This is a genomic window from uncultured Bradyrhizobium sp. (genome assembly GCF_964252615.1).
Lineage (GTDB): Bacteria > Pseudomonadota > Alphaproteobacteria > Rhizobiales > Xanthobacteraceae > Bradyrhizobium.
In genome coordinates, this window is the sequence record NZ_CAXUNQ010000023.1 from 1 (window position 1) to 56,575 (window position 56,575).

General features: G+C 62.7%; 51 protein-coding genes and 1 tRNA gene (1 of these 52 cut by a window edge). 25 read left to right on the forward strand and 27 right to left on the reverse strand.

The annotated features are described in order from the left end of the window. Nucleotides 1-152 precede the first annotated feature (152 nt). From ACFE72_RS13525 to ACFE72_RS13535, 3 genes are read right to left on the reverse strand one after another with little or no spacing between them, the layout of a single operon-like run. Complete coding sequence (locus ACFE72_RS13525) at nt 153-824, reverse strand: dienelactone hydrolase family protein (protein ID WP_375413613.1); 672 nt, start codon at nt 822-824, stop codon at nt 153-155. Between the two features lie 54 nt (nt 825-878). Continuing rightward, nucleotides 879-1,226, reverse strand: coding sequence for a hypothetical protein (locus tag ACFE72_RS13530; RefSeq protein WP_375413614.1), 348 nt, complete (start codon nt 1,224-1,226; stop codon nt 879-881). After that, complete coding sequence (locus ACFE72_RS13535) at nt 1,223-2,017, reverse strand: alpha/beta fold hydrolase (RefSeq protein WP_375413667.1); 795 nt, start codon at nt 2,015-2,017, stop codon at nt 1,223-1,225. The genes ACFE72_RS13530 and ACFE72_RS13535 overlap by 4 nt, the downstream gene beginning before the upstream one ends. A 304-nt stretch (nt 2,018-2,321) precedes the next feature. Between ACFE72_RS13535 and ACFE72_RS13540 the strand changes: the two genes are divergently transcribed. Next, nucleotides 2,322-2,810: a (2Fe-2S)-binding protein gene (locus ACFE72_RS13540; protein WP_375413615.1), complete on the forward strand. Its 489-nt coding sequence runs from the start codon at nt 2,322-2,324 to the stop codon at nt 2,808-2,810. Continuing rightward, nucleotides 2,807-5,110 (forward strand): molybdopterin cofactor-binding domain-containing protein, encoded by a 2,304-nt coding sequence (locus ACFE72_RS13545; protein WP_375413616.1) that lies wholly within the window; start codon nt 2,807-2,809, stop codon nt 5,108-5,110. The genes ACFE72_RS13540 and ACFE72_RS13545 overlap by 4 nt, the downstream gene beginning before the upstream one ends. A gap of 281 nt (nt 5,111-5,391) precedes the next feature. Here ACFE72_RS13545 and ACFE72_RS13550 read toward each other — a convergent pair whose 3' ends face one another. From ACFE72_RS13550 to ACFE72_RS13560, 3 genes are all read right to left on the reverse strand, one after another. Beyond that, the gene (locus tag ACFE72_RS13550) at nt 5,392-7,077 is read right to left on the reverse strand and encodes an amidohydrolase (protein ID WP_375413617.1); all 1,686 of its coding nucleotides are present in this window, start codon (nt 7,075-7,077) and stop codon (nt 5,392-5,394) included. Between the two features lie 150 nt (nt 7,078-7,227). Further along, nucleotides 7,228-8,805, reverse strand: coding sequence for an AMP-binding protein (locus tag ACFE72_RS13555; RefSeq protein ID WP_375413618.1), 1,578 nt, complete (start codon nt 8,803-8,805; stop codon nt 7,228-7,230). Nucleotides 8,806-9,067: 262 nt separating this feature from the next. Beyond that, complete coding sequence (locus ACFE72_RS13560) at nt 9,068-9,487, reverse strand: VOC family protein (protein ID WP_375413619.1); 420 nt, start codon at nt 9,485-9,487, stop codon at nt 9,068-9,070. Between the two features lie 140 nt (nt 9,488-9,627). On the opposite strand from ACFE72_RS13560, the gene ACFE72_RS13565 reads away from it, so the two are divergent. After that, entirely contained in the window at nt 9,628-10,602 is a 975-nt protein-coding gene (locus ACFE72_RS13565; RefSeq protein ID WP_375413620.1) for a Bug family tripartite tricarboxylate transporter substrate binding protein, read from the forward strand. Nucleotides 10,603-10,690: 88 nt separating this feature from the next. On the opposite strand, the gene ACFE72_RS13570 is transcribed toward ACFE72_RS13565, so the two are convergent. The 6 genes from ACFE72_RS13570 to ACFE72_RS13595 form a co-directional block, all read right to left on the reverse strand. After that, a complete protein-coding gene (locus ACFE72_RS13570) occupies nt 10,691-10,894 on the reverse strand; it encodes a hypothetical protein (protein ID WP_375413621.1) in 204 nt (67 codons plus the stop codon). After that, nucleotides 10,891-11,652 carry a DUF72 domain-containing protein gene (locus ACFE72_RS13575; protein WP_375413622.1) on the reverse strand — a complete coding sequence of 254 codons (762 nt, stop codon included), beginning with the start codon at nt 11,650-11,652 and terminating at the stop codon, nt 10,891-10,893. Before ACFE72_RS13575 ends, ACFE72_RS13570 begins: the two co-directional genes overlap by 4 nt. A 1-nt stretch (nt 11,653) precedes the next feature. After that, the gene (locus tag ACFE72_RS13580; protein WP_375413623.1) at nt 11,654-12,160 is read right to left on the reverse strand and encodes a hypothetical protein; all 507 of its coding nucleotides are present in this window, start codon (nt 12,158-12,160) and stop codon (nt 11,654-11,656) included. 538 nt (nt 12,161-12,698) lie between these two features. Further along, nucleotides 12,699-13,043, reverse strand: coding sequence for a KTSC domain-containing protein (locus tag ACFE72_RS13585; protein ID WP_375413624.1), 345 nt, complete (start codon nt 13,041-13,043; stop codon nt 12,699-12,701). A gap of 51 nt (nt 13,044-13,094) precedes the next feature. Further along, complete coding sequence (locus ACFE72_RS13590; protein WP_375413625.1) at nt 13,095-15,218, reverse strand: ATP-binding protein; 2,124 nt, start codon at nt 15,216-15,218, stop codon at nt 13,095-13,097. A gap of 78 nt (nt 15,219-15,296) precedes the next feature. Continuing rightward, nucleotides 15,297-15,635 (reverse strand): hypothetical protein, encoded by a 339-nt coding sequence (locus tag ACFE72_RS13595; RefSeq protein WP_375413626.1) that lies wholly within the window; start codon nt 15,633-15,635, stop codon nt 15,297-15,299. Between the two features lie 340 nt (nt 15,636-15,975). On the opposite strand from ACFE72_RS13595, the gene ACFE72_RS13600 reads away from it, so the two are divergent. The 6 genes from ACFE72_RS13600 to ACFE72_RS13625 all read left to right on the forward strand — a co-directional run bounded on the left by ACFE72_RS13600 (nt 15,976) and on the right by ACFE72_RS13625 (nt 22,771). Continuing rightward, nucleotides 15,976-16,851, forward strand: coding sequence for a branched-chain amino acid ABC transporter permease (locus ACFE72_RS13600; RefSeq protein WP_375413627.1), 876 nt, complete (start codon nt 15,976-15,978; stop codon nt 16,849-16,851). 4 nt (nt 16,852-16,855) lie between these two features. Further along, nucleotides 16,856-18,007: a branched-chain amino acid ABC transporter permease gene (locus tag ACFE72_RS13605; protein WP_375413628.1), complete on the forward strand. Its 1,152-nt coding sequence runs from the start codon at nt 16,856-16,858 to the stop codon at nt 18,005-18,007. After that, a complete protein-coding gene (locus ACFE72_RS13610; protein ID WP_375413629.1) occupies nt 18,004-18,762 on the forward strand; it encodes an ABC transporter ATP-binding protein in 759 nt (252 codons plus the stop codon). Before ACFE72_RS13605 ends, ACFE72_RS13610 begins: the two co-directional genes overlap by 4 nt. A gap of 9 nt (nt 18,763-18,771) precedes the next feature. Further along, on the forward strand, nt 18,772-19,551 hold the full coding sequence (locus ACFE72_RS13615; RefSeq protein ID WP_375413630.1) for an ABC transporter ATP-binding protein: 780 nt from the start codon (nt 18,772-18,774) through the stop codon (nt 19,549-19,551). 86 nt (nt 19,552-19,637) lie between these two features. Then, the gene (locus ACFE72_RS13620; protein WP_375413631.1) at nt 19,638-21,476 is read left to right on the forward strand and encodes an AMP-dependent synthetase/ligase; all 1,839 of its coding nucleotides are present in this window, start codon (nt 19,638-19,640) and stop codon (nt 21,474-21,476) included. Nucleotides 21,477-21,571: 95 nt separating this feature from the next. After that, nucleotides 21,572-22,771, forward strand: a complete 1,200-nt coding sequence (locus ACFE72_RS13625; protein WP_375413632.1) for an ABC transporter substrate-binding protein — start codon at nt 21,572-21,574, stop codon at nt 22,769-22,771. Between the two features lie 147 nt (nt 22,772-22,918). Here ACFE72_RS13625 and ACFE72_RS13630 read toward each other — a convergent pair whose 3' ends face one another. The 5 genes from ACFE72_RS13630 to ACFE72_RS13650 form a co-directional block, all read right to left on the reverse strand. Then, nucleotides 22,919-23,818, reverse strand: coding sequence for a carbohydrate ABC transporter permease (locus tag ACFE72_RS13630; protein ID WP_375413633.1), 900 nt, complete (start codon nt 23,816-23,818; stop codon nt 22,919-22,921). Continuing rightward, nucleotides 23,811-24,767, reverse strand: coding sequence for a carbohydrate ABC transporter permease (locus ACFE72_RS13635; RefSeq protein ID WP_375413634.1), 957 nt, complete (start codon nt 24,765-24,767; stop codon nt 23,811-23,813). The genes ACFE72_RS13630 and ACFE72_RS13635 overlap by 8 nt, the downstream gene beginning before the upstream one ends. A gap of 133 nt (nt 24,768-24,900) precedes the next feature. Then, nucleotides 24,901-26,226 (reverse strand): ABC transporter substrate-binding protein, encoded by a 1,326-nt coding sequence (locus ACFE72_RS13640; RefSeq protein WP_375413635.1) that lies wholly within the window; start codon nt 26,224-26,226, stop codon nt 24,901-24,903. A gap of 116 nt (nt 26,227-26,342) precedes the next feature. Next, nucleotides 26,343-27,386, reverse strand: a complete 1,044-nt coding sequence (locus ACFE72_RS13645) for a C-terminal binding protein (protein ID WP_375413636.1) — start codon at nt 27,384-27,386, stop codon at nt 26,343-26,345. Nucleotides 27,387-27,540: 154 nt separating this feature from the next. Continuing rightward, nucleotides 27,541-28,773, reverse strand: coding sequence for a rhodanese-like domain-containing protein (locus ACFE72_RS13650; RefSeq protein ID WP_375413637.1), 1,233 nt, complete (start codon nt 28,771-28,773; stop codon nt 27,541-27,543). A gap of 207 nt (nt 28,774-28,980) precedes the next feature. Between ACFE72_RS13650 and ACFE72_RS13655 the strand changes: the two genes are divergently transcribed. The 3 genes from ACFE72_RS13655 to ACFE72_RS13665 are packed head-to-tail and all read left to right on the forward strand — an operon-like array spanning nt 28,981 to nt 30,534. Further along, a complete protein-coding gene (locus ACFE72_RS13655) occupies nt 28,981-29,325 on the forward strand; it encodes an ArsR/SmtB family transcription factor (RefSeq protein WP_375413638.1) in 345 nt (114 codons plus the stop codon). Next, nucleotides 29,318-29,920 (forward strand): SRPBCC domain-containing protein, encoded by a 603-nt coding sequence (locus tag ACFE72_RS13660; RefSeq protein ID WP_375413639.1) that lies wholly within the window; start codon nt 29,318-29,320, stop codon nt 29,918-29,920. Before ACFE72_RS13655 ends, ACFE72_RS13660 begins: the two co-directional genes overlap by 8 nt. Then, nucleotides 29,902-30,534, forward strand: a complete 633-nt coding sequence (locus ACFE72_RS13665; RefSeq protein WP_375413640.1) for a dihydrofolate reductase family protein — start codon at nt 29,902-29,904, stop codon at nt 30,532-30,534. Before ACFE72_RS13660 ends, ACFE72_RS13665 begins: the two co-directional genes overlap by 19 nt. Before the next feature lie 37 nt (nt 30,535-30,571). On the opposite strand, the gene ACFE72_RS13670 is transcribed toward ACFE72_RS13665, so the two are convergent. After that, a tRNA-Arg gene (locus ACFE72_RS13670) sits at nt 30,572-30,648 on the reverse strand. Nucleotides 30,649-30,858: 210 nt separating this feature from the next. Between ACFE72_RS13670 and ACFE72_RS13675 the strand changes: the two genes are divergently transcribed. Next, complete coding sequence (locus ACFE72_RS13675; RefSeq protein WP_375413641.1) at nt 30,859-31,836, forward strand: Bug family tripartite tricarboxylate transporter substrate binding protein; 978 nt, start codon at nt 30,859-30,861, stop codon at nt 31,834-31,836. A gap of 143 nt (nt 31,837-31,979) precedes the next feature. After that, complete coding sequence (locus tag ACFE72_RS13680; protein WP_375413642.1) at nt 31,980-32,618, forward strand: carboxymuconolactone decarboxylase family protein; 639 nt, start codon at nt 31,980-31,982, stop codon at nt 32,616-32,618. Between the two features lie 147 nt (nt 32,619-32,765). On the opposite strand, the gene ACFE72_RS13685 is transcribed toward ACFE72_RS13680, so the two are convergent. Then, a complete protein-coding gene (locus ACFE72_RS13685) occupies nt 32,766-34,454 on the reverse strand; it encodes a putative bifunctional diguanylate cyclase/phosphodiesterase (RefSeq protein ID WP_375413643.1) in 1,689 nt (562 codons plus the stop codon). Between the two features lie 357 nt (nt 34,455-34,811). Next, nucleotides 34,812-35,768 carry a sensor histidine kinase gene (locus ACFE72_RS13690; protein ID WP_375413644.1) on the reverse strand — a complete coding sequence of 319 codons (957 nt, stop codon included), beginning with the start codon at nt 35,766-35,768 and terminating at the stop codon, nt 34,812-34,814. A gap of 155 nt (nt 35,769-35,923) precedes the next feature. On the opposite strand from ACFE72_RS13690, the gene ACFE72_RS13695 reads away from it, so the two are divergent. Then, entirely contained in the window at nt 35,924-36,766 is an 843-nt protein-coding gene (locus tag ACFE72_RS13695) for an SDR family NAD(P)-dependent oxidoreductase (RefSeq protein WP_375413645.1), read from the forward strand. Nucleotides 36,767-36,881: 115 nt separating this feature from the next. On the opposite strand, the gene ACFE72_RS13700 is transcribed toward ACFE72_RS13695, so the two are convergent. Then, nucleotides 36,882-37,157 carry a hypothetical protein gene (locus tag ACFE72_RS13700; RefSeq protein ID WP_375413646.1) on the reverse strand — a complete coding sequence of 92 codons (276 nt, stop codon included), beginning with the start codon at nt 37,155-37,157 and terminating at the stop codon, nt 36,882-36,884. Nucleotides 37,158-37,306: 149 nt separating this feature from the next. On the opposite strand from ACFE72_RS13700, the gene ACFE72_RS13705 reads away from it, so the two are divergent. Beyond that, complete coding sequence (locus tag ACFE72_RS13705) at nt 37,307-38,320, forward strand: adenylate/guanylate cyclase domain-containing protein (RefSeq protein ID WP_375413647.1); 1,014 nt, start codon at nt 37,307-37,309, stop codon at nt 38,318-38,320. Between the two features lie 16 nt (nt 38,321-38,336). Here the strand turns inward: ACFE72_RS13705 and ACFE72_RS13710 are convergent, their stop codons facing one another. Continuing rightward, nucleotides 38,337-39,713: a cytochrome P450 gene (locus ACFE72_RS13710; RefSeq protein WP_375413648.1), complete on the reverse strand. Its 1,377-nt coding sequence runs from the start codon at nt 39,711-39,713 to the stop codon at nt 38,337-38,339. Nucleotides 39,714-39,825: 112 nt separating this feature from the next. Here ACFE72_RS13710 and ACFE72_RS13715 point away from each other — a divergent pair, with 112 nt between their 5' ends. Then, nucleotides 39,826-40,641, forward strand: coding sequence for a hypothetical protein (locus ACFE72_RS13715; RefSeq protein ID WP_375413649.1), 816 nt, complete (start codon nt 39,826-39,828; stop codon nt 40,639-40,641). A 115-nt stretch (nt 40,642-40,756) separates the two neighbouring features. Here the strand turns inward: ACFE72_RS13715 and ACFE72_RS13720 are convergent, their stop codons facing one another. Further along, nucleotides 40,757-41,998 (reverse strand): LLM class flavin-dependent oxidoreductase, encoded by a 1,242-nt coding sequence (locus tag ACFE72_RS13720; RefSeq protein ID WP_375413650.1) that lies wholly within the window; start codon nt 41,996-41,998, stop codon nt 40,757-40,759. A 361-nt stretch (nt 41,999-42,359) separates the two neighbouring features. Here ACFE72_RS13720 and ACFE72_RS13725 point away from each other — a divergent pair, with 361 nt between their 5' ends. From ACFE72_RS13725 to ACFE72_RS13735, 3 genes are all read left to right on the forward strand, one after another. Beyond that, a complete protein-coding gene (locus ACFE72_RS13725; RefSeq protein WP_375413651.1) occupies nt 42,360-43,826 on the forward strand; it encodes a glycosyltransferase in 1,467 nt (488 codons plus the stop codon). Nucleotides 43,827-44,121: 295 nt separating this feature from the next. Continuing rightward, the gene (locus ACFE72_RS13730) at nt 44,122-45,360 is read left to right on the forward strand and encodes an alpha/beta hydrolase family esterase (RefSeq protein ID WP_375413652.1); all 1,239 of its coding nucleotides are present in this window, start codon (nt 44,122-44,124) and stop codon (nt 45,358-45,360) included. Between the two features lie 138 nt (nt 45,361-45,498). Next, a complete protein-coding gene (locus ACFE72_RS13735) occupies nt 45,499-48,324 on the forward strand; it encodes a PAS domain-containing protein (protein WP_375413653.1) in 2,826 nt (941 codons plus the stop codon). 39 nt (nt 48,325-48,363) lie between these two features. On the opposite strand, the gene ACFE72_RS13740 is transcribed toward ACFE72_RS13735, so the two are convergent. Beyond that, nucleotides 48,364-49,032: an MBL fold metallo-hydrolase gene (locus tag ACFE72_RS13740; RefSeq protein ID WP_375413654.1), complete on the reverse strand. Its 669-nt coding sequence runs from the start codon at nt 49,030-49,032 to the stop codon at nt 48,364-48,366. Between the two features lie 112 nt (nt 49,033-49,144). On the opposite strand from ACFE72_RS13740, the gene ACFE72_RS13745 reads away from it, so the two are divergent. Beyond that, on the forward strand, nt 49,145-49,630 hold the full coding sequence (locus ACFE72_RS13745; RefSeq protein ID WP_375413655.1) for an MmcB family DNA repair protein: 486 nt from the start codon (nt 49,145-49,147) through the stop codon (nt 49,628-49,630). Between the two features lie 212 nt (nt 49,631-49,842). On the opposite strand, the gene ACFE72_RS13750 is transcribed toward ACFE72_RS13745, so the two are convergent. Together ACFE72_RS13750 and ACFE72_RS13755 are read right to left on the reverse strand one after the other, a co-directional pair. Then, nucleotides 49,843-50,397 (reverse strand): ActR/PrrA/RegA family redox response regulator transcription factor, encoded by a 555-nt coding sequence (locus ACFE72_RS13750; RefSeq protein WP_375413656.1) that lies wholly within the window; start codon nt 50,395-50,397, stop codon nt 49,843-49,845. Between the two features lie 95 nt (nt 50,398-50,492). Further along, a complete protein-coding gene (locus ACFE72_RS13755; RefSeq protein WP_375413657.1) occupies nt 50,493-51,830 on the reverse strand; it encodes an ActS/PrrB/RegB family redox-sensitive histidine kinase in 1,338 nt (445 codons plus the stop codon). A gap of 324 nt (nt 51,831-52,154) precedes the next feature. On the opposite strand from ACFE72_RS13755, the gene ACFE72_RS13760 reads away from it, so the two are divergent. From ACFE72_RS13760 to ACFE72_RS13775, 4 genes are all read left to right on the forward strand, one after another. Beyond that, nucleotides 52,155-52,931 carry an ABC transporter ATP-binding protein gene (locus ACFE72_RS13760; RefSeq protein WP_375413668.1) on the forward strand — a complete coding sequence of 259 codons (777 nt, stop codon included), beginning with the start codon at nt 52,155-52,157 and terminating at the stop codon, nt 52,929-52,931. Then, complete coding sequence (locus ACFE72_RS13765; protein WP_375413658.1) at nt 52,928-53,755, forward strand: ABC transporter permease; 828 nt, start codon at nt 52,928-52,930, stop codon at nt 53,753-53,755. Before ACFE72_RS13760 ends, ACFE72_RS13765 begins: the two co-directional genes overlap by 4 nt. A 129-nt stretch (nt 53,756-53,884) precedes the next feature. Then, nucleotides 53,885-55,219 (forward strand): polyhydroxyalkanoate depolymerase, encoded by a 1,335-nt coding sequence (locus ACFE72_RS13770; protein WP_375413659.1) that lies wholly within the window; start codon nt 53,885-53,887, stop codon nt 55,217-55,219. Between the two features lie 245 nt (nt 55,220-55,464). Then, nucleotides 55,465-56,304, forward strand: a complete 840-nt coding sequence (locus tag ACFE72_RS13775; RefSeq protein WP_375413669.1) for a M48 family metallopeptidase — start codon at nt 55,465-55,467, stop codon at nt 56,302-56,304. A gap of 148 nt (nt 56,305-56,452) precedes the next feature. Here the strand turns inward: ACFE72_RS13775 and ACFE72_RS13780 are convergent, their stop codons facing one another. Next, nucleotides 56,453-56,575: the 3' portion of a transglycosylase domain-containing protein gene (locus tag ACFE72_RS13780; RefSeq protein ID WP_375413660.1), read on the reverse strand. 2,058 nt of this gene lie beyond the right edge of the window; 123 of the gene's 2,181 nt are visible here — the last part of the coding sequence; its start codon lies off the right edge, out of view; the stop codon is at nt 56,453-56,455.

The window sequence follows — 56,575 nt, forward strand, 5'->3', positions numbered from 1 at the left end:
CGGCACCCCGATCGGCCCCGGCGATACCGTGCTCGTCGGTGAGCGCTGGTTCTGACGCAGATGCGGCGTCAGTGCCGGCTTGATCCGGCGGTCCATCTTTTCGACGATTCTTGTTTTTGCTGGGTGCGCGGGTCAAACCCGCGCATGACGATCTACTTCAAATGCTTTGCAAGGAACGCGCCGGCGCGTTCGCGCGCGAGGTCGGCGCTGGCCTTGTCGTAGCTCGCACGTTCTTCGCAGTTGAATCCGTGCTGCGCACCGGGATAGACGTGAATTTCCACATCGGGCCGCTTGGACCGGATGATCTCGACATCGCTGAGCGGAATGCCGGCATCCTTTTCGCCGAAATGCAGTTGCGTCGGCACCTTCGGCTTGTCGTCGGCAAAACGCGCGATGGCGCCGCCGTAAAAGCCGATCGCGGCCGTCAGCCCCGACAGGTTCGCCGCCGCGGCATAAGCCACGCTGCCACCAAGACAGAAGCCGACGATGCCGACCCGGCCGACATCCTTGACCGCGTCGATGGCAGCCTGAGTGTCGCGCAGCATCGCCGCCCAGTCGGGATTGGCGACGAACCCGCGCGCGTTTGCGACTTCCTCCGGCGTGTAGCCGGATTGGAAATTAGGCTCGACGCGGTCGAAGATCGCGGGCGCGACGGCGACGTAACCCTGCGCCGCAAGGCGGTCGCAGACCGCACGGATGTGATGGTTGACGCCGAAAATCTCCTGGATCACCACCACCGCGGCTTCAGCGGAAGCGGCCGGATCGGCGCGATAGCCGCCGAACCTGAAATTATCGGAAGCCGTCAGCGTGATGTCATGTCCCATGTCGATCCACTTCTCGCGGTTGTCTTGCTCCGGACGAAGCCGGGTTAGGAACGGTTACCGCCACATCCAGTTGCGGCCCCAATCGCCCTTCCATCCGGCGAGCCGGCCACGGCGGAATTGCAGATAGAGTCGGTCCTTGCGGTTGAAAAATCCGGTGCCGCCGATGTTGCGGAAGGCCAGGAAGATTTCCTCGCCGGGCCGTCCACGGACGTAGTTCAGCGGCGTGCCCAGCGCGCGGGCGGCGTCTTCCTCGTTCATGCCGAACGCCAGCGGCGTGTTGTTCGACAGCGTCGCGACAAAAGGCGGAGCGGAAGGGGCGGCCGGCGCGAAGTGTTGCGCGGTTGCCGGCTGCGCGCCGAGCAGTGCGGCAAGCGACAGTGCCGCTACGTGAAGCCCTCTCATGACGCCGCGCTTTTGTTCGCGGCGGCTTGTTGCGGCAGGTTGTCCAGGAATGGCAGCACCGCGTCGATGAACGCCTGCGGCTGGTCGATGTTGACGGCGTGGCCGGCGGCCGGGATCACCACCTTTTGTGCTCCGGGGATTTTCGCCGCCATATAGTCGGAAGCGGCGAGGAACGGCGCATCGTCGGCGCCGACCACGACTAGCGCTGGTACCTTTATCTGCGGCAGCGATTCGATCACGCGGGCGTCGTGCTGGGTCAGCATGCCGCGCGCCGCGCGCGCCAGGCCTGAGGCGTCGCGATGGACGACGCCGGATCGTTCGCGGCTTAGGGATTTGAGAACGCCGAGCCCCTCGCGTTCAAAACGCTCGCCCGTTTCAAATGCACGCTTGTTCCAGGCGTCGCGTGCGTCGTCTTTCTTGAAGCCGGGACCGGTATCGATAATCAACAGGGCACGGACGCGCTGCGGATGCGCGCGAACAAACGCCAGCGACATGTAGCCGCCGAGCGACAGCCCGCCGACAATGGCGCTGGGGGCGCCGGCCATGTCGAGCAACGCCGCCATGTCGCCGACCGTCGACGCTTCGCTGTAAGCCGACGGGTCGTCCGGATAATCGGATTGGCCGTGGCCGCGCATGTCCCACAGGATCAATGTATGCCGTTGCGACAGCGCCTCGACTTGGCCCTGCCACATCGCTGATGTCGACGAATAGCCGTGGGTCAACAGCAGCGGGGGCCCGCTGCCGTAAACGTCGTAATGGATGTTGACGCCGTCCCGATTGAGTTTTGGCACCGCGATGTCCTGAAGGTTTGTATCGGGGTTATTGTAGCGCGATCCTTTACCGGAAGGGAAATACAGGCGGCGGAGGTGGCGGCCGTCCGCTTCAAAAACCGATAACGTCATAATATATCTTTGCCGCAGCGCACAACGCAAATTCCGGAATTTTATTCTCCGCGACAAATTCTAATTTGAATTGCTTCCAGATTGGAACGCGATCATTCTTGCCGTAACTGGCATCGACCCGGTGGGTGTCAGCCATGACCCACAAGTGAGTTGCCGCCGTAAGCGGCATCATGCACCGGCAGGGGAAGAAGCGATGCCCAATCTCAATATCAACGGACGTACCATGTCCGTCGAGGCAGCCAACGATACGCCGCTGCTCTGGATCATCCGCGAACAATTGCAGATGACCGGCACGAAATTCGGATGCGGCGCTGGCCTGTGCGGCGCCTGCACGGTTCATGTCAACGGCGAAGCGGTGCGATCCTGCCAGACCTCGCTCAGCGATGCCGTCGGCAAGAAGATCACCACCATCGAAGGGCTCAGCGCCAAGGGCGATCATCCGCTGCAGAAGGCATGGATTGCCGAACAGGTTCCGCAATGCGGCTACTGCCAGTCGGGGCAGATCATGCAGGCGGCGTCGCTGCTTTCCAAAAACTCGAATCCGACCAGGGACGAAGTGGTTGCGGCCATGGACGGCAATCTCTGCCGGTGCATGACCTATTCGCGCATTCAGAAGGCGATCATGCGCGCCGCCGCCGACATGCGCACCGCTTCCAACGCCGGCGACCGGAGGCCGACATGAATACGCACGTGAAAAACCAGAATTTCCTCACCGGCGAACCCGCCGATCTCTCACGCCGGTCGTTCCTTGTAGGCGGCGCCGCTGCCGGCCTGGCGCTCGGCTATTCGGCGGTTCCCGGACTCCTTGGCGGCGACCGGGCCTTGGCCGCGGCCGGCAGTTTCGATCCGAGCGTGTGGTACTCGATCGCGCCGGATGGTCTGGTGACGGTCACCTGCGGCAAGGCCGATATGGGCCAGCACATCGCGTCCACCATGGCGCAGATCATTGCGGAAGAACTCGGCTCGAATTGGAAGGACATGCGGGTTCAGCTTGCCTCCAACGATCCGAAATTCAACGATCCCGTGCTCGGCGCGCAAATTACCGGCGGAAGCTGGAGCACCATGATGAACTTCGATGCGATGAGCCGCGCGGGCGCCGCGGGGCGCATGGCGCTGACCGAAGCCGCCGCCGCTGCGATGGGCGTGCCGCCAAGCGAACTTACCGTCAAGGACTCCGTGATCTCTCACGCGAAATCGAAGAAGTCGATGACGTTTGCGGACGTGGTCAGGAGCGGCAAGGCGACCAAGACCTTCACGCCCGACGAACTCAAGGCGATCAAGCTGAAGTCTCCCGATCAATACATCATGATCGGCCAGTCGGTGCCGCAGCTCGACATCCCGTCGAAGACCAACGGGTCAGCCAAATACGGGATCGACGTGATGCTGCCGGGCATGGTGTACGGCAAGATTGTGATGCCGCCGGTGCGCTACGGCGCCACGGTGAAGTCGGTCGACGACAGTGCGGCCAAGAAAGTGCCGGGGTTCATCAAGGCGGTCACGCTCGACGACAAGACCGGCACCACCACCGGATGGGTGGTGGCGGTCGCCAACACCTATGCCAACGCCAGAAAGGCGGCAGATGCGCTGAAGGTGACTTACGACAACGGGCCGAACGCCAAACTGGGAAGCCAGTCGCTGCTCGACGAAGCAAAACGACTGCAGGCGCTGGACGATTCCGGCCTGTTCTTTGTCAAGGACGGCGATACCGCGGCGGCCCTTGGCACCGCGGCAAAGGTGCTGGAGGCGGAATATACCACCAACATCAACATCCATGCGCCGATGGAGCCGATGAACGCCACCGCCGAGCTGAAGGGCGATATCTGGCACATCTATTCCGGTAACCAGTTCGCGACGCGCTCCGGCGCCATCGCGGCAGGGGCTGCCGGGGTGGATCCCAAATTCGTCGTGATGCACCAGATGTGGCTGGGCGGCGGATTCGGCCGGCGTCTCGACGCCGACATGATGGTGCCTGCGGTGCAGGCGGCGAAAGCCGTCGGCAAGCCGGTCAAGGTGATCTATTCGCGCGAAGACGACATGACCATGGATTTTTCGCGGCCCTTGACGTTCCAGAAGATCAAGGCGGGTCTGGACGGCGACGGCAATCTGGTCGCGATGAATCACGACGTGGTTTCAGCGTGGCCGACCAAGCGCTGGGGCATCCCGGACTTCCTGTCGCCGTCGGTTGACAAGAAAGGCGCGCTCGACGCGTTCACCGTGAACGGCGCGGATTTCTTCTATTCCGTGCCCAACCACAACGTCCGCGCCATCCTCAACGAGATGGCCCACAACGCCACGCCATCCGGCCAGTTGCGATCGGTGGCTCCGGGCTGGACCTTCTGGGCGGTGGAAAGCATGATCGACGAGCTTGCCACTGCGGCCGGCAAGGATCCGGCGCAGTACCGCATCGCCTTGCTCGACGGCAAGGGCAAGAATGACGGTGGCGCGCAACGGCTGCGCAACACTTTGCTCGCCGCCATGGGGATGGCCGGCTACGGCACCAAGGCGCTGCCGAAGGGCGAAGGCATGGGAGTTGCCTGCGTTTCCTCGCAGGAGAGAGCGACCGCAAGCTGGACCGCCTGCGTGGCCCATGTCGCGGTAGCGCCGTCTGGCGAGGTCAAGGTGAAGAAACTCACCGTGGCCACCGACGTCGGCACCCAGGTGCATCCCGACAACATCAAAGCCCAGGTCGAGGGCGCGGCGCTGTGGGGGCTGTCGCTGGCGATGTACGAGAAGGCGACGCTCAAGGACGGCGGCATCGAGCAGGCCAATTTCGACACCTACACGCCATTGCGGATGAGCCAGGTGCCGGAAGTGGCCATCAGCGTCATCGCCAATGGCGAGAAAGCCACCGGCGTCGGCGAGCCGGCGGTGACCGTGGTCGCGCCGGCGTTGGCCAACGCCATCTTCAACGCCTGCGGCGCCCGCGTCCGCGCGCTGCCGATCACGGCGGAGGCGGTGAAGGCGAACATGACGAAGGCGTAAGTTCACGCGCTTTCACGGCATCGTGCCCGGGCGTGTTCCGGGCATGATTTCGTTTGTAGCGCGCCCCCAAGACGTGGATGGCCGGGACGAGCCCGGCCATGACGGAGGGGTAAGTGTCGCGCGTGAAATCGATCCGCAGGGAGCACTGCTTCCGGCGGATTTTTTATGCGCCTGTCATGAGGCATCATGCCCGGGCTGTCCCGGGCATCCACGTCCTTACACTGCGCGCCTGAACCAGGAGGTGGATGGCCGGGACGAGCCCGGCCATCACGAGACAAGCGTCAATGGCCCGACGAAAGATTTGCGAACGGCGCTGCCGCGTATACCACGTTGCCGCCGACCATGGTCAGCACCGACCGGATCTTCCCGATCTCCGTCACCGGCGCCGTCAGATAGTCGGCGGACAGCACCGCGAGATCGGCGAACTTGCCCGGCTCCAGGGTGCCGCGCTTGTCGTCGTCGTTGGCCGCGAAGGCCGAGTTGCGGGTGTACATCTCCAGCGCCTGGCGGCGGCTGGGAGCTTCGGTGTCGCCGCGGGTCTGGACCCCGCCGATGGTGGTGCCGTCGAGATACCATTGCAGTGCGACGAAGGGATTGTACGACGACACCCGATGCGCATCGGTACCTCCGGCCACCGTGAGACCGAGACGCATCGCGGTTGCGATCGGCGGCAGCCGAAGCGCCGCCTCGGCGCCGGCCTCGCGCTGCAGCCGCTCGCCGCCGAAATAGAGACCGTCCTGAACCCCCCAGATCAGCCCAAGCGCTTTCATGCGTTTCAGGCTGTCTTCGGACGCACCGTAGAGATGCAGGACCGCCCAACGCAAGTTGCCGACCGGATATTCGTCGTTCACCGCCTCGATGACATCGAGCAAATCGTGAGCGGTGCGTTCCGGATTCCAGTGCAGCTGGATGGTATAACCGCGGCCCGCGGCCCAGCGCAGCAGGTCGTAAAGTTTTGCTTTTCCGTCCGGCGTGATGTCGCCGTCGGTCCAGTCGGCCCAGATCAGGATCTCGCCGGGTCCGTTGAAGTGCAGCATCGGATCGCCGAAGCCCGGCGGTAGCAATTGCGTGAGGTTCTGCAGATCCCTGAGTTCGGAACCGGGTGTTGGTGCGCACAGATGATAGGCCACGCGCACGGTCAACCGCTTGTCGCGCCATAGCTTGAATACGGCCTGATAGTTCGCCGGGTACATGCTGACCCCGCCGCCGTCGACGATGCCGGTGATGCCGAGGCCATTCATCTCGCGAAAGAATTGTCGCGAGCCGTCGACCTGCTCGTCCAGGGTCGGCTTGGGCAGCTTGTCGAAGATTTTGCCGAGCGCGTTGCCGTTCCCGGTGATGATGCCCGTCGGATTGCTGGAACCGTCGCGTTCGAGCTCGCCGCCGGGCGCGACATCGGCATCATCGCGGATGTTCAGCGCTGTCATTGCCTTCGGGGTAAGCAGCAGCCAATCGTAGAGATGCTGGATGTAGACCGGATTGCCGGGTGCGGCCGCCGTCACCTCGGCCACATTGGGACGGCGCTTCTCCTGGAATTGTTCCTCGGTCCAGCCGCCGGCAACGACGATCCACGAGCCCGGCTTCTGGGTCTGCGCCGCGCGGCGGATCTTCTCCAGCGCCTCCTGGAGCGTGGCAACGCCGATCCAGTTCACCTCGGTGCCGAAGGTCAGCGCGGCTCGGATGCCGTGGATGTGTCCGTCGGTAAGACCGGGAATGACGGTACGGCCGCCAAGGTCGATCAGCCTTGCCTTGTCGCCGGCCAACTTCTTCATCGCAGCCGACGTGCCCGACGCCAGCACCCGGCCGTTCCCGATCGCCAGCGCCTGCCCTACCGAAAAATCCTTGTCGACGGTGAGTATCTTGCCATTGAACAGGATGGTGTCGGCGGTTTGGGCCGAGGCGATGGACATCGGCCATGTGACGCAAAGGACCACCGCGGCGGCGAATCGCAAACCTTGGCCCAGCATGGCATCGCTCCGTTATTTGGTTTGTCTCACAGCCGTCATTGCGAGGAGCGCCAGCGGCGAAGCAATCCGGTCTTTTACTCATTGCTTCGGATCGCTGCGTTTCGCCCGCGATGACGAGCACCGGCTGTCTTCGCGTCGCGGCGTTATCGACTACCCGAGGAGCTTCCGCAACTCCGCTTTCGCCACTTTCTCCAGCGTCGAGCGCGGCATCTCGTCGACGAAACGGATTTCGCGCGGCACCTTGAAGTCCGCTAGCCCTTTACGGCATGCGGCCATCACGCTGTCGTGCAGATCGGGCGGTGCGCCGCCGGCGCCGGCATGCGGGATGATGAACACTACCGGCACCTCGTCCAGCATCGGATGTTTTTTCGCCACCACCGCGGCCTCGCGCACCCCGGGGACCAGCGCGATCACCTGCTCGATCTCGGACGCCGCGACGTTCTCCCCCCCGACCTTGAGCATGTCCTTGGCGCGGTCGCCGAATTTAATGAAGCCGTTTTCCAGCAGGGTGACGCGATCGCCGGTCAGGAAAAAGCCGTGCTCGTCGAAACTTTCCCGCGTGGCGTTTTCATTGTGCAGGTATTCCTTGAATAGCGACAGCCCGGGAATGCCTTTGACCGAGAGATTGCCGGTACCCCCCACTTCAGTCGGCGACCCGTCATCGCCGGTGATGCGGATCGCGTACTCCGCTGCAGCACGGCCGATCGACATCGGAATGTTGGGCTGGTCGACTTCGCCGACAATGCCGTGGGTGATGGTTTCGGTCATGCCCCACCAGCCGATGATCTTGACGCCGAATACGGAAAAGGCCGGCGGCTCGCAGATCGCCGTGCCCCAGAGGCGGAAACTGTGCCGCTTCGGAATTTCGCGATCCAGCAGCGCTTTCATGCAAAACGGGATTGTCGAGGTCCAGGTGCTGCGATGCTCCGCAGCCACGTTCCAGAACCGGCTTGCGGAAAACCGCGGCTGGATCACGCAGGAGGCGCCGACCCACAGGCTTGCCAGCATCGAATAGGCCAGCGCGTTGGTGTGGAATAGCGGCAGATAGGCCTGATGCACGTCGCCGGCGTGCAGGTCCTGATGCGCCGCGTTGACCTTGGCGCCCCACAGCGCGTTGGCGTGGGTCCACAAGACCGCCTTCGGCCGCGACGTGGTGCCGGAGGTGTATTGCACGCTGCAGGGTGCAAGGGGGTCGGCGCCGCGGCGCGGCCGGCCGGCGCTGTCGGCGAACAGGGATTCGAATGCGTCCGTCTGTTGCGGGCGATGGGTGGGCACGTCGCCCGCATTGTGTGAAATCACCGCGATCCAGCGCAAGCCGCGGCAATGCGCGGCCACCATCTCGGCATAGGCCGGCTGGGTGATGGCGGCAACCGCGCCGCAATGACCCGCAAAATAGTCCATCTCGGCGGCCGCGGACCGGGTGTTGGTGGTGACGGCGATGGCGCCGAGCTCGACGCTGGCGAACCAGGCCAGCATTGCCTCGATGCAATTATCGAGATGGATCAGCACGGAGTCGCCGGGTTTGATGCCGCGCGCCACAAGGCCCGCGGCGAGCGCGCCGACGCGGTCGTGGAATTCGCCGTAGCTCCACTTACGTGCCGGGGCGTCGAACGGCGCCCAGATCAGGAACGGATGATCGGACCGGGTTTCGGCCCGCATCCGCAGCAACCAGGGTACGTCGAGACCCGCGAAGGGGCCGACCAGGCCCGGCGGTTGTGAGTTTGGCATCAGGTCCTCCCGCGCAGTCTTTTCGTTTGTCATGGCCGGGCTTGTCCCGGCCATCCACGTCTTTCTTATTGCAATGCTGTTAAGACGTGGATGCCCGGGACAAGCCCTACTGGATTCACATATCTCGTCATACGCGGGTCAAGCCCGCGTATGACGAGATATGTGAATCCAGTAGGATCAAGCCCGGCAATGACGGCCGAGATGTGTGCATCCAGTAGGGACAAGCCGGGCCATGACGTTTTTTGCCGTGAGCCCGGACACTTCAAGACATGTCTCCCTCATACGACGAAATCTCGATCAGGCTGCCGTCGGGATCCCTGCAATAAACCGAGCGTAATGTGCCTCGCGCGCCTTGCCTGGCCACCGGGCCTTCCTCGATCGCGACGCCGCAGGCGGCAAGATGCGCGACCACGTCCGCAGGCGAAGCGGAGGTGAGAAAGCACAGATCTTCGCTGCCCGCCGTTTCGTGGTCCGCGGTGAACCAGTCCACCTTGTCGGCGTCGCGCGGGCGCACATTGATCTTCTGGTTGCCGAAGACCAGCGAGGTGCGTGGCGCCTTGCCTTCCCCGGGGTCGAACACCTTGACCTGCATGCCCAGCACCTGGCGATACCACTCCGCGGAACGGGCCACGTCGGCGACATTGATGACGAGATGGTCGAGGGCATGGACCTCAACGGTCATGGATTATCCTTTCGTCGCAGCTCGGCGCGCGCGGGTGTGCCGCACTGGCCGGGTCCGGATTTGTTTGTTACAACGCGCGCGAAAGTCAATGCTACAGATGCGGCACCGCGCGAATGACGGAACCGCCGGGGAGAAACTTCATGACTGTAAGCCGCGCCGCGATTTCCGTGATCGCGATCGTTATTTCGGCTGTTGCCTCGATCAACGGCGCGTCGGCCCTGGATTATCCGACCCGGCCGGTGCGCTTCGTGGTCGGCTATCCCCCCGGCGGCGCCACCGATATTCTGGCGCGGCTGATCGGCCAGCGGTTGTCGGAGAAGCTCGGCCAGCAATTCGTGATCGAGAACAAGCCCGGCGCCGGCAACAATATCGCGACCGAATCGGTCGTCAACGCCGAGCCCGATGGCTACACGGTGCTGCTGATCAATCCGGCGAACTACATCAACACCTCGCTGTATACCAATCTGAAATTCAATTTTCCGCGCGACATCGCGCCCATCGCGTCGTTCAATCGTGTGCCGAACGTGATGACGGTCAACAAGGACGTCCAGGCGAAGACCGTTGCGGAGTTCATTGCGTACGCCAAGGCCAATCCCGGCAAGGTCAACATGGCTTCGTCGGGCAACGGTACCTCGGTGCATCTGTCCGGCGAAATGTTCATGGCGATGACCGGCGTGAAGATGCAGCACGTACCCTATCGAGGCGCTGCGCCGGCCATCACCGACATGCTCGGCGGCCAGGTGCAGGTGATCTTCGACAACATGCCATCGATCATTCAGCACATCCGCGCCGGCAGCCTGCGCGCCATGGCGGTGACAACTGCAGAGCGGTCGTCGCAATTGCCGGACACCCCGACCGTTGCGGAAACCGTGCCGGGCTATGAGGCCAGTGCGCTGTTCGGCATGGGCGCGCCAAAAAAGACACCGGCCGAAATCATCACCAAGCTCAATCAGGAGATCAACACCGTACTGGCCGAGCCCGAGATGAAAAAGCGATTGGTCGAACTTGGCGGCGAACCGCTGATCAGCACGCCGGAAGCCTTCGGTGCAATGATCGTGGCTGAAACCGAGAAATGGAAGAAGGTCGTCGAAGGCGCCGGCATCAAGGTGGAGTGAACTTGCTGCAGAGGCGCGGGGGCGAATCCCGTCTTCGCTTTGCGGGCGCTACCATGCCGCGGCAACGGTCGAACCAAGCGATCCGTCGCTAAGCTGCTTCAGCAGGCCTGATCGCCTCGCCGTCGATCGCGCGATCGATGGCGTCGATCAGCGCCTGGCTTTCGATGAACTTGATCCGCGCCCGCTCGGCCTTGTCGCGGTCGAAGGGTGCCGCAAGTACTTTTGCGAAGGCGTCCCGATCGTCGGTCATTCGCTCGCGCGCTTTTTTCAGCGTCTCAAGTCGCTCGCTCATTTGGTTTCACTTTCCGTTGTTCCGGCGTCACGATGATGCTGAAGTTGCCGCGCCAGGTCGAGCGCATTTCCGAGCGCCGCGCCCGCGGCCGTGTTGTCGAAGATGCACCAGGCCGGAACGTCGCGCGCGCCGTCGTTCTGGAGGCGTTGCTTCAGCGCCGCCAGCGCGGCGGCGCCGTAATCGGAGTAGTAGATCCGCGGCGAGCCATGCCAGCGGTAATAAACGAGCTTGGTCGAGCCGCCCGGCCTGCCCGCACCATCGACCCGGGCCGGATCGGCGGCGACGCGCGCGATGCCCTGTTCACTAAGCCAGGCATCGACGCCCGGCGCGAACCAGCTCGGATGCCGCGGCTCCAGCGCAATATCGATATCGATTCGCGCGCGCAGGTCGCGGAGGAAGCCGTTCGCGGTCGGCTTGTCGAGCGCCGATTTCGGCGGCAGTTGCACCAGCAGCACGCCAAGCTTGCGGCCGAGGCCTGTCACTTCGTCGACGAAGCGATCGAGCAAGGTGCCGCAATCAGTCAGTCCCGCTTCATGGGTGATGGATTTCGGTACCTTCACCGCAAAACGAAAGTCGTCGGATACCGATTGCGCCCATCGCTGATAGGTCGCGCGTCGGTGGGGCCGGTAAAACGAGGAGTTGATCTCGACGGCGTCCAGATGCCGGCTGTAACGTTCGAGATGGCTGCCGCCGGCCGGTACCTGGTCCAGATACCGCGAAGGAACGCTCCATCCGGCGGTGCCGATCCGCAACGCCACGTCATCGCGCCAGCGGCAGGCCGGAGGAGGCTTTCATCTGCCCAAGCGCGTGGCGGATGGCAAACCGGGCGATACGGCTCCAGCGCTGCACCATCTGCCAGGCTTCCGTGGATACAAGCCAGTCCATCACCAGCCGGTATTTTCCATACGCCCACGCAAAGGCCGGAATTGACAGCAGCTTGTCGCGGGTAAGGCTGAACAGCCGCTCCACAAGAACGAGCTTGAGGACTTCGCCGACGACCAGAACGATCAGACCCGACCTGACTTGACCGGTTGCAGCGAGATAGGCCGCGACCGGTTTGACCGGCTCCAGAATGATGAGGGGCACTGTAAACAATGCCAGCGAGGGATAAGGCCGCAACGACTGTATCCATGATCGCAGACGGTCGAACGCCCAATGTTCGCTGATCCATCGCGCCAGCGGATGGGCGATAGCCGCAAACATCGCATCCGCCAGGAAATAGATGGCAGCAAGCGCGACAACAAACGGTTTCCCAATGCGGTTCACGTGGCTTCTCCGCAGAATCAAGGCGCGAACCATTCATAAGTTTCATCGGTTAACGCCACTAATTCTGGCCGGGCCGGCGGAACCAATTTGCGGGAACATTTTTTTAACCTAAACGGCGGGTGTGCGCCGCAACTTGAATCGGCGACTGGATGCACTTATCGGCGCGGCGCTTCTCTATCTCAACTGGTCGTCGGGCGCTGCCCTGACCGAATTCACGGTCGCGACGAAACCTCCGCTATCCGGCCCGAATCATCTCCCGCGGTCGTCAAATCCGCTTCGGCCGGCGGGCCGAACGGCCTGCACCCGCGGCGCGTAATTCTGAAAGCGTACCGCGTTTTTGTTCAGTCGTTGTTGGGTGAAGCAATCCAAAGCCGCAAGGGAGCCTGGATTGCTTCGTCGCTCGTTCCTCGCACTACGCATTCAACATCGTCACGCTTCAGAAGTGGGTAACAAGCACGGCCGTGCCTAATACCAGCATGACGCTTATCGCAATAATGGCGAGGAAGAATTTGCCCATCAAAACTCCTGATGCGGACGGCTATTCCGAAGCACGATCCGCGCGGCAATCGTACCGTCCTTGCCAAGCCGGACCCCTGAGTTTCGCGTTGTAATAGTGCCCCATCGAAGGCGCGTTCAGAAACGTATCCAGTGTCGCCGCCGCCACGCCGCAATACTGCGATGCGGCAGCGTTCGACTGGACGATCATCGTCCGGTTCGCCGCATCATAGCAGACCCGGCTGATAAGGCTGCTTCGGGTAATGTCCTGGCAGACGAACGGCTTCAAGTCCACAGCTCCGCGCTGTTCGACCTGGACGGTTTCCGCCTCGACCCAGACAGCGCCCGCCAAGTGCGCCAGGAGAACCGGCAAATATCGAAAGATCATTTGACACTCTTGTTTGGCTGCCGCGGTGCCGTTAGGCCCCGGGGTCGGCAGCTACGCCTGCTCCAGCGTCGTCCGCACCCGCATCGCCAGCATGGTTTGCGAGAACGGTTTTTGCAGCAGCGAGACGCCGGGGTCGAGTCGGCCTTGATGCACGATGGCGTTGCGCGAATAGCCGGTCATATAGAGCACCTTCAGTCCGGGGCGGCGCTGCTGCGCCGCCTCGGCAAGGTTGCGCCCGTTCATGCCGGGCATCACCACGTCCGTAAGCAGCAGATCGACCGAGGCGGGTTCGTCCAGAATGCCGAGCGCTGCTTCCGCATTCGCGGCTTCGCGAACCTCGTAATTGAGCGTGGAAAGGGTTTCGACCACATAGGCCCGGACGCCGGGATCGTCCTCCACGACCAGCACGGCTTCGTGCTTCCCGGAAGGGCTGTCTTCCACGGCTTTGCCGGTCTGCTGCGGCTTGTTGCGGGCAAAGCTGCGCGGCAGATAAAGTTTTACCGTGGTGCCTTCGCCGAGTTCGCTGTAGATGCGCACATGGCCGCCGCTCTGCTTGATGAAGCCGTAGACCTGGCTGAGACCAAGACCGGTCCCGGCACCCGCGGCCTTGGTGGTGAAGAACGGATCGAACGCCTTGGCGATCACATCCGGAGGCATTCCCGTGCCGTTGTCGCTGACGGAGATCATCACATATTGACCGGGCTTCACGTCTTCGACCGACTGGCAATAGACCTCGTCGAGAAAGGCATTGCCGGTTTCGATGGTGACCTTGCCGCCGTCCGCCATCGCGTCGCGGGCGTTGATCGCGAGATTGAGGATCGCGGCCTCGAGTTGCGAAGCATCGGCTTCGGTCTGCCACAGGCCGGCGCTGCGCACGGTTTCCACGGCAACGGTTTCACCGAGCGTCCGCTCCAATAGTCCCGACATGCCCGCTACGAGACGGTCGGCGTCGAGCGGACGTGGATCGAGCGGCTGGCTGCGCGAAAACGCCAGCAGCCGCTTGGTCAGCTCCGCGGCGCGGTCGGCGGCCTGATACGCATTCGACGCCAGCGCTCTTGGCCTGCCCTCAGGCAACTGGCGAAGCGCCATCTGCAGGTTGCCCAGGATGATGGTCAGCAGGTTGTTGAAATCGTGGGCGACGCCGCCGGTAAGTTGTCCGACCGCCTCCATCTTCTGCGATTGCCGCAGACTTGCCTCCAGCATTTCCCTTCGCTCGGCCTCCGCATAGAGCGCGGATGTCCTGCGCATCGCCAGCAGGATCAGGACCGCCAGCAACAAGGTGGCGGGAACGCCGAACACCAGATGGCCGGCCATATAGCGCAGCCAGCCGCCGATGATATCCCGGGTTTCAAGACTCGAGCTGACATAGAGCGGAAACCCTGCAAGTTTGCGTACCGCAAAGCGCCGTTCGATCCGGTCGACGCCGGACATCGTGGTGTAACGGCCGCCAGCCGGACTTTGCGCAATCAATTGTCCGAAACCGCTCGAGGCGTCGAGCCTGATGCCCGTCGCCGCCGGCAACGGATATCGCGCGAGTATCGCCCCATCGTCTCGAATCAACGCGAAGCTGGCGCTGCTGCGTGCGGCGATCGCTTCGTAAAAGCGCTCGAATGCCTGGGGCGACGCCGAAATTTCGGTGATGCCGGCGAAGGTTCCTGAACTGTCGGTACGCCATTTGCTGACCGGAAAGATCAGTTTTCCGGTGATCTCTATGCGCACGATTTCGCCGATATGGATGTTTGGGTCGCGAGCGAGCTGCGCTTTCAAATGGGCGCGGTCGGGGGCGTTAAAGGCGGGCGGGATCGGAAAAAACAGCGACGATACCAGCGAGTCCGACTTGTCATCCAGGATCCAGATCGATCCGATGTCGGGCAAGGCGGCCACGAACTGCCTGAGCCGCTCGCTCAGCTCGGCTTCGTTCAGCTTGATGGTGCGGCTCGTGCGCCCGCGTGTAATCTGCTCGACGCTGTCGAAGGTGACGCTGATCGACTGGAACACCCGCAAGGCCTGTTCCGAGGCGATGTCGACCCCGCGCTCGATGCGCTCGTCGGCAAGCTCGAACGCGGCACGGTAGTTCACCCATGCCGCATAGCAGAACAGCAGCAGTGGAAGCGCGACGCTGGCGGCGAGCATCCATCTCAGACTTCGAAGCGCGGCGTCCTGACGCTGTCGCATACTCTTCACCTGGCCCGGCGAGCAAGGAGGCGCGAGCTGCACGTCATGGCGGTTCGAGGTAACATCGGGCTCGAGCCGTTACGACGGCAGCTTGGGTATCTTCTCGGCGAAGCCGTTGAAGCAGGTCAGTCTTTCATCTTCTTCCTTGATGAAGCGGCAGTCGGTCACGCCTTTCGCAGCCGGCGCCTTCGGTTTCGGCCTCGGCGAAAAAATTGCGTCGTAGCAATTCAACCGTTCCTTGGTCGCGTCGTCGATTTCAAGGCAGGCCTGCAACTTTGCGGCAATTGATTGCGGCTTGGCCGGCGCCGCCTTCGGTTTTGCAGCGACCCTTGGAGCAGCCGCGGCTCCGGGAGCCGGCGTTTGAGCCAGCGCGGCTGCTGAATAGAATGCCGCGAGCAATAGAATCGCTAATCTCATGATGTCTCCTTGCGTTCCGCTATGTGACGCAACACACCTGCGTGGACCAGGGTTCACCCGGCGAAGCCGGCATAAACCAAATAGATGCGGCAAACCGAAACGTCCACTGCCAGGTCACGGTTTCCGGAAGCTGCATTCGACCCGCGCCCCAAGCTCGATGCCGCCGCCCTGCCCCCGCAACCTCCTTGGTTGACAGTCCCCGCCGCTTTGGGCTCAATAAGCGCCGGACAATGCGACGATTTCGCCCAACGCGGCGGAAGCGCGATACACCCGCGCGACCACACAAGAATGCGGCAAAGGCGGTCGTTTCGAACTGCGGCGCATCGGGAGAGGGAACGCAATGCTGGACTTCGTTCAGCAGTTGGTGAGCGGCATTGCGCTCGGCTGCGTTTATGGCCTAATCGCGCTTGGTTTCGTCCTTGTCTACAAGGCGACCGAGGTCGTGAACTTCGCCCAGGGCGACCTGATGATGCTGGGCGGATTCTTCGCCTTCACCTTTATCGGTATTCTGGGCTTGAATTACTGGATCGGTTTCGCCGGCGCCGTGATCGCGATGGCGGCTTTCGGCATGCTGGCCGAGCGGCTGGTGGTGCGGCCCATTCTCGGCTATCCGCAGTTCTCTATCATCATGGCGACCATCGGGCTCGGCTATTTCCTGCGCTCCATCGTCGGCATGGTCTGGGGCACCGACGACTTCAAGATCGAGACGCCGTTCAGCCAGGGTGTGCTGCGGATCGGCTCTCTGGTGCTCGCCTATGACAAGCTCTCCGTGATCGGCGCGACCGTCCTGCTGTGCGCGCTGCTCTATGTGTTCTTCAACAAGACCACTTTGGGCACGGCAATGCGAGCCAGTTCTGAAAACATGCTGGCGGCCTATTACATGGGCATTCCGGTCAAGCGCGTCGTGTCCATCGTTTGGGCGATATCGGCCGCGGTTGCGACCTGCGCCGGCGTGCTGCTGGCGCCGATCACCTTCATTCATTCCAATGTCGGCCTGGTGCTGGGATTGAAGGCGTTTCCGGCCGCCGTGCTCGGCGGTTTCGGCTCGATTCCCGGCGCCGTGGTCGGCGGCGTGCTGATCGGCGTGATCGAAAGCATGGCCGGCTTCTATTTGCCGCAGGGCTGGAAGGACGTGGCCCCCTACATCGTGCTGCTGGCGGTGCTGCTGCTCAAGCCCGAAGGCCTGTTCGGCCTGCATTTGCGCAAGAAGGTCTGAGCGCATGAGGTTCGTGTTCAAGACCGACTATGAAGACGACATCAAGCTGTTTCCGCACAGCGGCTATGTCTGGTCCTATGGCACCCTGATGGTGCTGCTGGCGATCGCGCCGTTCGTGCTCTCCAGCTATATCGTGAGCCAACTGGTATTCGTCTGCATCTACGCCACCGTCGGCGTCGGACTGATGATCCTGACCGGGTTTACGGGACAGGCATCCTTGGGCCATGCCGCCTTTCTCGCGATCGGCGCATATACTACGGCCTACCTGCAGCAGTTCGGGGTGCCGTTTCCGGGGTATTTTCTCGCGGCCGGGCTGTTGACCGGCCTGATCGGCGCGTTGGTCGGGTTTCCCGCGTTGCGGCTGCAGGGCATCTATCTCGTCATCGCGACGATTTCCTTTGCCTTCATCGTCGAGGAAATCCTGGCGCGATGGGAGAGCGTGACCCATGGCAATGAGGGTATGCGCGTCAAGGCGATCCAGATGTTCGGCACCGCGGTGCCGCGCGACAGCCCGGCGTTCTACTTTCTCTGTCTCGGCGTGCTGGTCCTGACCATCGTAGGCTCCCTCAACCTGCTGCGCTCGCCGACCGGACGCGCCTTTGTCGCGATCCGCGACAGCGAGACCGCGGCGCGCAGCATGGGCGTCAACGTTTCGCTGTACAAGGTCAAGTCGTTCGCGATCAGTGCCGCCATCGCCGGCTTTGCCGGCTGCCTGTTCGCCCACAAGCTGTCTTTCATCAGCCCGGAAATGTTCACGCTGCAGCTCTCGATCGAGTTCATCATCGTGATCATCATCGGCGGCGCATTCAGCCTGCACGGCGCGGTGCTGGGAGCGATCTTCGTGGTCATGGTCGACCCATTCCTGACGTTCCTCAAGGACGATATCCCCGGCGTCATCGCGGGCCTCGCCGCGACGCTTGGCGCGGGCGCCGAACGCGCGGCGCACATCCAGAAGGGCGTTGCGGCGTTTGCCTCCGCCAACGGCCTGAAAGGCGCGATCTACGGCATCATCATCATCCTGTTCGTGCTGTTCGAGCCGCTCGGCCTTTATGGACGCTGGCTCAAGATCAAATTGTTTTTTCAACTGTTCCCGCTCTACAAGCGCGCCACCTTCAAGCGGCAGAAGATCTATGTGAAGTCGGAGCGGAATCGATGAGCTATTTCCGCGCCGAAAACATCTCGCTGCATTTCGGCGGCCTCAAAGCGGTGGATGCCGTCAGCTTCGCGGTGGAGAAGGGCGAGATCCTCTCCATTATCGGCCCCAACGGCGCCGGCAAGAGTTCGATCTTCAACCTGATCTCGCGCATCTACAGCCCGACGTCGGGAAGGATTTATTTTGAGGACCGGGACATCACCCAGGAGCCGGCGTTCGGCATCGCCAAGCTCGGCATCGCGCGCACCTTCCAGAATATCGAATTGTTCGAGAATGCCACCGTACTCTCCAACCTGCTGGTCGGCCGTCACCGTCATTCCGCCACCCAGCTTTGGCAGGAACTGCTGTTCCTTCCAAGCGTGCGCGAGGCCGAGAAGGCGCATCGCCGCCGCGTCGAGCAGGTGATCGAGTTCCTCGATCTCGCCGCCTATCGCGACAAGCTGATCTCGGGGCTGCCCTATGGGGTGCGCAAGGTGATCGAGCTTGCCCGCGCGCTATGTACCGAACCAAAACTCATTTTGCTCGACGAGCCGTCTTCCGGGCTGAATGTCGAGGAAACCGACGACATGTCGTTCTGGATCCGCGACATGAAGACCGAGCTCGGCGTCACCGTGCTGATGGTCGAGCATGACATGACCCTGGTGAACCGGGTGTCCGACCGCGTCATCGCGCTGAACTACGGCCGCGTGCTGGCGATGGGTTCGCCGTCCGAGGTGCAGGTCCATCCCGATGTCGTCGCGGCGTATTTGGGCGCGTGAGGTGAGGTCATGATCATGCCTGACGTCATCCTGAAGCTAAGCAACATAGAGAGCTATTACGGGCCGATCATGGCGATCCGCGGCATCAGCCTCGAAGTCCCGCGCGGCAAGATCGTCACCCTGCTGGGAGCCAACGGTGCCGGCAAGACCACGGTGCTGAAAACCATTTCGGGCATTCTCGATCCGCAGAAAGGCTCGATCGAATTTTTGGGCAAGCCGATCCAGCGCATGGAAGCGGACAAGATCGTGCGGCTCGGTCTCAGCCACGTGCCGGAGGGACGCGAGGTATTTCCCTTCCTCAGCGTGCGCGAGAATCTGATGATGGGCGCCTATCCGCGCCGCGACCGCGACGCCGTCGCGGCCGACCTGGAGCGGGTGTACGGCTATTTTCCACGGCTTAGGGAACGTCTGAACCAGCCCGCCGGACAGTTGTCGGGCGGCGAGCAGCAGATGCTCGCGATCGGGCGGGCGCTGATGAATCGCCCCGCGCTGCTGCTGCTCGACGAGCCGTCGCTCGGGCTGTCGCCGATCCTGGTGAAGGAGATTTTCACCATCATCCGCCGCGTCAACGAGGAGCAGGGCATGTCGATCCTGCTGGTCGAGCAAAACGCCAAAATAGCATTGGAGACAGCGCATTACGGCTATGTGCTGGAAATCGGCCGCGTCGTCATGAACGACACGTGCGAACGGCTGATGCACTCCAAGGATATCCAGGAGTTCTATTTGGGCGCAAAGGAAGCCGGCGCGCGGGGCGAACGGCGCTGGAAAAAGAAGAAGACGTGGCGTTAGAAGGATTCGGCGCTAGAATAGGGCGGAAAGACCGGGCATCGAATGATCCGGCATTCGCACGGTGGACGGGAGAGAGGGAACGGGAAATGGCTGGACCCGCAGTGCTCACTGTGGCGGACACGATCGCGAACAGTTTTCTGCTTGCCGTGGCGACGCGCGGCGACCGTGCGGCGATCCGCGCCAAGAAGTTCGGGGTCTGGCAGCCGACCAGTTGGCGGCAGTGGCTGCAAATCTCAAAGGATATCGCCTGTGCTCTACACGCGGTCGGCTTCCGCCCGGGTGACGTCGCCTCGATCGTCGCCAACGCCGTTCCCGAATGGGTCTTTGCCGACATGGGCATCCTGTGCGCCGGTGGCGTTTCGTCCGGCATCTATCCGACCGATGCGGCGGCACAGGTCGAATATCTGGTCAACGATTCCCGGACAAAAGTGCTCTTCGCCGAGGACGAGGAGCAGCTCGACAAGATCCTGACATGCCGGGCGCGCTGCCCGACGCTGGAGAGGATCGTGGTGTTCGACATGGAGGGCTTGAGCGCCTTCCGCGATCCCATGGTGACGTCGCTGGCCGAATTCATGGCGATGGGGCGCAATCATATCAACGATCGCGAGGCGCTGTGGCACGAAATGACCGCAAGCCGCACAGCCTCCGACCTCGCCATCCTGGTCTACACCTCGGGAACCACCGGACCGCCCAAGGGCGCCATGCATTCCAACCGCGGCGTTACCCACCAGATGCGCCATGCCAACGATCTCTTTCCCTCCACCGACGACGAAGAGCGTCTGGTGTTCCTGCCGCTGTGTCATGTGGCCGAGCGGATCGGCGGGTACTACGTCTCGCTTGCGCTCGGCTCGGTGATGAACTTTGCCGAAAGCCCGGAAACGGTGCCTGACAACCTCCGCGAGGTGCAGCCGACCGCTTTCCTGGCAGTACCCCGGATCTGGGAGAAATTCTATTCCGGCGTTACCATCGCGTTGAAGGACGCCACGCCGTTCCAGAACTGGATGTATCGTCACGCGCTAGATGCCGGCTACCGCCTGACCGACTGCAAGCTCGAAGGCGAGGCGCCTTCGCTGTCGCTGCGTCTTGCCAACCAGGCGGCGTATTGGCTGGTGTTCCGTAACATCAGGCGGATGCTGGGGCTGGATCGCTGCCGCATCGCATTCACCGGGGCGGCGCCGATCGCGCCGGACCTGATCCGCTGGTATCTCGCGCTCGGACTCGACATGCGCGAGGTCTACGGCCAGACCGAAAATTGCGGCGTTGCCACCGTCATGCCCGCCGATCGCGTCAAGCTCGGCTCGGTCGGCAAGGCCGCGCCCTGGGGTGAGGTGATGATCTGCCCCCGGGGCGAAATCCTCATCAGGGGCGATTTCCTGTTCATGGGGTATCTCAACCAGCCCGAAAAGACCGCCGAAACCATCGACGCAAAAGGCTGGCTGCACACCGGCGATGTCGGCTCCATCGACAACGAGGGCTTTGTCAGGATCACCGACCGGATGAAGGACATCATCATCACCTCCGGCGGCAAGAACATCACGCCGTCGGAGATCGAGAACCAGCTCAAATTCTCGCCCTACATTTCCGACACCGTCGTGATCGGCGACAAGCGGCCTTACCTCACCTGTCTTGTCATGATCGACCAGGAAAATGTCGAGAAGTTCGCCCAGGATCACGACATCCCCTTCACCAATTACGCGAGCCTGTGCCGTGCGGCGGAGATCCAGGACCTGATCCGGCGCGAGATCGAGGCGGTCAACGCCAATTTCGCGCGGGTCGAGACCATCAAGAAATTCTTCCTGATCGAGCGTCAACTGACGCCCGAGGATGAAGAACTGACGCCGACCATGAAGCTGAAGCGGAATTTCGTCAACCAGCGCTATGCCGGCGAGATCGACGCCATGTATCGGGACAAGGCCGTGGCATAGCGTCGCAATGACGCGTGCGCCAAAGCAATCGAAAATGGCGAAGGAATGAAGGCCCTTCCCTTCGCTTCATGCGGGCCAACGGAGAGGAAATCGACATGTCGAAATCGCTGAAGGCATTAGGCTTGGCGGCGGGCGCCCTTGCGCTGACCCATCTGCCGGCCGCGGCACAGACCAAGGTCACCAATGAAGGCATCTCGGCCACCGAGATCGTGATCGGCACCCATCAGGATTTGTCCGGCCCGATCAAGGTGTGGGGCGTGCCGGTATCGAACGGCATGAAAATGGCCGTCGAGGAAATCAATGCCGCGGGCGGCATCAACGGCCGCAAGCTGAAGATGATCCTGGAGGACAACGGCTACGATCCGAAGAAGGCGGTGCTGGCGTCGCAAAAGATGATCGAGCGCGACAAGATTTTCGCCATGATCGGTCCGATGGGTTCGGCTCCCGTGCTCGCCGCGCAGGACATCCTGTTCGATGCCGGCGTGTTGCAGCTGTTCCCGCTTACCGCGGCCGAATTTACCTTCAAGTTCGATCCCTCGAAACCCCAGGAGCGGTTGAAGTTCAACAACCTGCTGCCTTACGTCGAAAGCACCCGCGCCGCGCTGAAATACATGATGGAGGCCAGGAACTTCAAGAAACCCTGCCTGATGCATCAGGACGACGAGTACGGCAAGAGCGTGCTCGACGGCTTCACCTCGCAGCTCGAGGCGATGAAGGTGCAACCGGCGTCGGTGACCAGTTACAAGCGCGGCGCTTCCGATTTCTCGGCGCAAGTCGCCAAGATGAAATCCGATGGCTGCGATATCGTCGTGCTCGGCACGGTGATCCGCGAAACCATCGGCGCGATGGGTGAAGCCAAGAAGCTGGGCTGGGACGTGACTTTCCTGGGTGCGACGCCGACCAACGTGCTTGAAGTGCCGGCACTCGGCAAGGAAGCGGTGGAAGGCCTGTATGCCGCCGCGGCGTTCGAGATTCCCTACGAGGACACCGCAAAGGGAAAAGTGAAGGATTGGCTGGTCACCTACAAGAAATCGTTTGGCGCCGACGCCAACACCCAGGCCATCATCGGCTACAACGCCGTGGCGACGTTTGCGCATTATGTGAACAAGGCCGGCAAGGATCTCACGGGTCAGAAGGTGCTCGACGCGCTGGAATCAGGCGAGCCGTTCCAGGACATCTTCTCGTCGCCGCCCTCGATCTTCTCCAGGACCAGCCATCTCGCCTCGACGGTGACCCAGGTGCAGCAGGTCAAGAACGGCCGCTGGGTGTTGGTAAAGGAAAGCCTGTCGTTCTGATGAGGCGGACGAAACGGTGACGTCCCCGCGCAGGCGGGGACCCATAACCACCATGTTCGATGTTTTGCGACGGCGGATGCCATTGGCGAACGCCTCGCTCATCGTGATAGATCGGAGCTATGGTCCCCGCCTGCGCGGGGACGACGGCTATTCCTTCACCGCGCCGGTCAGCGACGACACGTAATAATCCACGAACAGCGAATAGAAGATCGCGACCGGCAGCGAGCCGAGCAGGGAGCCCGCCATCAGCGCGCCCCACTGATACACATCGCCTGACACCAGCTCCGTCAGGATCGCGACCGGCACGGTCTTGTTGGCGCTGCTCTGGATGAATGCCAGCGCGTAGATGAATTCGTTCCAGGACAGCGTGAAGCTGAAAATGCCTGCCGAGATCAATCCCGGCACCGCCAGCGGCAGGGTGATCCGCCACAGGATCTGCAACCGGGTCGCGCCGTCCACCAGCGCGCACTCCTCCAGCTCATAGGGGATCGACTTGAAATAGCCGATCAGGAGCCAGGTCGAGAATGGCACCAGGAAGGTCGGATAGACCAGGATCAGCGCCAGCGGACTATCGAACAGCCCGAACTGGACCACCACCGTCGCCAGCGGGATGAACAGGATCGACGGCGGCACCAGATAAGCGAGGTAGATTCCGAGCCCGACATAGGGGCTGCCCCTGAACCGCAGGCGTTCGATGGCGTATGCCGCCAGCGTCGAGGAGAAAATCGAAATGAAGGTGGCCCCGATGGCCACCGACATCGTCGTCAGCAGCCAGTGCGGATAGGCGGTGTTGAACAGCAGGTGTTTGACGTGCGCGAGCGTCGGCGAGGAAATCCAGAACGGATTGTGCGCCTTGTAGTTCAACAGCTCCGCGTTCGGTTTGAACGACGTGATGGTCATCCAGTAGAACGGAAACAGCAGGATCAGCACGAAGCAGGACAGCGGCAAATAGATCATCACCGTCCGCCGTGCCTTGGAATCCCAGTCCATGGGTTCGGGCGTGGAACTGGCGACATTGCTGGTGGGCTGCGCCACGGCCTCAGTCATTGCTTTCTCCCTGCTGCCATTTGCGGCGCGCCAGGCCGAAGTAGCTGAACAGCGTTGCGACCACCAGGAACGGGATCATCGACACTGCGATCGCCGCACCCTCGCCGAGTTCGCCGCCGGCGATGCCGCGCTGGAACGCCAGCGTCGCCAGCAAATGGGTGGAGTTGACCGGTCCGCCGCGGGTGATGGCGTAGACCAGCTGGAAATCGGTGAACGTAAAGATGATCGAGAACGTCATCACGATGGCGAGAATGGGCAGCATCATCGGAAAGGTGATGAAGCGGAAGCGCTGCCAGGCGGTGGCGCCGTCCAGCATCGCCGCCTCATAGAGCGCGGGCGAGATGGTCTGCAGGCCCGCCAGCAGCGAAATCGCGACAAAGGGAATGCCGCGCCAGATATTGGCCGCGATCAGCGAAAACCGCGCCGGCCATGGGCTGCCGAGGAAATCGATATTGGTGGCGCGCAGGTGCAGGACGTCGACCAGCAGATAGGAGATGATCGAGAACTGGGGATCGTAGATCCACCAGAACGCCAGCGCGGAGAGCACGGTCGGCACGATCCAGGGCAGCAGCACGATGGCGCGCAGGAGGCTCTTGAACGGGAAATGGTTGTTCAACAACAGGGCGAGCCAGAAGCCGAGCGCGAACTTCCCGAACGTCGCGACGCCGGTATAGAACACGCTGTAGAACACCGCGCTCCACCACAACGGATCGGTCAGCAGGTACTGGAAATTCTCCAGCCCGACATAGACGCCGCGGCGGCCGATGGTGGTATCGGTGAACGCCAGCCAGACGCCCAGCCCCAGCGGATAGGTGAGGAACACCAGCAACAGCCCGATCGCTGGCGTCAGACAAATGACGATCAGGAACGGCTTGTAGTCGAACAGCCGGACCAGCCAGTTCGGCTGCGCATGGTCGGAGCGGCGGGAAAGCGTGGTGGTGAGAGTCATGCCGACGTCCCGTACGCTTCGTCATGGCTGGGCTTGTCCCGGCCATCCGCGTCTTGCTTGCTCGGAGTCAGCACAGACGTGGATGCCCGGGACAAGCCCGGGCAGGACGAACCTCGTCGCTGTCGCACGTATCTCACCTTCGGAAATACCGCTTGGCGCGGCGTTCGGCTTCCGCGGCCGCGGCCTCCGGAGTCGCGGCATCGGTCGCAACGGCGGCGCACATCTGCACCAGCACGTAGTCGGAAGAGACCGCACCGGTTGCCGTCGAAATCGGGCCTTTGTAGCCATCGTAATAGGTGCTGGCCATGGTGTCCTTGAAGATCCGGACCTTCGGATCGCCGGACCACACCGCCGCGTCCGCATAGGCGGCAAGCGACTGGGACCAGTAGCCGCTGTTGGCGTTCAGCCACGGCTCGTACTGCTCGCGCTCCAGCATGAACTGCAGGAATGCCTTGGCCGCGTTGGGATACGGGCTGTGCTTGAACGCCATCGCGTTCAGCGTCAGACCCGCCATCGGCGACATTTTCGCCAGGCCCTTCGGCAGCAGTTGATGCTCGGTGTCTTCCGCGATCGCGGCGGTCGCGGGATCGTTCTTGAGCGAGAAATACAGCGAGACGCCGTTCGCGGTGAGGGCTATTTCCCCGGACGAGTAGGCGCGGTTGTTGCTGACGTCGTTCCAGGAGGGCGTGCCGGCGATGAAGGTCGGATAAAGTTCCTTCAGCCATTTGAGCGCGGCGACGGTTTCCTTGCTGTTGATGATGACGTTGCCTTCCTCGTCGAGCAGGGAGGCGTTGTGCGACCATAGCACCCAGTTCGCAAAACCGTTGCCGTCGCCCTTGGCATTGCCCAGCGCGAAGCCCGCCGGCTTGCCGGCCTTTTGCAGCTTGCGGCAGAGGTCGAGAATGCCGGCGTGATCCTCCGGCACCTTGTCGAAGCCGACCGATTGCAGAACCGATTTGCGATAAATCAGCGGTCCGCCGCTGGCGCCGAACGGCAGCCCGATCCACGCGCTGCTCTTGTGGCGCTTGCCGTAGCGCTGCGCCAGCGGCTGCCAGCCGCCATAACGCTTGCCGAGATAGTCGGCGACGTCGGTGAGTTCGACCAGCTTGTCGACATAGATGTGCGGCGCATCGGAAAAGCCGATGATGATGTCGGGACCGGCGCCGGAGTTCGAGGTCACCGCGGTCTGCTGGTTGATGTCTTCCCAGCCGACGAAATCGACCTTGACCTCGACGCCGGTCTTCTCGGTGAATTTTGCAGCATTGGCGCGGAACACGTCTTCGTCGGCTTTCACGAATCGGACCGGACGCAGCATCTTCAGGCTGGCGCCTTTCTCGATCGCGAAATTCGGGTTCGCTACATCGGCAGCCTTGATCGTCTGCGCCGACGCGCCGGTCGCGGCCAGCGCCGCGGCGGAAACTCCCAGGCTGAGCGCGTCGCGGCGGGTGATGTCCTGCATTGCCTTCCTCCGGTTGTTTTGTTGTCGTGTTCGTCATTGCGAGCGAAGCGGAGCAATCCAGAGGCCAAAGCAGGAACGGGATTGTTTCGCCGCAAGTGCTCCTCGCGATGATGTGTTCAGCTGTTCGGACCGCGATCCATGCCGACCGGCTGCCAGCGGCGCAATGTGGTATTCTGCAGCACCGAGGGATTGACGCAGCTCACCGGCCACATCCCGGACAGCACCAGCGACAGTTCGTAGCCGACGCGGCGCTTGCGCGCCTCGTCGAAGCGCGCGGAAGCCGAGGCGACATGCGCGGTCAGCGTGACGTTGTCCATGCCCAGCATCGGATTATTGTGCGAGGGCGGCTCGGTCTCCAGCACGTCGAGCGCGGCATGCGCGATCCAGCCCTCCTGCAGCGCCTTGATCAGCGCTTCCTCGTCCACGGTCGCGCCGCGTCCGGTGTTGATGAAGATGGCGCCCGGCTTCATCTGCCGGAAATGCTTCTCGCCGAGCATATGGTGCACTTCAGGACGCGCCGGCGCATGCATCGATATGAAATCCGACTGCGACAGCACTTCGGACAAGGTCGCCGGGATCGCGCCGTGATCGGAGATCAGCGTTTCCTGGATGAACGGATCGTAAGCCATCATGCGAAGCCCGAACGGCGCCGCGCGTTTGGCCACCGCGCGCGCCACCCGCCCGAACGAAATGAATCCCAGCGTCTGCCCCATCAGCCGCGGAATCTTGAGCAGCGCCGGACGGCCCTCGGCCCAGCGGCCTTCCCGCACCATGCGGTCTTGCGCGACCAGCCGGCGGAAGCCCGCCAGCAGCAGCGCCATGGCGTGATCGGCGACTTCCTCGATAAACGTGTCGGGGATGTTGGTGACGGGAATGCCGCGCGCGGTGGCGGCCTTGACGTCGACGCTATCGACGCCGACGCTGCCGAGCGTGATCACCTTGCAGTTCTCGAGACTGTCGATGATCGCCTTGGAGATCCGCATGCTCTTGCCATAGATGGCATCGGCATGCTTGGCGGCGGCGATGAAGTCCGGTTCATTGGCCGGTGCCTCGACGATCTCGGCCCCGATTCCCTCCAGCGCTTCCATCTCGTAGCCGTAACCGCCGCCCGCCACGGTGAAGCTCGCGCCTTTCGGCGTTAGAATGGTGAATTTCGGCATTTCGTCTCCCAGTCGCCCGCCGCTTGCCTTCGATGAAGGCGCGGCCTGTTTGTTGTCCGCGCATCAAAGCATGGTTGGGCGGCGTCCGGCTAGAGCCGGGACGGAATGGGCCCGTCAGACCGGAGCGCGCGGACTAAGCGGCGCCCGTCTGGCCTCAAATCACAAAAAACCCATGCGTCGCGTCGCGCCGCAGCTGCTCGACCAGGCCATATTCCCAGTCGAGATAGGCCTGCATCGCGGCGGTGTCGATATCGGTGCCCTCGTAGGGACGCCGGTAACGGTGGGACGGATCCGGCTTTGGCAAAACCTCCGGCGGTCCCACCTCCAGCGCGCCGTCGTAGCCGCCGTCGAGCACATAGGTTTCCCACCCCATCTGTGCGAGCCAGGACGCGGTCATATCCGCGCGCACGCTTCTATCATCCGTCAGCAGGAGGCGCGCGCCGCGCACCGGAGCCGCCATGTCGATCTCCTGGACCAGCTGGCCTCCGGGATAGTTGCGAAAGCCCGGAAGATGACCGGCCGCATAATCGTCCGCGGAGCGGACGTCGAAGCGATACAGCGTGCGATGGGTTCGGGCCTGCAGCGCCATCGCGTCGTCCGGGCCGACATGCCGCACGCCGGCGCGGTAGGCGACATCGCGCGCGTTGGCTGCCGCGCCCTCGAACAGGCCGATCCCGCCGCGCCGGTCGGCGCCGTGCTCGAGCCGCTGGTTGGCCAGCGTCCAGCCGATCGTGCCGTTGCGCAGCGCCAGCACCTTGTTGGCTAGGCCGGCATTGATCAGCGACTGGGCGCCGATGATCGACCGGGTACGGCCGGCACAATTGACGATGATGGTCGTCGCCGGGTCGGGCGCGGCGGCTGCCGCGCGCAGCACCAGTTCCCCACCGGGCACGCTGACCGAGCCGGGGATGTTCATGGTCGCATATTCATCCGGCCTGCGCACATCGAGGATCGCGACGTTGGCGTTGCCTGCGATCAATGCCGCGACCTCGTCCGCAGGCAGCGAAGGCGTGTGCTTACGGTGCTCGACCAGTTCGCCAAAGGCCTTGGCATAGGAGTTCACGTCCTGAAAAATTTCGCAGCCGGCCATCCGCCATGCCTGCAGCCCTCCATCAAGCTGCCGAACGTCGGTGTACCCCAACGCCATCAGGCGATCCGCGGCCTGCAGAACAAGGCCGTCGCCCGCGTCGTAAATGACGATCGGCACATCCTTGCGCGGCAGCCGCATTTCGGCTTCGAGTTCGATCCTGTCCGCCGCCATGTTGGCTGCAAACAGCGGATGGCCGGTGGCGTAGCCGGCCTCGTGCCGCACATCGAGCAACGCGATTTCCTCGCGCAGCAGCAGCGCGCGGCGAACCTGGCCAGGGGCGACGGGGGATGTGGTCATGGATGCGGTTGACCTTGGTAGGACGCAACAGCCAATGGGCCGGCACGAACCGCCGTCCGATGATGACTCAAGCGTACCACGCCTGGCCGGCAGTTCGAACCGGTCGGCACCGCTCCGCTGCCACGCGCCTGAGCGCTCGATCCCCGGCCTTGACAGGCAATCCGCCAATATATATACCATCAGGTATATATATTAGATGGTTTAGATATGCATGATCCGTTAAGCGCGAAGTTCGCAGCTCTGGCTGACCCGACACGGCGGGCAATGTTGGCCCGCCTCGCCCTCGGCGAGTTGACCCTGGCTGATCTTGCGAAACCGTTGGAGATGACGGTTCCAGCGGTCGCAAAGCACCTGGCCGTTCTGGAACGCGCCGGCTTCGTTACACGCAGTCGGCCTAGCAAATCCGTCGCTCGGCCCGCGAAACTTCAAGTAGCCGCGTTTTCGGAAATCGCGGATTGGATCGAAAAGTGTCGCGTGCATTGGGAAGGGAGCTTCGATCGCCTGGCCGCGTATCTGGAAATGCCGGAGGCTGGGGGATCCGAGGATGTCTGACCGCAACGCGAGTTACAGCGACGATTGTCCTGGTGTCGAGAACAGCGACTTACCGCGACCCTTAACGATAACTCGGGACTTTAACGCGCCGCGCGAGCGCGTATGGCGGGCCTGGACACAACCCGACCGGATACTCCGATGGCACGGCCCGAAGTTTTATCCGGCGGCCGAAGTTTGTGCGGATGTCCGCGTGGGAGGAGCGTGGCGCGCCTGCCTCAAGTCAGACAACGTTGAAGACGTTGTGCTCTGGCAATCAGGACGATATCTCGTCGTAACGCCGCCTGAACGCCTGGAATTCACGTTCGCTTGGGAAACTCCGAACCATGAAGATGGCCCTGACGTCCAGACCCACGTCATCGTTCGCCTTGAGGAGTTGGCGAACGGAGGCACTCGGATGCATTTTAGTCAGACCGGGTTCCTGTCAATAAAGAGCGCCATCAGCCATTCCGCTGGCTGGAATGGCACGTTCGATAGATTGGCGGAATTTCTCTTCGAGGAAAGGGTGGTTCAGCCGCGCGAGCTGTCGCCGGCTGAAACTTCTGCTCAGATCGGTTCGCTGACAGACGGAGGTCACCCGTGGGCAAGGTGCGCGTAAGAGGGTTTGCAGTGTCCACCGACGGCTTCGGCGCCGGCCCGGAACAGAGCCTGGAGCATCCGATGGGCAAAGGGGGCCGGGCGTTGCACAACTGGTTCTATCCGACCCGGGCCTTTCGATCCATGATCGGGGCAGACGGCGGGACTGACGATCGCTTCGCCCGCGCCGCAGCGGAAGGCTTCGGCGCCTTCATTCTCGGCCGCAACATGTTCGGACCGGCCGGCGACAATTGGGGCGGGCCGGACTGGAAGGGCTGGTGGGGCGACGATCCGCCGTACCACGCGCCGACCTTCATCCTCACCCACCACGCCCGCGCGCCCATCGCGATGGAGGGCGGGACGACTTTCTATTTCGTCACCGACGGGATCGAGTCGGCACTCGCCCAGGCCAAGGCCGCCGCGGGCGACCTGGACGTGAAGATCGGCGGCGGCGTTTCGACCGTCCGCCAGTACCTTCTCGCCGGCGCGATCGACGAGATGCACCTGGCGATCGCGCCCGCTTTCCTGGGCCGCGGTGAAGCCCTGTTCGAAGGCATTGACCTGCCGGGCCTCGGCTATGGTGTGACGGAGGTGGTGCCGACGGAGCTGGCGACCCACCTCGTGCTTACCCGGTGAGCCGGCTATAGCGGAACGTCGCGAGGCGAAGAGAGCGTGGCGCACCCGACACGATTCGAACGTGTGACCTTTGCCTTCGGAGGGCAACGCTCTATCCAGCTGAGCTACGGGTGCGTGAGGTTCGTTTAGCCGATTGGGCCCGCGGCGGCAACGGGCTCAGTAGGCGGCGTTGCTGCGGTCCCGACTCCGCGGCTCATGGCAGCCCGGCCATGCCGGAACGGGCGGCTTGACGCGGTGCCACCTGTATTGTCGGCGCGCGGTGTGCTTCACTCCGGGCGCGGTTTGCAGCCGCCAACAAGGCTCGAACAAGACGGGGAGGACTTCATGCCGATAACGCGGCGTTCCATGATTGCCGGCGCGGCGATGGTTCCGATACTGGCGCACCGCCGGGCGGCGCGCGCGCAGAACTGGCCGTCGGGCATTATCAAGATCGTCGTGCCGTTCCCGCCCGGCGGCACCGTGGACCCGATCGCGCGTCTGGTGCAGGCCGGGCTGCAACAGCGCCTCGGCGCCGCCATCGTCATCGAAAACAAATCCGGCGGCTCCGGCAGCGCCGGCACCGCATCGGTGGCGAAGTCGGCGCCCGACGGCAATACCTGGCTGTTCGTGTTCGACACCCATGCCGTCAATCCGTTCCTGCAGAACCTGCCGTTCGACACCCAGAAGGACCTCGATCCGGTGGTGCTGATCGGCACCGCGCCGAACGTGCTGGCGACGCATCCGTCGCGTCCCTACAAGACCTTCGCCGACGTCATCGACGCCGCAAAGACAAAACCGGACACGCTGACCTATGCGTCGGTCGGATCGGGCAGCGTCGGTCACCTGACCATGGTGCAGCTGACCAAGCTCGCCGGCATCAAGATGGTACACGTGCCCTATCGCGGCGGCGGCCCCGCCATGAACGACGCCATTGCCGGCCATGTCGATTTTATCATCGGCAGCGCCGCCCTGGTGATGCCGCAGGTAAGCGCGGCGACGATACGGCCGATCCTGCAAACCGGCAAGACCCGCATGTCCACACTGCAGGCGGTACCGAACGCCATCGAAAGCGGTTTCGCGCATTTCGAATCCTACGCGTGGTGGGGTGTTTTTGCCCCGGCCGGCACGCCGAAACCGATCAACGAGCGTTTTGGGACCGCGCTGATCGAAACCCTGCGCGAACCGGGGATCTCGAAACAGATTTCGGAAAACCTTCAGGTCGCCATGCTGCTGGGCGGGCCGGAGGACGAAGCGAAATTCCTCAAAGCGCAGATGGACCTGTGGGGACCCGTGGTGCAGGAGAATAACATCAAGGGCGAGTAGGGCAAATGCGGACGCACGCTCGGCGTCATCCCGCGGGCTTGACCCGCGTATCGATCACGCTTCACAAGGGTTGTCGCAAAGGATGGATTGCCGGGTCACGCCCGGCAATGACGGAAGTTCAAGAAACATCGGGGAGAATAAAAATGAAACATCTTCTGGCCTTCATCGTCATCGCTGCATCGCTGGTCCTCTCACCCAAGGTTCGCGCGGACGAAATCACGCGATTCCCGCCCATGACCGCCGAGCAGCTCAATCCCGAGCAGAAGAAATGGGCGGAGCTGATCTCGGTGCCGCCGCGCAATGCGAAATTCGTCAATCCCCCCTATCGCGCCTATATCGCCAATCCTGATCTGGCCAACCGCCTGTCGGCGCTGTCGGATTATCTGCGCTGGAATACTTCGCTGCCGCCGCGCCTGAGCGAATTGGCAATCCTGATCACGGCGCGGCAGTGGACCGCGCAATATGAATGGTATGCGCATTACCCCTTGGCGCTGAAGGGCGGCCTGGATCCGCAGGTTGCAAACGACATCGCGGCCGGCAAGCGCCCGGAGGCCATGAAGGAGGACGAAGCGGCGCTGTACGATCTGGCGTCCGCGCTTTATCGTGACAAGAAAGTATCCGACCCGGTCTACAAGGCGGCGCTCGGCCAGTTCGGCGAACGCGGCATCATGGATATCATCGGCATCATCGGATATTACGACCTGGTGTCGATGACGCTGATCACCATGCAGGCCGGCATGCCGGACGACAAGGTAACGCCGCTGCCGGCATTGACAAGGTAGCCGCACAGAACCGTACGAAATGCCGACACACTCTCAGCGTCATACGCGGGCTTGACCCGCGTATCCATCGCTTCACTGGAATTTACCGAAAAAGAGGGTTGCCGGGTCAGGCCCGGCCATGACGAGTGCTTGTGGTCCCTTGCGGAGTTACCGACCGTACCCGTTAGCACGCGAATACACAGGCCGCGTCTCCGGCATCGGCCGGTTTTTCGACACGGCGCGGACGGCGCTTGAGGTGCGGCCGATCGCGCCGAGCTCTTCCAGAAAGATCGGCTTGGAGAAATAAAACCCCTGAGCGTAGCGGATCTTCGTGGCGGCCTGCAGATAGGCCAGTTCCTCGAATGTCTCGATGCCCTCGGCGATCACCGTCATGCCGAGCGCTTCGCTCAGGGATTCGATGGCTTTCAGGATGCCCTGGCTGCGCGGACGCTTGTGGATGTCGGTGATGAAGGAGCGGTCGATCTTGATCTCGTCGGCGGTGATGTCGGCCAGCGCTGACAAGGACGAGTAGCCGATGCCGAAATCGTCGATGGAAATTCCGACCCCGAGCCGCCGGAACTCCGGCAGGATCCGGTCCTGGAAATGGGTTTTCGCGACAAAAGCGTCTTCCGTCACCTCGATGATGAACCGTCTCGGACAACCCGTCGCCTCCAGCGCGCGCGCAAACGACTGCATGAACTCCGGATTGCCGGCCTGCTTCGCCGCGACATTGACGCTGATGCTGGTCTCGGAGCCGAAGGTGTCGTTGATGAGATCGATCGACTTCATGATCTCGGCCAGCACCAGATGGGTGAGCTCGTCGATCAATCCAAGCTCCACCGCGAGATTGATGAAAGTGCCCGGCGCCTGAAGCACGCCTTCGTCGTTGCGCAGGCGAACCAGCGCCTCGATGCCCTTGATTTCGCGGGTGCGGATATCGACCTTGGGCTGGAACGCGCAGCAGAACCGCTTGTCGAGGATCGCCAGCCGCAGCGATTGCTCCAGTTCCATGCGCGCCAGCGCCTCGCGCTCCATGCTGACGTCGAAGAAAACCGCGGCGCCCTTGCCCTCGTTCTTGACGCGGTACATCGCGATGTCGGCATTCTGACGCAGCACGTCGTAACTGCGGCCATGTTCGGGATACAGGCTGACGCCGATCGAGGCAGAGGCGAACACCTCGGAGCCGTCGACGAAGAACGGCGCCCGCAGCCGCTGCAGCAGAAACTGGATGTGGTCGGCGACCTCCTGCTGGCTTTGCACCGGGTTCAGCAGCAACAGGAACTCGTCGCCGCTGATCCGCGACAGCATGTCGGACTCGCGCAAGTCCAGCCCGAGCCGCCGCGCGATTTCGACCAGCAGCGCATCGCCGATGGCGTGGCCGTAATAGTCGTTGATGTGCTTGAAATTGTCGACGTCGAGAAACGCGAGCGCGAATGGTTCGGCGGCATCCTCATGCAGCAGGTCGTTGACATGCCGTTCGATCACCCGCCGCGTCGGCAGCCCGGTCAGTTCATCATAATAGGCGCGGCGGAATAGCTCGTCCTGCACGGCCTTCTGCGGGCTTAGATCGGCGGAACTGGTCAGCAGCAGCTTTGCATCGGCGATACGAACCGGGCGGTGTGCGGTGAGGAACGTCCGCTTGATATCGCCGTCGGACACGCATTCCTCGCTGACGACGGCGCGGTCCGCGCGCAGCAATCGGATACAGGTGTCGCGGCGATGGACCAGGTCGTTCGCGACGAGCGGCGCGGCGATGCGCAAATCCTCTGCGGGAATCCTCAACTGCGCCGCGGCGGCGTCGTTGACGAGCACAAAGCGTCCCTGCTCGTCCTGCACGGTTACACCGGTAGGGAGCATCCTGATAATTTCATTCAGAAGATTCAGCTCGGCGTGGACGTTGCGCTCGTCTCCGGGCCGCGCAACACCCGGGCGAACGGCAGCGTGGTCGACATCGGCTGCGTCGGTCCCGACGCGATGGCTGGCGGCACAGTGCATGGCCGCCGACCTTCGCAAGGTCGTTTGTAGTTTTCGTTAAGTCCTTGTCAGAAAGATGGGGTCGGGGCTCCGCAGCGGCGGTTTGTATGGAACCGCTGCAGGTTGTCATTAACAGAGCGTCAACGGCGGCACCAGTCGTCCATGGCCGGGCTCCGTCGCCGCCATCCACGCCTTTCTGCTTTAATGAAAGGACGACCGGCACAAGGCCGGGCATGACGCTCAGACCACGTCGTGCGGGATCCGGCATTTCAGCGTGCAATGGACCCCAGTCCGCAAAAACGCGATCTCGGTGCTGCCATCGAACGGCTTTAGCGCGGCGTGCAACAGCTTGGTGCCAAAGCCGGCCTTGCCCACCGTGGTGATCGGTGGACCTTCATTCTCGTCCCAGACCAGCGTGAGCCGATCCCCGGCCGCGGACCACGATACCTGCAGCAACCCCCCTGGGGCAGAAAATGCCCCGTATTTGGCGGCATTGGTGGCAAGTTCATGGAGGATCAGCGCGAAGCTGACGGCAAATTTGGCGGGAAGAAATAGCCGTTCGCCGCTCAGCGTGAATCGCAAGTGGCCGTAGGGTCCCAACTCCATCAGCAGCAGATCCCTCAAATCGCGCCCTCTGCCGTCGGCCCGCGCGATCAGATCGTCGGCCGCCGACAGCGCGCGAAGGCGCGCATCGACGCCGGCCCAGATTTGCGGCTGGTTATGCAGTACGGCGTGGACCGTCGACAGCTTGTTCTTCAGCCGATGCTGAAGCTCGTCGACCACCAGCTTTCGGTAGCTTTCTTCTTCCCTCAGGCGGTTCGAAATGCTGCGATGATGCGACGCGATCAATCGATAATGCCCGGCGCCCCATATAATGAGTCCCGACACCACCGCGTAAATCAGCAGCAGGACGGGCCGCGCGGAATCGGCCGGGGTTTCGTCGAACGTTACTGCGGCGCCGAGCAGGCCGCCCGCGGCCGCCGCCGCCACGCCGATACGAAAGCTGCCGAAAGCCGTCGCAAACAGCACCGCCGGAAAATATGGTGCGAAGGCCAGTTCGGGCCGGATCAGCGAGAGGCCCCAGCGAACGCCGGTTGCCAGTGCGAGACAGGAGGCCGCGAAGCCCAGGCTGAGCGGCAGCGACGGCGGTGATATGCCCTGCCAGCCGCGGCGGAATTCCTCAGCCCATTTTTCCATTGGTCCCATCCAGCCGGTCGGCACATTGAATCAAGGCTGACCATAGAACAGATTACACCACCTGAGGTAGCCAATTGAGTCGGCTGCCGGCGGCTTGCTTTGCCATCCCCAAGCCGGGAATATGCCGGAACAATATTCTGACAAAGGAGAACGAGATGGGGCGGCTGAACGGCAAGATCGCTGTCATTACGGGGGCCACCAGCGGCATCGGGTTGCGGACGGCGGAGATCTTCGTCGCCGAAGGCGCGAACATCGTCGCCGCCGGGCGCCGCGCGCCGGAGGGGGAGGCGCTCGCCAGGCGGCTCGGCTCCAGCTGCATCTTTCGCCAGACCGATGTGACGCAGGAAGATCAGATGCGCGCGCTGATCGGCACCGCGGTGGAAAAATTCGGCCGCATCGATTGCCTGTTCAACAACGCCGGAGGTCCGGCGCAGACCGGCGGCATCGAGGGGCTTGAGGTTGACCGCTTCGACGCCGCGATGGCGACTTTGGTGCGCAGCGTCATGCTCGGCATGAAACATGCGGCGCCTCATATGCGCAAACAGGGCTCCGGCAGCATCATCAACAACGGCAGCATTGCCGGCAGGCTTGCCGGCTTCTCGTCGTCGGTGGTGTATGGCGCGGCCAAAGCCGCGGTCATTCACCTGACCAGATGCGTGGCGATGGAGCTCGGCGAATCCGGTATCCGGGTCAACAGCATTTCGCCGGGAGCGATCGCCACCGGTATTTTCGGCAAAGCGCTCGGCCTTTCTGTCGAAGCGGCGGAGAAGACGCCCGACGTGATGCGCGAAATCTACAAGACCGCGCAGCCGATCCCGCGCGCCGGGCTGCCGGAAGACATCGCCCATGCCGCACTATTCCTCGCCAGCGACGAATCGAGCTTCATCAACGGCCATGATCTCGTGATCGACGGCGCCATCACCGGCGGCCGCAACTGGAGCGGGCAGCAGCAGGGTCTCGCCGCGATGCGCAAGGCGTTCGATGACGCGAAGGGTTGAGACGACGGCCGTGATGCGCGGACCTGACCCGCGTATCCATCCTTTAAAAGGGTCTTCCAAAGGAGATGGATATGCGGGTCAAGCCCGCGTATGACGAGATGTGTGATCCAGTAGGTCAAGCCCGGCAATGATGGCCGGGTTCGTGGGCGCCACCGACCATCCTTCCATGCTCACGTAGAAAGTCGCGGCCCGCCTCGGTCAGCCGGATCATGGCTTTCCGTCCCGGCGCGGGTTCGCGCGCGGCGAACCCGCGATCAATCGCGTCCTCCCACACCGTCAGCCGCGGGCAGGAGGTACGCCAAGCGTCGATCACGTCCGCATGGCTGCGCGGCTCACGCGCAATCCATTCCAGCAGATCGAGGATGAGCGGATCGAGATCGTTGCGCAACATGGCGTCCTTCCGGGTCGTCGGATTCCTGAAGCAGACGGCATTTTGGACCCGACCCCGCGAAAATCCAGTCATTTCCGCCGGTACTATCCCGCGGCTTGCCAAGGCAGGCGATGCGGGCCGTGTATAGTCGGCGGCAGGAGGTGCGCAGAATGGACGCCAGGCTCGAACGTAAACTGCGGTTGTTTGCAGGCATCATTGCCAGCGGCATCATCGGGGGAATCGTGTTTCCCGTATCGCTGGGCCACACCTCCACGTCAGGCGTGGCGTCGGGTATCATCTACGGACTCCTGATTTGCATCGCGATCGGCGGAATCGAACTATTCGTCGTAGAGGGGCCGATGCGCGCTTGGCTCGGGGGTCTTTCGTTCACCAAGAGTGTGATCGTGCGAAGCGCGATCTACGCCGCGATCATCATCCCCATTCAGTTCTTCCATTTGGGCGCCGTTCTTGCCGGACTGCCGGTCGAACCGTCGATTGACACCTTCTGGGCCGCGACGATTTATTCCGGCGTCTTGGCAGTGGCCATCAATCTCATTCTGGGGATTACCAATCTCATCGGTCGGCGCGCATTGCTCAATTTCATCACCGGACGCTACCATATGCCGGTACAGGAAAACCGCTTCGTGCTGTTCGTCGACATCGCAGGATCGACCGGACTGGCCGAGCGATTTGGCGGGATCGGGATCCATCGTTTTCTCGATCGTACTTTCCGCCTCCTCACCATCGCGGTGGTGGATACGCGTGGCGAGGTGCTTAACTATGTCGGCGACGAGGTGATCGTGACGTGGCCGGAACGCGGCGGCGCGGTCGATTGCCGTCCGCTGTGCTGCTTTCTGGCGATGCGCGGAGAGCTGTCGCGCGCGGCCGGTCAGTTCGAACGCGAGTTCGGAGCCGCGCCGCAAATCCGCGGCAGCCTGCATTTCGGACCGGTGATCGTCGGCGAGATCGGCGACATCAAGCGCGCCATCGTGTTCAACGGCGACGTCATGAACATCGCGGCTAGGTTGGAAGAACTCAGCCGCAACGTGGATGGCGGATTCCTCGCGTCGCGCGCGGCGATGGCACGGTTCAATTCGGCGCCGCCGTGCGCGGTTCGCGACCTCGGCCGGCTTCCGATTCGCGGCCGCGCTGACGGCATCGACGTGGTCGGCCTTGACGCATAAGCGCAACGCCCGCCGGTTAAACCGCCGTCAGCATCACCCGCAAGCCGTCCTTCGGCTTCGGGATCGGCCACATCTGCCATTGCTGGACATAGCCCGGCTCCAGCGAGACGCTGAGGTTCTGCAGAAAATGCCGGGCAAAACACTTCGCCTGCATATAGGCGAAATGCAGCCCGAGACACATATGCGCGCCGCCGCCGAACGGTACCCAGGCAAATCGATGCCGGGCGCGCTGCGCTTCGTCGGTGAAACGCATTGGGTCGAACCTTTCGGGATCGGGCCAATGCTCCGGCATGTGGTGGGTGAACAGCGGATTGGTCGAAACCAGCGTACCGGCCGGAATCGCAAATCCCTTGAAGGTGAAATCGCGCATGGCGCGGCGGGGGATCGACGGTACCGGCGGCTTCATCCGCATCGCTTCCTTGAACGCCATCTCCGACAGCGGCATGGCTTCGAGCCTGTCGAAGGTGGTCGCCTCGCCCGCACCGAGGCCGAGCGCGTTCACCTCGGCGCGCAGCGCGTCCTGCCATTGCGGATTGGCGGCGAGCGCGCCGATGAACGACGTCAGCGACGAGGTCAGGGTATCGTGCGCCGCCATCATCAGGAAACTCATGTGGTCCACGATGTCCCGTGTCGAAAGCAGCGCGCCGTCGTCGTGGGTGGCACGGCACAATTGCGAGAACAGGTCTTCGCCGCCTTGCGAGCGACGGATCGGGATCTGCTCGGAGAAATACCTGACGATGCGCGCGCGGCCCTTGACGCCGCGCGCCATCTGGGTGCCCGGCCACGGTTTGCGCACCGGCGTGACCGCGGCGGCGACCATGTCGACAAAGGCGCCGGTGATTTCATCGACCTCGGCGCCGATTCCGGCGCCGAGAAAAGACGTGGCGGCGAGATCGAGCGTGAGCTGCTTCATCGCCGGATAGAACAGCATTGGCCCCGGCTGCGCGCGCCATTGCGCCACCCGTGCGGCAATGCCGGCGTCGAGTTTGCCGAGATAGGATTTCATCGGTCCGGACTTGAATGCCACCGATAGCGCCCGGCGATGCAGACGATGTTCATCGAAATCCAGCAGCATCAGCCCGCGCGGAAACAACCGGCCGAGGATGGTTTCCCAGCCGTGGGTGGAGGAAAACAGTTTGGTCTGGTCGAACAGCAACAGTTCGTTGGCCTCGGGCCCGAGCGCGGAGATGCTGGTTTCGCCCAGCACGCGGCTGCGATAGACCAGACCGTATCTGGCGGCCATGCGCTGCACTTCGCCCTTGGGGTCGGCGAGCACGTGAAGCGTCCGGCCGATCACCGGCCAGCCTTCCTCGCCGGGAATGTGGGCAAGGTCCTTGCGCTTCGGCGGGCTGACAAAGGCCGCCACGGGAGAGGCCATACTTTGCATCGACATGGCGAGAACTCCGGTTAACGGCCTGCTATATCATATTGGCATGTTCGCAGGTTACGAAAAACCCCCGCGGCGTGGTAGGGTGCGAACCTGAAAATCGGACCGGGAGGTTGAAATGCCAGGAATTTTCCGCGCAACGTTCGTGGCGCTTGCCGCTATGATGATCGCTGCGAGCGGGCTTGCCGCCCAGACCAAGCCCAGGCTCACGACGCTGGGTCCGGATTTTCCCAAGACCGAAATTTTCATCGGCAACAGCTTTTTCTATTACAACAACAGCATGCATAGCCATGTGCTCGGGCTGGAGCGGGCCGCCGACCCCGCTCACAAGTCAGACTATCGCGCCACCTCGGTGACCATCAGCGGCTCCGGCTTCGACTGGCATGACGTCGAAAGTTATTTCCGGCCCAACGCCATCGGCAACTATTCGTTCGACGACCAGAACAACGTCGTCTTCAACAAGCTCGACAAGCTGTTCGACGTGGCGATCCTGATGGATTGCAGCCAGTGCCCGATCCATCCGAAGCTCAAATCGGTATTCACCGAATTCGCCGGGAAGGGCAGCGATACCGCGCGCAAGCATGGCGCCAGGCCGGTGTTCTTCATGTCCTGGGCCTACGCCGACAAGCCGGAAATGACCGCGCAGCTCGCCGAGGCCTATACCATTGCCGGCAACGCCAATGAGGCGCTGGTGATCCCCGCGGGACTGGCGTTCGCGCGCGCGATTTCAAAACAGCCGGAGCTCAATCTCTATGCGCCGGACAAGCGTCACCCGAGTCTCGCCGGGACTTACCTCGCATCCTGCGTGGTATTCTCGGCGCTGACCGGCCGCTCGCCGGTCGGCAACGGCTATCTCGCCGGCATCGACGAGCCGACCGCGCGGTTCTTGCAGAATGTGGCCTGGGAGACGGTGCAGGATTATTACGCGAAGTAGAACACTCAACCGCCGTCATTCCGGGATGCGCCTCTTGGCGCAGGCCCGGAATTCATAATCCCATGTCGTCGTTATGGATTCCGGGCTCGCTTCGTACGCCCCGGAATGACGAGGTTTACGCCTTCCGTTTCGCGGCTTCCTTCTGCAGGTCCGGCGCGTTGATGGTGGGGATCGCGACCCGGCCGGGGCCGGTGAGGGGCAGCGCCGCGGCGGCCTTGTCGTTCTCCATGATCTTTGCCATCACCGCTTGGCCTGCGCGCTCGAATACCGCGCGATTCTCCACCAGGAACTTCTGCGATTCGCGCAGCTTTGCGGTGTAGCCGTTGATTTCCGGAATCACATAGCGCGCCACCATGTCCCAGCTTCTGCGGGTGTTTTCCGGATTGGCCCAGTCGTGCACGAAGCCGACGATGGTGCCGACGCCGCCGCTCACCTGCATCAGGCTCTTGATCGTCTTCACCAGATCGTCAGGAGTGCCGATGGTGGAGGCCGCAGCTTCGCCGCCCGCAGTCTTCTCGACGGCGTCCTCGGGAGACGTGAACGGCTGCAGGCCCGGCCGCTGCAGCGTGCCGACATTATATTCGTTGTGCCAGCGCATCAGTCCGGCGCCGGCTTCGCGGCGCGCCTGTTCACGGGTTTCGGCGATGTGCCAGGACAGCAGCACCCGCCAGTTGGCGCGGCTCATCGTGGTGCCGGCCTTTTTCGCGGCGTCCTCGGCAAATCCCCATTGCGTCGGCAGCGCCATCAGCCCCTGCGTCGACATCGACCCCAGCGAGATGATGCCGATGCCGTATTTGCCGGCCAGCGTCATGCCGGAAGGCGAGATCTGCGACGCCACCACGAACGGCATCTCCTCCTGCAGCGGCAGGATCTGCAACGCCGCGTCGTTCATGGTGAACCAGTCGCTCCTGGCGGTGACGCGTTCGCCGTTGAACAGCCGGCGGATGATGCCGATCGCCTCGTCCTGACGGTCGCGCTGGGTCATCGGATCGATGCCGAGCGTGTGCGCGTCGGACGCCAGCGCCCCGGGGCCGGAGCCGAAGATGGCGCGGCCGCCGGTCATGTGGTCGAGCTGCACCATGCGCTGCGCCACGTTGAACGGATGGTGATAGGGCAGCGACACCACGCCGGTGCCGAGCCTTATCCGTTTGGTGCGCTCGCCGGCGGCGGCAAGGAACATCTCCGGCGAGGCGATCATTTCCCAGCCCGAGGAATGATGCTCGCCGCACCAGAATTCATCGAAGCCGAGCGCATCGATCTGCTCGACGAAATCCAGATCGCGGCGGAACTGCAGCATCGGATGCTCGCCGATCGGATGATGCGGGGCGAGGAAGGCTCCGAATTTCAGACGTGCCATGGGGTTTCTCTCCGGACGTTTGTTCTTGGTTGGCTGGCCCGCAAACTACGTGGCCGAGCGGCGCATGGCAATTGCTCAGGGTTGCCGCCGCGCAGGCTCGTCGCAAATAACGTGCCCCGGACGCAATGCGGCGTTCTTCACGCGCTCCAGTTTTGATCTGCGCTGCAAGTTATCGCTTCGTCGAAACGCCGCTGATCAGAATGGCGCATCAAAAGTACCGGTTCGACGCTTCGTTCCCGGACGCTCTCCGCCAAATCGGCGCGATTGCCTCTTTTGACCGCGATCGGCCCGCGGCAACGTGTTGGCTCCGCACCGGCAAGGCTGTAGTAAGGCGACTTCCGCCAGCGTATCCGGAACCGCAATGAATTCGAGTGAAACGTCCCGATCCAATCCGCATGTGCTCAACCAGCGCAAGCGCGATCTGCTGGATCACTTTGAAGCCAGCGGCGACGAACTGGACCGCTGGCGCGAATTCAACGTGGCCTACCATGATGACGACCGCAAATTCATGCAGTTTCTAATTCCACCAGGCAAGCGCGTGCTGGAACTGGGCTGCGGACGCGGCAATTTGCTCGCCGCTTTGCAGCCGTCTTACGGCGTGGGCGTCGATTTCGGCGCCGAGACCATCGCCAAGGCCAACGCCCGTCATGCCGACCTCGTCTTTGTCCTGGGCGATGTCGAAGATCCGTCGACGCTGGCCGGAATCGAAGGACCGTTCGATTACATCGTGATCGCCGACACCATCGGCATGTTCGAGGACATCGACGGCACCTTGCGGCTGGTGCATCAACTCTGCGCGCCGTCGACGCGGATCATTATCTCCTATTACTCGCATTTGTGGGAGCCGGTGCTGAAGCTCGCCGAAGCGCTGCGGCTGCGCAGCAGGCAGCCGATCATCAACTACATCGCCACCGCGGATTTTCTGAACCTGCTGGACCTCGCTGATTTCGAGGTGATCCGGACCGAACAGCGGCAGTTGCTGCCGCGGCGCTGGCTCGGCCTCGGGCCGCTGATCAACAAATACATCGCGCCGCTGCCCGGGATCAGGCAGTTGTGCCTGCGCACCTACATTGTCGGACGCCCGGTGCGGTATTTTCCGGATCGCGCGCTCTCGGCGAGCATCCTGATCCCGTGCCGCAACGAAAAGGGCAATATCGAAAACGCGATTTTGAGGATGCCGAAATTCGGCTCCGCGCAGGAGATTCTTTTCGTCGAAGGCAACTCCAGCGACGGCACGTTCGAGGAATGCGAGCGCGTTCGCGACGCCTACAAGGGAGTCTGGGACATCAAGGTGCTGAAACAGGACGGCAAAGGCAAAGGTGACGCGGTCCGCAAGGGGTTTGCCGCCGCAACCGGCGACGTGCTGATGATATTGGACGCCGATCTCACCATGCCGCCGGAGGCGCTGCCGAAATACCACGCCGTCATCGAAACCGGCAAAGCCGAGTTCGTGAACGGTACGCGGCTGATCTACCCGATGGAGCATGAGGCGATGCGCCCGCTCAACCTGATCGCCAACCGGTTTTTCGCCTACCTGTTCAGCTATCTGGTCAACACCCGCCTGACCGACACGCTGTGCGGCACCAAGGTGCTGTTGCGCCGGGATTACGAGGTGCTGGCGCAGGAGCGCGGCTATTTCGGCAACTTCGATCCGTTCGGCGATTTCGACCTGATCTTCGGCGCCGCCAAGCAGAATCTCAAGATCATCGAAACGCCGATCCACTACAAGGCGCGCACCTTCGGCGAAACTCAGATCTCCCGCTTCCGCGACGGCTGGCTGCTGTTGAAGATGGTGTGGTTCGCCTACCGCAAATTGAAGGCGATTTAGCCGTCATGGCGAGGCGCGTAGCGATGAAGCAATCCAGTCTTGCCGCGCTGCTCTGGATCGCCTCGCTTTGCTCGCAAGGACGGGGTGTTACCGACGCTCCGTTCGACCCTACGGTCCGGTGGTCCTGCAGGGTTCTGTCCAGGTGACGGGAATGGCCATCGGCCGTTGAGGGTCGGCGATGCGGCAACGCCGGTTCGGATTTACCGGGCGACCGGCAGCACACGGTCTTTTTATTTTGCAGTGCAGCAACTATCTGTTCTCGATGAGGTTATAGGTTTCTTACAAAGGAGCTGCCGTGTCCCTCGCCAATAATATCGAATTCCTGCGCCGCCTTCCTAAACTCAACGAGTTCAACCGGTTGGGCAGCTTTCCAAGCGGGCTAGGCCGGGCGGCGGGTCCCAGCCGCCTGTCCGAAACTACCGGATTCGGCACCAATCCCGGTGATCTGAAGATGTTCTCCTATCTGCCCGGGGATCAACGGGCGCGGCAGAGATTGCCGCTTGTCGTGGTGCTGCACGGCTGCACCCAGAATGCAGCAGGTTACGACGCCGGCGCCGGCTGGTCGACATTGGCCGATCGCTACGGCTTTGCGCTGCTGATGCCCGAGCAGAAGACATCGAACAACGGCAACGGCTGCTTCAACTGGTTCAATCCGGAAGATATCGCGCGCGGCGGCGGCGAGGCGCTGTCGATCCGGCAGATGATCGCGCGGATGTCACGCGATCACGGCATCGACGCGAAACGCATTTTCGTCACCGGCCTCTCCGCCGGCGGCGCCATGACGTCGGTGATGCTGGCGACCTATCCGGAGGTGTTTGCAGGCGGGGCCATCATCGCCGGCCTTCCCTACGGCATCGCCGCCAATGTGCAGCAGGCCTTGAGCGGCATGTACCATTCGGCGGCGCGCCCGGCGCGCGAACTCGGCGATCTCGTCCGCAACGTCTCGTCGCACAACGGTCCGTGGCCGAAAATCTCGGTGTGGCATGGCAGCGCCGACAAGACGGTCAATCCGTCGAATGCCGACGAAATAATCAAGCAATGGCTCGATGTGCATCAGTTGCCTCCGGTTCCGATGGCGCAATCCACTGTCGATGGCTATCCGCGCGCGGTATGGTGGAATGCGGATGGCGAGACGCTGGTCGAATCCTACACCATCACCGACATGGCCCATGGGACTCCGTTGGGGATCGCTGACAACGATGAACGCTACGGCGCCCAGGGCGCGTTCATGATCGAGGCCGGCATATCGTCGTCCTATCATATCGCGTGTTTCTTCGGACTTACCGGCCGGGTTCACCAGCCCAAGGACGTATCAAAGGAGGCTTCAAAGCCGGTTGCGGCGGCGACCACGTTGCCGGCCATCACGGCGGCGCCCGCACTTCCTGCGCCCTCTGCTCCTGAAATCAACGCCATACCTTGGCCGTCGGCGCTATCGGCAGGCCCTGCCAAGTCACGCCGACCGCCGCGACGCCCTGCGATCGATGTCAGCGCCGTGATCAACCGGGCGCTTACGGCTGCAGGCTTGATGAAATAGCGCTGCGCGAATTTCGCTTTTTGTTCCTGCAGGCGCTAAATAAATTGGAACCCAAACCAAAACCGGAACATTTGCAGAGAGGGCGGCAGGCGGTTAAGTTCCGCCTGTCACGTTGGTCGGGCTGGCCAGTTGTCCTGAATGCTGGATTTCAATCGATCGGATCAAGTCGATTTTCTCGCCGGCGGCGGGGAGATGGGCGCGTTGACGCGCGGCTATGACTGGTCGGCGACCTCGATCGGTCCGGCGCATGCCTGGCCGCAGAGCCTGCGCACCGCGGTTCGAATCCTGCTTAACACCAACCACCCGATGTTCATCTGGTGGGGCCCCGAACTGATCCAGTTCTATAACGACGCCTACCGTCAGACCATGGGTCCGGAGCGGCACCCCGGCGCGCTGGGCCAGCGCGGCCGCGAATGCTGGGCTGAAATCTGGCCCATTATCGGTCCGCAGATCGATCAGGTAATGAGCGGCGGCGGCGCGACCTGGAATGAGAACCAGCTCGTGCCGGTCACGCGCCATGGCAAGCTCGAACAGGTCTACTGGACCTATGGCTACAGTCCGATCGACGAAGCCGATGGCGTCGGCGGCGTGCTGGTTGTCTGCCGCGACGTCACCGAACAGCATCTTGCGACATTGGCGCTGCGTGAGCGGGAGGCCGAATTGGCGCGCGTGCAGCAGATCGGCCGGATCGGCGGGCTGGAAGTCGATCTGCGCACCGGATTCCACAATCGCCGTTCCCCTGAATACCTGCTGATCCACGGGCTGCCGCTGGATGCGGCCAACGAAACCCACGACGACTGGGTGCGCCGCATTCATCCGGACGATCGCGCAGCCACGGAAAAAAAATTCCGCGATGCCGTCGCCGGCAAAGTCCGCGAATATACTGTCCAGTACCGGATCATTCGTCCCAGCGACGGCGAAATGCGCTGGATATCGGTCAGATCCACCATCGAGCGCGACGAAAACGGCAGAGCCGTCCGGCTGGTCGGTGCGCACTCGGACATTACCGAGCAGGTGGCGGCGGAACGGGCGCTGCGGCAAAGCGCAGAGGAATTCCGCACCCTGGCCGAAGCCGTACCGCATCATGTCTGGACCGCGCGTCCGGATGGATATCTCATCTGGTTCAATCCGCAGGTCTATGAATATGCCGGCTCAGGCCCCGGTGAACTCGACGGCGAGAAGTGGGGCCGGATCGTCCACCCCGACGATATCCCCGGCGCGCTCGCTGCATGGACCAGTGCGATCGCCAGCGGCGACGCCTACGAGGTCGAATTCCGCCTGCGCCGGGCAGACGGCGCGTACCGCTGGTTTCTGGCGCGCGCGGTGCCGGCGCGCGACGACAAGGGCGGCATTATCCGCTGGATCGGCACCAACACCGACGTGCACGATCAGAAGCTGATCGCCGGTGAGCTCGCCCGATTGAACGCGACCCTTGCCGAACGTGTCGAGGAAAAAACCCGCGAGCGCGACCGGATCTGGAACGTGTCGCAGGATTTGCTGCTGGTCGCGGACCGTGCCGGTATCTGGCAGACAGTCAATCCGGCCTGGACCAGAACGTTGGGATGGAGCGAGGCCGAGCTGTTGAAGCGGACGTCGCAATGGCTGGAGCATCCCGATGACGGCGGCATAACGCAGGCGCATGTCCAAAAACTGGGCGCCGATAACACCACCGTCAGGTTCGAAAGCCGCTTTCGTCATAAGGACGGATCGTATCGCTGGCTGTCGTGGATCGGCGTGTCGGACGACGACCACGTCTACGCCGTCGCCCGCGACGTTACGGCTGAAAAAGCCGCCGCGGACCGGTTGAAGGCCACCGAAGAGGCGCTGCGCCAGTCGCAAAAGATGGAAGCGGTCGGACAACTGACCGGCGGCATTGCCCACGACTTCAACAATCTGCTGACCGGAATCGTCGGATCGCTGGATCTGATGCAGACCCGGCTCAATCAGGGGCGGACCGAGAACGTCACGCGCTACATCAATGCGGCGATGACGTCGGCCAACCGCGCCGCGGCCCTGACCCATCGTCTGCTGGCGTTTGCGCGGCGCCAGCCGCTGATCCCGAAATCGGTCGATGCCAACCAGCTGGTGGTGTCGCTGGAAGATTTGCTGCGCCGGACCCTCGGCGAAACCATCGATCTGGACATCGTCGCATCTCCCGGGCTGTGGTGCACGCTGTGCGATCCGAACCAGCTCGAGAGCGCGCTGCTCAACCTCGCCATCAATGCGCGCGACGCCATGCCCGATGGCGGCAAGCTCACCATCACCACCGCGAATGCGCGGATCGGCGGCATCGATGCCGATACGCCCGCTTTACTGCCCGGCGATTACATCCGTATCGACGTCTCCGACACCGGCACCGGCATGAGCCCGGAAGTGGCGGCGCGCGCCTTCGATCCGTTCTTTACCACCAAGCCGATCGGGCAGGGTACCGGCCTCGGGCTGTCGATGATTTACGGCTTCGCGCGGCAGTCCGACGGTCACGTGGTTATCGACAGCAAATTGAAGCAGGGTACGTCGGTCAGATTGTATCTGCCGCGTCACCACGGCGAGGCCGCCGCCGAGCGGATTGCCTCGGCTGACCCCGATCAACACATTGCGACCGGGGAAACCGTGCTGGTGGTCGAGGACGAGCTGGTGGTCCGCGGCGTCATCGTCGAGACGCTGCAGGACCAGGGTTACCGCATCCTGCAGGCCGTCGATGGGCCGTCCGGATTGCGGATTCTGCAACTCGACCAGCGGGTCGACCTGCTGGTAACCGATGTCGGCCTGCCCGGCATGAACGGCCGCCAGCTTGCCGATCAGGCGCGTGAAACCCGTCCCGACCTCAAAATTCTTTTTATCACCGGCTATGCCGAGAACGCCGCGATCGCCGGCGATTTCCTGCAGCCGGGCATGGAGATGATCACAAAACCGTTCGACCTTGACGATCTGTCGCGGCGGATAAGAGAAATGGTGAAAAGCTGAACACCGGACGCGGCGCAGCGGCCGGGACGCCCGTCGTCGCTACATCGCCCCGGTGAGAAACGGATTGGTCATCCGCTCCTGGCCGAAAGTCGAGCCGGGGCCATGGCCGCAAATAAAACTGACGTCGTCGCCGAGCGGCAGCAGCTTTTCGGTAATCGACTTGATCAGCGTGGCGTGGCTGCCGCCGGGCAGGTCGGTGCGACCCACCGATCCGTTGAACAGCACGTCGCCGACATGGGCGAAGCGCATCTCGCTGTGGAAGAACACCACGCTGCCCGGCGAATGGCCGGGGCAATGGAAAATATCGAAGCTCAATTCGCCGATGCGGGCCTGCTCGCCTTCGTCGAGCCAATGATCCGGCGCGAAGTTGCGCACGCCGGTCATGCCGAAACTGCGCCCGCTCATCTCGACATTGTCGAGCAGATATTTGTCGTCCCTATGCGGTCCGCGAATCAGGATTTTGAGCGCATCGCGCAATTCGGCGGCGCCGCCGACATGGTCGATATGGCCGTGGGTCAGCCAGATCTGCTCGACGGCGACTTTGGCTTGCTGGATTGCAGCCAGGATCTGCGGCACGTCGCCGCCGGGATCGATCACCACGGCTTTTCTGGTGACCTCGCACCACAACAGCGTGCAGTTCTGCTGAAACGGCGTGACCGGAATGATCGCGGCGCCGGCTTTTGCCTTTGTTTCAGTTTGATGTGCCATCGGCGCACAATGCCGATTTTTTACCGGGTGCCAAGAACAATTGGCGCGCGATGTCGGCGCACTGCGGTTTCCGGTTTGTTCTGCCGCGTAAAATCGGCTAACATCGGGGACTATGGAACCGTCGGTCCGAAATGTCGCGATGATGCCGCCGCCCGACCGTCGGCAGTCGGAGACGGCGCTGGCGATCGGGCGCGGCACCGCCCGGTTGCTGCGCGCGCTGGGATTTTCCTGCATCAGCGAATTGTCGCTGCCGTCGGGACGGCGCGCCGACCTCGTGGCACTCAACGAGCGCGGCGAGATCTGGATCGTGGAGATCAAATCCTCGATCGAGGATTTGCGCGCCGACCAGAAATGGCAGGATTATCGCGCGCATTGCGACCGGCTGTTCTTCGCATTCACGCAGGATCTGCCGTGCGAGATCTTTCCGGACCATACCGGCCTGATCGTCGCCGACGCCTATGGCGCGCATATGCATTGCGAGGCGCCGGAGCATCGCCTGCCGGCGCCGACGCGCAAGCTGATGACGGTGCGATTCGCCATGGCCGCCGCGCAACGGATCAACCGGCTGGTCGACCCGCAGGGGCATGGGGAGTTTTAGAGTCAATTTCTCGCTCGTCATGGCGGGGCCGACCATGACGACAAGGCCCTGACAATGTCCCAGTTCCGTCATGGCCGGGCTTGTCCCGACCATCCACGTCTTTCTTGCTTCAGCACCGTCAAGACGTGGATGCCCGGCACTAGGCCGGGCATGACGAACGGCGGGACCGGCGATGACGAAAGGGCGGGGCCGGCATCACGGAATTTTTTGCGCTACCGCGGCGCTCGCTTCGCCAGGATGCGCTGCAGGGTGCGGCGATGCATGTTGAGCCGGCGTGCGGTTTCCGAGACATTGCGGTTGCACATCTCGTAGATGCGCTGGATGTGCTCCCAGCGGACCCGGTCGGCCGACATCGGATTGTTGGGCAATTCCGACTTCTCGGTGCCGCTCGCCAGCAGCGCCGCCACGACGTCGTCGGCGTCGGCAGGTTTCGAGAGATAATCGACGGCGCCCATTTTCACCGCGGTGACGGCGGTGGCGATGTTGCCGTAGCCGGTCAGCACGATCGCCCGCGCATCGGGACGTTGGCGCTTCAGCGCCGAGACGACATCGAGACCGCTGCCGTCGCCGAGCCGCAGATCCACCACCGCAAACGCCGGCGCCGCCTTACCGATATGCGCGAGGCCGTCGGAAACGCTTTCACATGAGGTGACGTTGAAGCCGCGGGTTTCCATCGCGCGCGACAGTCGCTCCAGGAACGGCTTATCGTCCTCGACGATCAGCAGCGAGCGATCGGTGTGGCCTGCCAGTTCGGCGATTGCATTCACGTTGAGGTCCTCGGTTGCGACACTTTACCATATGGCGGGACAGTACGGCGCTGCCAAGGCCGCATAAAGTTGACCGCGACTTTCTGGCGCATCCCCTAATCCGCTGATTCGGCAACGATTTCAGCGGTCTCGAAACTGCTGCGGGACCATGCGATCTGAACCACCGCGCCATGGTCGGGAAAGGTCCGGTTGGTGAACGACACTTTTGCACCGGTGCGCTCGAGCAGCGTGCGCGCGATGAACACGCCGAGGCCCAATCCGCGGCGCCCGCCGTCCGCTTCGTCGATGCCCCGCCGGCGCGACAGATAGGGCTCGCCGATCCGCTTGAGGATATCGGGAGCGATGCCGGGCCCGTCGTCGGAAATCACGATCTCGACGGCGTCGGCATTCCACCAGGCATTCACCTCCACGGTAGCGCGGGCGAAATCGACGGCGTTCTCCAGAATGTTGCCGACGCCGTAGAGAATTGCCGGGTTGCGCATGCCGACCGGCTCGCTGGCGCCGGCTACCGCTATTCTTACCTTGATCGCGACGCCGAAATCGCGGTGCGGCGCCACCGCCTCCTCGATCAAGGTCGACAGCGGCATGCGGTCGAATGGGGCGCCGGTCGAGGACAGTTGCGTTATTTTAGCCAGGATATCCCGGCATCGCTGCGCCTGCTCGCGCAGGGTTTTGAGGTCGCCGGCAAGCGCACCGTTGCCTTGCAAAGGATCCTGCACGGTTTTTTCGAGTTCCCGCGAAATCAGGAAAATGGTTGAGAGCGGCGTGCCGAGTTCGTGCGCGGCAGCGGCGGCGAGGCCGTCGAGTTGCGTAAGATGCTGCTCGCGGGTCAGCACCAGTTCGGTGGCGGCGAGCGCGTCGGACAGTTTGCGCGCCTCTTCGGTGACCTGGAACGCATAGAGACTGGTGACCCCGATCGCGAGCACGATCGAGAGCCAGACCCCGAACAGATAGATCGGCGGCAGCTCCAGCGGTTCGTCGCTCTCCCATGGCAGCGGCAAATGGAAAAAGCCGAGCACGGTGGCGCAGGCGATGGCGAGAATGCCGAGCGCCATGGTGAGCCGTATCGGCAGCGCCGTCGCCGAGATCAGCACCGGCGCCAGAAACAGAAAGGAAAACGGGTTCTGCAGGCCGCCGGTGAAGAACAACAGCCCGGCCAGTTCTGCGATGTTCAATGCCAAGAGCGCCGCGGCATAAACCGGTTCCAGCCGCTGCATCGGATTGAAGGCCATCTGCAGCACGAGGTTGAGCAGCGCCGAAAGCCCGACAATGGCAACGCAGGGGATGATCGGGAGGTCGAAATTGAGCCCCTGCACCACCACAAAAATCGCCGCCAGCTGCCCGAGCACGGCGAGCCAGCGCAGCCGCAAAATCGTGTCCAGACGGACGTAGCGGCGTGGATGGCGGAAATCGGAAGCTGTGACGTCGGTCATTGCAGCGAGTTTAGCCGCGCGGCGTCTCGATCACAAACGCGCTCAACGGCGTTGCTTCTCCGTCATGTCGCCCTCCGTCACGGCCATGACGATTTGGGAAGCCGGGCATGACGACGAAAAGGGCGGGGTTGGCATGACGAACCAGCGGGCAGGCTCTGAAAGTGTTTCCGTCATGGCCGGGCTCGTCCCGGCCATCCACGTCTTTCTTGCGTTAGCACCGTCAAGACGCGGATGCCGGCACAAGGCCGGGCAGGACGAGGTGCGCGAAGTCTTGCGCTAATGTTCGCGATGGCTCAATGAACGGCTCGCATGACGATTCAAGAAATGCCAGTGGCAGGCTTGCCCACGTCCGATTCGGCAGGATCGGCGATCGATGTCGCGCGCCTGGTCAAGGTTTTCAAGACCACCCGCGCCGTCGACGATGTGTCGTTTCGCATTGCCCGCGGCAGCGTCACCGGGTTGCTTGGCGGCAACGGCGCCGGCAAGACCACCACCATCGCGATGATCATGGGGCTGGTGCTGCCGACCTCCGGCCGCGTCCAGGTGCTGGGATGCGCGATGCCGGAGCAAAGCGCCGAAGTGCTGGGCCGGATGAATTTCGAAAGTCCTTACGTCGACATGCCGATGCGGCTTACGGTGCGGCAGAACCTCACAATCTTCGGCCGGCTCTACGCCGTTGCGAATTTGCGCGAGCGGATCGAGCAACTGGCCGCCGACCTCGACCTCCGCGATTTTCTCGACCGCCCCAACGGTAAACTGTCCGCCGGACAGAAGACACGGGTGGCGCTCGCCAAGGCGCTGATCAATCGGCCCGAATTGCTGCTGCTGGATGAGCCGACGGCGTCGCTCGATCCCGACACCGCCGACTGGATCAGGCAACACCTGATATCCTACCGCAACACCAACAACGCCACCATTCTGCTGGCGTCGCATAACATGCTGGAGGTCGAGCGGCTGTGCGACCGCGTCATCATCATGAAGCGCGGCCGTATCGAGGACGACGACAGTCCGGACAATATCATGCTCCGCTACAACCGCGCGACGCTGGAGGAGGTGTTTCTCGACGTGGCGCGCGGCCGCGTCCAGGACATCGCATCATGAGCAGCGTCAGCAGGTTCCACAGCCACCGGAGCATCGCGCCACACCGCATCGGCGCCATGATCCTGCGCTATTGGTATCTCCTGCTGTCGTCGTGGCCGCGGCTGCTCGAACTGATTTACTGGCCAGCCCTGCAGATCGTCACCTGGGGGTTTCTGCAGACCTACATCACGCAGAACGCCGGGTTCTTCGCCCGCGCCGGCGGCACCCTCATCGGGGCGGTCATCCTGTGGGACATCCTGTTTCGCGGCCAGCTCGGCTTTTCAATCTCGTTTCTCGAGGAGATGTGGGCGCGCAATCTCGGCAACCTCATGATGAGCCCCTTAAAGCCGATCGAGTTCCTGATTGCGCTGATGATCATGAGCTTGATCCGGCTTGCCATCGGCATCATTCCGATGACGCTGCTGGCGCTGTTCTTCTTCGACTTCAATCTGTACGGCTTCGGCCTGCCGCTGATCGCATTCTTCTGCAATCTGATTTTCACCAGCTGGTCGCTCGGTATCTTCGTGTCCGGCCTGGTGTTGCGAAACGGCCTCGGCGCCGAAAGCATCGTCTGGACGCTGATGTTCGGGATTTTGCCGCTGGCCTGCGTTTATTATCCGGTGACGGTGCTGCCGCACTGGCTGCAAATCGCCGCATGGGCGCTGCCGCCGACCTATGTGTTCGAGGGCATGCGCGCGCTGCTGATCGACCATGTATTTCGCGCCGACCTGATGATCGAAGCGCTGGCGATCAATGCGGTGCTGTTTGTTGTGTCATTTGCGATATTTCTTGCGCTTTTGAACAGTGCGCGCCGGCACGGCTCGCTGATCCAGGGCGGCGAATAGCGGCTTTTGAGCCACAATTGCAGGCTTATGCGTCGATAACCATATGGATAAAGCGGTTCGGATCATTGACGCTTTATTGCGCAACACCCACTATATTATTGCGACGCAAAACCGGATTTCGAGGAACACATGCCGATTGGTGAATTTGGCCGGCCGCCGGCCCTGCCGGGGGAAGGCAGCGCGGCGCTTACGACGCCGATGTACTGGATGTACGAGATGGGGCAGGCGTCGCTCAATCCGGCGCGGGCCGTCACCGACGCCACCAAAATTCTGTTCCAGAATCCGCTCAATCCGTGGTCGCATACCGAGTTCGGTAAATCCATCGCCGCGGGCTGCGAGCTGTTCGAACGCACCACGCGCCGCTACGGCAAGCCGGAATGGGGCCTCGACGACACCGAGGTCAACGGCGTGCGCACGCCGGTTGAAATCCGCGTCGTCTGGGAAAAGCCGTTCTGCCGTCTGCTGTATTTCGACCGCAAGATGGCGCGGCCGCTGCGCGTCCCGCATCCGCGCGTGTTGATCGTGGCGCCGATGTCCGGCCACTACGCGACGCTGCTGCGCGGCACGGTCGAGGCATTTTTGCCGACCCATGAGGTCTATATCACCGACTGGTCCGATGCGCGCATGGTGCCGCTTGCGGAAGGCCGCTTCGATCTCGACGACTATGTCGATTACGTCATCGAGATGCTGCACGTGCTTGGCGGCAACATGCATATTATCGCGGTATGCCAGCCCTCGGTGCCGGTGCTGGCGGCGGTGTCGATCATGGAAGCCGAGCACGATCCCTACGTGCCGCTGTCGATGACGCTGATGGGCGGACCGATCGACACCCGCCGCAATCCGACCGCGGTCAACAATCTCGCCGCGGAAAAGGGCATCGACTGGTTCCGCAGCAACGTCATCACCAAGGTGCCGTTTCCGCATCCCGGTTTCATGCGCGATGTTTATCCGGGCTTTTTGCAGCTCAACGGCTTCATCACCATGAACCTCGACCGCCACATGGACGCGCACAAGAACCTGTTCAAGGATCTGGTCAAGGGCGACGGCGATCTGGTCGACAAGCACCGCGACTTCTACGATGAATATCTGGCCGTGATGGATCTCGCCGCGGAATACTATCTGCAGACCGTCGACGTGGTGTTCGTCAAGCACGCGCTGCCCCGGGGCGAGATGACCCATCGCGGTAAACCGGTCGATCCGTCGAAAATCACCCGTGTCGCGCTGATGACGGTGGAAGGCGAGAACGACGATATTTCCGGTCTCGGCCAGACCGAAGCAACGCACGGGCTGTGCAGTTCGATCCCGGCGGATCGCCGCGTGCATTATGTGCAGAAGGGTGTCGGACATTACGGCGTCTTCAACGGTTCCCGTTTCAAATCGGAAATCGTGCCGCGCATCTCCGATTTCATGCTGTTGGCGGCCAATGGCAAGCCAAAGCTGTCGCTGGCGGCTGCCGCGGAGTAGGCACGCGATAAAACATCAGTTGAATCAAGGCTCAACCGGGTTTTTACGACGAACTTGGATTGATTCGCGGGCTGGCGGCTAAACTACTGATTTGGCCTCGAGAATCGCTTAGCGCGGGGGCTTCAAGTAATGAGTTCGCCCTCATTACTTGAAGAGCAGCCTTGGAAGCATTGCTGAGCAAAATTTTTGTTCCCAGCCCCATCCTGTAGGGCAGACCTGGACTGTTGCCCCTGTATATTGGGCAAATGATTTGTTTTTCTGCGGAGCGATTCCAGTGGCGGCGGATATGGCAGAATCCGGGCGATTTCCCGCTGTCCGGATTAGCAGACATGGCCGCCCGCGCCCTTCTTTACCGACGCCCCGCTGAACCGTCGCGCCTTCTCGTCAAACATGGATCGCAAATCTATTCGATACGGTTGCGGCGGCATCGCCGTGCCAGGCGCTACACCCTGCGCATCCATCCAAGCGATCGCGAAGCCATCCTGACCATGCCGCCGCGCGGCACCCTCGCCGACGCCAGGGAATTCGCACACCGGCACGGCGCATGGATCGCCGCGCGTCTCGGCCGGCTTCCGAAGGCGGCGCCGTTCATTCCCGGCACCATCGTTCCATTGCGCGGCGTCTCGCACCGCATCGTGCATCGCGCCGGCGAGCGCGGGACGGTCTGGACGGAGACGCGGGAGAGCGGCGAGCGTATTCTCTGCGTCGCCGGCGGTTTGGAGCATATCGAGCGCCGCGTGGGCGATTATCTCAAGCGCGAAGCCCGCAACGATCTGCAGAAGGCCGCGCAACATTACGCTGCCGGCCTTGGCGTCCGGGTAAAACGGCTGTCGATCCGCGACCAGTCGAGCCGCTGGGGTTCGTGCACGTCGGCAGGCTCGCTGTCGTTCTCATGGCGCCTCATTCTGGCGCCGCCCTATGTGCTGGACTATCTCGCCGCCCACGAGGTCGCGCATCTGGTCGAGATGAATCACTCGCCGCGGTTCTGGCGGGTGGTGGCGCGGATCTGCGCCCATGTCGAACGGGCCAAGAAATGGCTCGACACGTCGGGCAACGATTTGCACCGCTACGGCGTGCAGGATTGAGCGTGGTGTCCCGGACGCGGTGCGGCATTCTTCATGCCGCTCCGCAGAGCCGGGACCGTTACAAGCTCAGCCTCCTGTTACCGCCCCGGCTTAGCAGCGCACCACGCCGCGGAGAGCCGCGTCTGCCCGGCATCCGGGGCACGCGGTGTTAGCGGCCGCCGAACAGCCGGTCCATCAGCCAGCCATCCAGGCCGCTTGCCGCCTCGGGGCGCACCGAGGTTCGCGTCGGCGCGGGCCGGCCCGCACCGCCCGGTAGCGGCGCAGCGGAGGC

What these genes read in the sequence shown, in the direction of transcription:
- ACFE72_RS13685 (WP_375413643.1), bottom strand. Translation starts at nt 34,454, where the DNA reads ATGCTCCCTACCGGTGTAACCGTGCAGGACGAGCAGGGACGCTTTGTG.
- ACFE72_RS13645 (WP_375413636.1), bottom strand. Translation starts at nt 27,386, where the DNA reads ATGCCGAAATTCACCATTCTAACGCCGAAAGGCGCGAGCTTCACCGTG.
- ACFE72_RS13555 (WP_375413618.1), bottom strand. Translation starts at nt 8,805, where the DNA reads ATGCCAAACTCACAACCGCCGGGCCTGGTCGGCCCCTTCGCGGGTCTC.
- ACFE72_RS13610 (WP_375413629.1), top strand. Translation starts at nt 18,004, where the DNA reads ATGAGCTATTTCCGCGCCGAAAACATCTCGCTGCATTTCGGCGGCCTC.
- ACFE72_RS13650 (WP_375413637.1), bottom strand. Translation starts at nt 28,773, where the DNA reads ATGACCACATCCCCCGTCGCCCCTGGCCAGGTTCGCCGCGCGCTGCTG.
- ACFE72_RS13590 (WP_375413625.1), bottom strand. Translation starts at nt 15,218, where the DNA reads ATGCGACAGCGTCAGGACGCCGCGCTTCGAAGTCTGAGATGGATGCTC.
- ACFE72_RS13770 (WP_375413659.1), top strand. Translation starts at nt 53,885, where the DNA reads ATGCCGATTGGTGAATTTGGCCGGCCGCCGGCCCTGCCGGGGGAAGGC.
- ACFE72_RS13565 (WP_375413620.1), top strand. Translation starts at nt 9,628, where the DNA reads ATGACTGTAAGCCGCGCCGCGATTTCCGTGATCGCGATCGTTATTTCG.
- ACFE72_RS13675 (WP_375413641.1), top strand. Translation starts at nt 30,859, where the DNA reads ATGCCGATAACGCGGCGTTCCATGATTGCCGGCGCGGCGATGGTTCCG.
- ACFE72_RS13640 (WP_375413635.1), bottom strand. Translation starts at nt 26,226, where the DNA reads ATGCAGGACATCACCCGCCGCGACGCGCTCAGCCTGGGAGTTTCCGCC.
- ACFE72_RS13740 (WP_375413654.1), bottom strand. Translation starts at nt 49,032, where the DNA reads ATGGCACATCAAACTGAAACAAAGGCAAAAGCCGGCGCCGCGATCATT.
- ACFE72_RS13710 (WP_375413648.1), bottom strand. Translation starts at nt 39,713, where the DNA reads ATGTCGATGCAAAGTATGGCCTCTCCCGTGGCGGCCTTTGTCAGCCCG.
- ACFE72_RS13745 (WP_375413655.1), top strand. Translation starts at nt 49,145, where the DNA reads ATGGAACCGTCGGTCCGAAATGTCGCGATGATGCCGCCGCCCGACCGT.
- ACFE72_RS13695 (WP_375413645.1), top strand. Translation starts at nt 35,924, where the DNA reads ATGGGGCGGCTGAACGGCAAGATCGCTGTCATTACGGGGGCCACCAGC.
- ACFE72_RS13765 (WP_375413658.1), top strand. Translation starts at nt 52,928, where the DNA reads ATGAGCAGCGTCAGCAGGTTCCACAGCCACCGGAGCATCGCGCCACAC.
- ACFE72_RS13655 (WP_375413638.1), top strand. Translation starts at nt 28,981, where the DNA reads ATGCATGATCCGTTAAGCGCGAAGTTCGCAGCTCTGGCTGACCCGACA.
- ACFE72_RS13525 (WP_375413613.1), bottom strand. Translation starts at nt 824, where the DNA reads ATGGGACATGACATCACGCTGACGGCTTCCGATAATTTCAGGTTCGGC.
- ACFE72_RS13620 (WP_375413631.1), top strand. Translation starts at nt 19,638, where the DNA reads ATGGCTGGACCCGCAGTGCTCACTGTGGCGGACACGATCGCGAACAGT.
- ACFE72_RS13660 (WP_375413639.1), top strand. Translation starts at nt 29,318, where the DNA reads ATGTCTGACCGCAACGCGAGTTACAGCGACGATTGTCCTGGTGTCGAG.
- ACFE72_RS13760 (WP_375413668.1), top strand. Translation starts at nt 52,155, where the DNA reads ATGCCAGTGGCAGGCTTGCCCACGTCCGATTCGGCAGGATCGGCGATC.
- ACFE72_RS13600 (WP_375413627.1), top strand. Translation starts at nt 15,976, where the DNA reads ATGCTGGACTTCGTTCAGCAGTTGGTGAGCGGCATTGCGCTCGGCTGC.
- ACFE72_RS13595 (WP_375413626.1), bottom strand. Translation starts at nt 15,635, where the DNA reads ATGAGATTAGCGATTCTATTGCTCGCGGCATTCTATTCAGCAGCCGCG.
- ACFE72_RS13680 (WP_375413642.1), top strand. Translation starts at nt 31,980, where the DNA reads ATGAAACATCTTCTGGCCTTCATCGTCATCGCTGCATCGCTGGTCCTC.
- ACFE72_RS13530 (WP_375413614.1), bottom strand. Translation starts at nt 1,226, where the DNA reads ATGAGAGGGCTTCACGTAGCGGCACTGTCGCTTGCCGCACTGCTCGGC.
- ACFE72_RS13570 (WP_375413621.1), bottom strand. Translation starts at nt 10,894, where the DNA reads ATGAGCGAGCGACTTGAGACGCTGAAAAAAGCGCGCGAGCGAATGACC.
- ACFE72_RS13700 (WP_375413646.1), bottom strand. Translation starts at nt 37,157, where the DNA reads ATGTTGCGCAACGATCTCGATCCGCTCATCCTCGATCTGCTGGAATGG.
- ACFE72_RS13755 (WP_375413657.1), bottom strand. Translation starts at nt 51,830, where the DNA reads ATGACCGACGTCACAGCTTCCGATTTCCGCCATCCACGCCGCTACGTC.
- ACFE72_RS13545 (WP_375413616.1), top strand. Translation starts at nt 2,807, where the DNA reads ATGAATACGCACGTGAAAAACCAGAATTTCCTCACCGGCGAACCCGCC.
- ACFE72_RS13585 (WP_375413624.1), bottom strand. Translation starts at nt 13,043, where the DNA reads ATGATCTTTCGATATTTGCCGGTTCTCCTGGCGCACTTGGCGGGCGCT.
- ACFE72_RS13720 (WP_375413650.1), bottom strand. Translation starts at nt 41,998, where the DNA reads ATGGCACGTCTGAAATTCGGAGCCTTCCTCGCCCCGCATCATCCGATC.
- ACFE72_RS13735 (WP_375413653.1), top strand. Translation starts at nt 45,499, where the DNA reads ATGCTGGATTTCAATCGATCGGATCAAGTCGATTTTCTCGCCGGCGGC.
- ACFE72_RS13560 (WP_375413619.1), bottom strand. Translation starts at nt 9,487, where the DNA reads ATGACCGTTGAGGTCCATGCCCTCGACCATCTCGTCATCAATGTCGCC.
- ACFE72_RS13715 (WP_375413649.1), top strand. Translation starts at nt 39,826, where the DNA reads ATGCCAGGAATTTTCCGCGCAACGTTCGTGGCGCTTGCCGCTATGATG.
- ACFE72_RS13540 (WP_375413615.1), top strand. Translation starts at nt 2,322, where the DNA reads ATGCCCAATCTCAATATCAACGGACGTACCATGTCCGTCGAGGCAGCC.
- ACFE72_RS13630 (WP_375413633.1), bottom strand. Translation starts at nt 23,818, where the DNA reads ATGACTGAGGCCGTGGCGCAGCCCACCAGCAATGTCGCCAGTTCCACG.
- ACFE72_RS13615 (WP_375413630.1), top strand. Translation starts at nt 18,772, where the DNA reads ATGATCATGCCTGACGTCATCCTGAAGCTAAGCAACATAGAGAGCTAT.
- ACFE72_RS13725 (WP_375413651.1), top strand. Translation starts at nt 42,360, where the DNA reads ATGAATTCGAGTGAAACGTCCCGATCCAATCCGCATGTGCTCAACCAG.
- ACFE72_RS13775 (WP_375413669.1), top strand. Translation starts at nt 55,465, where the DNA reads ATGATTTGTTTTTCTGCGGAGCGATTCCAGTGGCGGCGGATATGGCAG.
- ACFE72_RS13705 (WP_375413647.1), top strand. Translation starts at nt 37,307, where the DNA reads ATGGACGCCAGGCTCGAACGTAAACTGCGGTTGTTTGCAGGCATCATT.
- ACFE72_RS13605 (WP_375413628.1), top strand. Translation starts at nt 16,856, where the DNA reads ATGAGGTTCGTGTTCAAGACCGACTATGAAGACGACATCAAGCTGTTT.
- ACFE72_RS13625 (WP_375413632.1), top strand. Translation starts at nt 21,572, where the DNA reads ATGTCGAAATCGCTGAAGGCATTAGGCTTGGCGGCGGGCGCCCTTGCG.
- ACFE72_RS13635 (WP_375413634.1), bottom strand. Translation starts at nt 24,767, where the DNA reads ATGACTCTCACCACCACGCTTTCCCGCCGCTCCGACCATGCGCAGCCG.
- ACFE72_RS13690 (WP_375413644.1), bottom strand. Translation starts at nt 35,768, where the DNA reads ATGGAAAAATGGGCTGAGGAATTCCGCCGCGGCTGGCAGGGCATATCA.
- ACFE72_RS13550 (WP_375413617.1), bottom strand. Translation starts at nt 7,077, where the DNA reads ATGCTGGGCCAAGGTTTGCGATTCGCCGCCGCGGTGGTCCTTTGCGTC.